Annotated in this window: 38 protein-coding genes, 1 tRNA gene and 1 pseudogene (1 of these 40 cut by a window edge); 26 read left to right on the top strand and 14 right to left on the bottom strand. The window is 45.2% G+C overall.

From position 1 onward, the window contains the following. Window positions 1-98 (top strand): annotated as a pseudogene (locus H6F63_RS30905) (IS982 family transposase); the annotation flags it as partial. Between the two features lie 503 nt (window positions 99-601). Here the strand turns inward: H6F63_RS30905 and H6F63_RS07460 are convergent. The 5 genes from H6F63_RS07460 to nadA all read right to left on the bottom strand — a co-directional run bounded on the left by H6F63_RS07460 (window position 602) and on the right by nadA (window position 9,369). After that, a complete protein-coding gene (locus tag H6F63_RS07460; RefSeq protein ID WP_190636192.1) occupies window positions 602-1,720 on the bottom strand; it encodes a hybrid sensor histidine kinase/response regulator in 1,119 nt (372 codons plus the stop codon). Beyond that, window positions 1,698-6,278 carry a PAS domain S-box protein gene (locus H6F63_RS07455; RefSeq protein ID WP_190636190.1) on the bottom strand — a complete coding sequence of 1,527 codons (4,581 nt, stop codon included), beginning with the start codon at window positions 6,276-6,278 and terminating at the stop codon, window positions 1,698-1,700. The genes H6F63_RS07460 and H6F63_RS07455 overlap by 23 nt, the downstream gene beginning before the upstream one ends. Window positions 6,279-6,713: 435 nt before the next feature. Next, window positions 6,714-7,406 (bottom strand): TIGR04283 family arsenosugar biosynthesis glycosyltransferase, encoded by a 693-nt coding sequence (locus tag H6F63_RS07450; protein WP_190636188.1) that lies wholly within the window; start codon window positions 7,404-7,406, stop codon window positions 6,714-6,716. Between the two features lie 37 nt (window positions 7,407-7,443). After that, window positions 7,444-8,058 (bottom strand): TIGR04282 family arsenosugar biosynthesis glycosyltransferase, encoded by a 615-nt coding sequence (locus H6F63_RS07445; protein ID WP_190636185.1) that lies wholly within the window; start codon window positions 8,056-8,058, stop codon window positions 7,444-7,446. A 336-nt stretch (window positions 8,059-8,394) separates the two neighbouring features. Beyond that, on the bottom strand, window positions 8,395-9,369 hold the full coding sequence (nadA, locus tag H6F63_RS07440; RefSeq protein ID WP_190636183.1) for a quinolinate synthase NadA: 975 nt from the start codon (window positions 9,367-9,369) through the stop codon (window positions 8,395-8,397). A 155-nt stretch (window positions 9,370-9,524) separates the two neighbouring features. Here nadA and H6F63_RS07435 point away from each other — a divergent pair, with 155 nt between their 5' ends. The 4 genes from H6F63_RS07435 (at window position 9,525) to H6F63_RS07420 (ending at window position 11,415) form a co-directional block, all read left to right on the top strand. Next, entirely contained in the window at window positions 9,525-10,451 is a 927-nt protein-coding gene (locus H6F63_RS07435; protein ID WP_190636180.1) for a TIGR04168 family protein, read from the top strand. 42 nt (window positions 10,452-10,493) lie between these two features. Next, a tRNA-Ser gene (locus tag H6F63_RS07430) sits at window positions 10,494-10,578 on the top strand. A gap of 59 nt (window positions 10,579-10,637) precedes the next feature. Next, window positions 10,638-11,099: an MgtC/SapB family protein gene (locus tag H6F63_RS07425; protein ID WP_190636178.1), complete on the top strand. Its 462-nt coding sequence runs from the start codon at window positions 10,638-10,640 to the stop codon at window positions 11,097-11,099. Window positions 11,100-11,238: 139 nt separating this feature from the next. Then, on the top strand, window positions 11,239-11,415 hold the full coding sequence (locus tag H6F63_RS07420) for a hypothetical protein (protein ID WP_190636177.1): 177 nt from the start codon (window positions 11,239-11,241) through the stop codon (window positions 11,413-11,415). A gap of 46 nt (window positions 11,416-11,461) precedes the next feature. On the opposite strand, the gene H6F63_RS07415 is transcribed toward H6F63_RS07420, so the two are convergent. Next, window positions 11,462-12,253 (bottom strand): SAM-dependent chlorinase/fluorinase, encoded by a 792-nt coding sequence (locus H6F63_RS07415; protein WP_190636174.1) that lies wholly within the window; start codon window positions 12,251-12,253, stop codon window positions 11,462-11,464. Window positions 12,254-12,366: 113 nt separating this feature from the next. Here H6F63_RS07415 and H6F63_RS07410 point away from each other — a divergent pair, with 113 nt between their 5' ends. The 7 genes from H6F63_RS07410 to H6F63_RS07380 all read left to right on the top strand — a co-directional run bounded on the left by H6F63_RS07410 (window position 12,367) and on the right by H6F63_RS07380 (window position 17,939). Beyond that, the gene (locus tag H6F63_RS07410; RefSeq protein ID WP_190636172.1) at window positions 12,367-12,693 is read left to right on the top strand and encodes a hypothetical protein; all 327 of its coding nucleotides are present in this window, start codon (window positions 12,367-12,369) and stop codon (window positions 12,691-12,693) included. Window positions 12,694-12,695: 2 nt separating this feature from the next. Next, entirely contained in the window at window positions 12,696-12,920 is a 225-nt protein-coding gene (locus H6F63_RS07405) for a hypothetical protein (RefSeq protein WP_190426233.1), read from the top strand. Window positions 12,921-12,999: 79 nt separating this feature from the next. Further along, window positions 13,000-13,191 carry a hypothetical protein gene (locus H6F63_RS07400; protein WP_190636170.1) on the top strand — a complete coding sequence of 64 codons (192 nt, stop codon included), beginning with the start codon at window positions 13,000-13,002 and terminating at the stop codon, window positions 13,189-13,191. Further along, the gene (locus tag H6F63_RS07395) at window positions 13,175-13,870 is read left to right on the top strand and encodes a Nif3-like dinuclear metal center hexameric protein (RefSeq protein ID WP_190636168.1); all 696 of its coding nucleotides are present in this window, start codon (window positions 13,175-13,177) and stop codon (window positions 13,868-13,870) included. The genes H6F63_RS07400 and H6F63_RS07395 overlap by 17 nt, the downstream gene beginning before the upstream one ends. A gap of 42 nt (window positions 13,871-13,912) precedes the next feature. After that, a complete protein-coding gene (locus tag H6F63_RS07390; protein WP_190636166.1) occupies window positions 13,913-15,754 on the top strand; it encodes an ABC transporter ATP-binding protein in 1,842 nt (613 codons plus the stop codon). A gap of 237 nt (window positions 15,755-15,991) precedes the next feature. After that, entirely contained in the window at window positions 15,992-16,768 is a 777-nt protein-coding gene (map, locus tag H6F63_RS07385) for a type I methionyl aminopeptidase (protein ID WP_190636164.1), read from the top strand. Window positions 16,769-16,928: 160 nt separating this feature from the next. Beyond that, window positions 16,929-17,939 carry a Type 1 glutamine amidotransferase-like domain-containing protein gene (locus H6F63_RS07380; RefSeq protein WP_199297825.1) on the top strand — a complete coding sequence of 337 codons (1,011 nt, stop codon included), beginning with the start codon at window positions 16,929-16,931 and terminating at the stop codon, window positions 17,937-17,939. Here H6F63_RS07380 and H6F63_RS07375 read toward each other — a convergent pair. The 3 genes from H6F63_RS07375 to nuoB all read right to left on the bottom strand — a co-directional run bounded on the left by H6F63_RS07375 (window position 17,905) and on the right by nuoB (window position 19,737). Further along, on the bottom strand, window positions 17,905-18,075 hold the full coding sequence (locus H6F63_RS07375; RefSeq protein WP_190636162.1) for a hypothetical protein: 171 nt from the start codon (window positions 18,073-18,075) through the stop codon (window positions 17,905-17,907). The genes H6F63_RS07380 and H6F63_RS07375 overlap by 35 nt on opposite strands. 9 nt (window positions 18,076-18,084) lie before the next feature. Then, window positions 18,085-18,780 carry a pentapeptide repeat-containing protein gene (locus tag H6F63_RS07370; protein WP_190636160.1) on the bottom strand — a complete coding sequence of 232 codons (696 nt, stop codon included), beginning with the start codon at window positions 18,778-18,780 and terminating at the stop codon, window positions 18,085-18,087. A gap of 219 nt (window positions 18,781-18,999) precedes the next feature. Further along, window positions 19,000-19,737 carry an NADH-quinone oxidoreductase subunit NuoB gene (nuoB, locus tag H6F63_RS07365; protein WP_190636215.1) on the bottom strand — a complete coding sequence of 246 codons (738 nt, stop codon included), beginning with the start codon at window positions 19,735-19,737 and terminating at the stop codon, window positions 19,000-19,002. A 120-nt stretch (window positions 19,738-19,857) separates the two neighbouring features. Here nuoB and H6F63_RS07360 point away from each other — a divergent pair, with 120 nt between their 5' ends. The 3 genes from H6F63_RS07360 (at window position 19,858) to H6F63_RS07350 (ending at window position 28,832) form a co-directional block, all read left to right on the top strand. Beyond that, window positions 19,858-23,424, top strand: coding sequence for an NB-ARC domain-containing protein (locus H6F63_RS07360; RefSeq protein ID WP_190636158.1), 3,567 nt, complete (start codon window positions 19,858-19,860; stop codon window positions 23,422-23,424). Window positions 23,425-24,803: 1,379 nt separating this feature from the next. After that, window positions 24,804-27,986, top strand: a complete 3,183-nt coding sequence (locus H6F63_RS07355) for a DEAD/DEAH box helicase (RefSeq protein ID WP_190636155.1) — start codon at window positions 24,804-24,806, stop codon at window positions 27,984-27,986. A 6-nt stretch (window positions 27,987-27,992) separates the two neighbouring features. Continuing rightward, a complete protein-coding gene (locus H6F63_RS07350; protein ID WP_190636153.1) occupies window positions 27,993-28,832 on the top strand; it encodes an SWIM zinc finger family protein in 840 nt (279 codons plus the stop codon). A gap of 67 nt (window positions 28,833-28,899) precedes the next feature. Here H6F63_RS07350 and H6F63_RS07345 read toward each other — a convergent pair whose 3' ends face one another. From H6F63_RS07345 to aroF, 3 genes are all read right to left on the bottom strand, one after another. Then, window positions 28,900-29,412, bottom strand: a complete 513-nt coding sequence (locus tag H6F63_RS07345; protein ID WP_190636151.1) for a hypothetical protein — start codon at window positions 29,410-29,412, stop codon at window positions 28,900-28,902. Window positions 29,413-30,676: 1,264 nt separating this feature from the next. Next, the gene (locus H6F63_RS07340) at window positions 30,677-31,639 is read right to left on the bottom strand and encodes a nucleotidyltransferase domain-containing protein (protein WP_190636149.1); all 963 of its coding nucleotides are present in this window, start codon (window positions 31,637-31,639) and stop codon (window positions 30,677-30,679) included. A 284-nt stretch (window positions 31,640-31,923) separates the two neighbouring features. Continuing rightward, window positions 31,924-32,817, bottom strand: coding sequence for a 3-deoxy-7-phosphoheptulonate synthase (gene aroF, locus H6F63_RS07335; RefSeq protein WP_190636147.1), 894 nt, complete (start codon window positions 32,815-32,817; stop codon window positions 31,924-31,926). A gap of 546 nt (window positions 32,818-33,363) precedes the next feature. Here aroF and psb28 point away from each other — a divergent pair. After that, window positions 33,364-33,699: a photosystem II reaction center protein Psb28 gene (gene psb28, locus H6F63_RS07330; RefSeq protein ID WP_190426200.1), complete on the top strand. Its 336-nt coding sequence runs from the start codon at window positions 33,364-33,366 to the stop codon at window positions 33,697-33,699. A 57-nt stretch (window positions 33,700-33,756) separates the two neighbouring features. Then, window positions 33,757-34,260 (top strand): MogA/MoaB family molybdenum cofactor biosynthesis protein, encoded by a 504-nt coding sequence (locus H6F63_RS07325; RefSeq protein ID WP_190636145.1) that lies wholly within the window; start codon window positions 33,757-33,759, stop codon window positions 34,258-34,260. Window positions 34,261-34,325: 65 nt separating this feature from the next. Here H6F63_RS07325 and ctpB read toward each other — a convergent pair whose 3' ends face one another. Continuing rightward, window positions 34,326-35,630 carry a carboxyl-terminal processing protease CtpB gene (gene ctpB / locus H6F63_RS07320; protein WP_190636143.1) on the bottom strand — a complete coding sequence of 435 codons (1,305 nt, stop codon included), beginning with the start codon at window positions 35,628-35,630 and terminating at the stop codon, window positions 34,326-34,328. Window positions 35,631-35,929: 299 nt separating this feature from the next. On the opposite strand from ctpB, the gene H6F63_RS07315 reads away from it, so the two are divergent. Together H6F63_RS07315 and H6F63_RS07310 are read left to right on the top strand one after the other, a co-directional pair. Next, window positions 35,930-36,640, top strand: a complete 711-nt coding sequence (locus tag H6F63_RS07315) for a YdcF family protein (RefSeq protein ID WP_199297823.1) — start codon at window positions 35,930-35,932, stop codon at window positions 36,638-36,640. Between the two features lie 97 nt (window positions 36,641-36,737). Next, complete coding sequence (locus tag H6F63_RS07310) at window positions 36,738-38,159, top strand: DnaJ domain-containing protein (protein WP_190636141.1); 1,422 nt, start codon at window positions 36,738-36,740, stop codon at window positions 38,157-38,159. Window positions 38,160-38,285: 126 nt separating this feature from the next. On the opposite strand, the gene gndA is transcribed toward H6F63_RS07310, so the two are convergent. Next, window positions 38,286-39,788: an NADP-dependent phosphogluconate dehydrogenase gene (gndA, locus tag H6F63_RS07305; protein WP_190636139.1), complete on the bottom strand. Its 1,503-nt coding sequence runs from the start codon at window positions 39,786-39,788 to the stop codon at window positions 38,286-38,288. 230 nt (window positions 39,789-40,018) lie between these two features. On the opposite strand from gndA, the gene H6F63_RS07300 reads away from it, so the two are divergent. From H6F63_RS07300 to H6F63_RS07270, 7 genes are all read left to right on the top strand, one after another. After that, window positions 40,019-40,954 (top strand): Ycf66 family protein, encoded by a 936-nt coding sequence (locus H6F63_RS07300; RefSeq protein ID WP_190636138.1) that lies wholly within the window; start codon window positions 40,019-40,021, stop codon window positions 40,952-40,954. Window positions 40,955-41,288: 334 nt separating this feature from the next. Continuing rightward, complete coding sequence (gene ileS / locus H6F63_RS07295; RefSeq protein WP_190636136.1) at window positions 41,289-44,174, top strand: isoleucine--tRNA ligase; 2,886 nt, start codon at window positions 41,289-41,291, stop codon at window positions 44,172-44,174. Between the two features lie 1,051 nt (window positions 44,175-45,225). Further along, a complete protein-coding gene (locus tag H6F63_RS07290; RefSeq protein ID WP_190636134.1) occupies window positions 45,226-46,143 on the top strand; it encodes a DUF11 domain-containing protein in 918 nt (305 codons plus the stop codon). Next, on the top strand, window positions 46,140-50,261 hold the full coding sequence (locus tag H6F63_RS07285) for a hypothetical protein (protein WP_190636132.1): 4,122 nt from the start codon (window positions 46,140-46,142) through the stop codon (window positions 50,259-50,261). The genes H6F63_RS07290 and H6F63_RS07285 overlap by 4 nt, the downstream gene beginning before the upstream one ends. A gap of 8 nt (window positions 50,262-50,269) precedes the next feature. Beyond that, a complete protein-coding gene (locus H6F63_RS07280; RefSeq protein ID WP_190636130.1) occupies window positions 50,270-52,363 on the top strand; it encodes an OmpA family protein in 2,094 nt (697 codons plus the stop codon). A 107-nt stretch (window positions 52,364-52,470) separates the two neighbouring features. Next, entirely contained in the window at window positions 52,471-55,512 is a 3,042-nt protein-coding gene (locus H6F63_RS07275; RefSeq protein ID WP_190636128.1) for a DUF11 domain-containing protein, read from the top strand. 112 nt (window positions 55,513-55,624) lie between these two features. Further along, window positions 55,625-56,293: the 5' portion of an isopeptide-forming domain-containing fimbrial protein gene (locus tag H6F63_RS07270; RefSeq protein WP_190636126.1), read on the top strand. The gene runs 2,784 nt beyond the window's last position; the window shows 669 of its 3,453 coding nt (coding positions 1-669); it begins with the start codon at window positions 55,625-55,627; its stop codon lies beyond the right edge, outside the window.

Below are 56,293 nucleotides of genomic sequence, written 5' to 3'. Positions count from 1 at the left end.
ATTTTATGGTCAATATCTTGTGTGGTTTAATTGCTTACTGTCATCAACCCAAGAAACCATCACTCCGTTTAGAGTGGGCTTTGGTTCAATCAGCTTAACCCGAACTGAGGTTAATTAGTTGTTGATGGTTCATTGTTCTTAATACGAATGGCACTGACTTAAGGGGAATTGGATTTTATCGTAGTAGCGCGTCCAATCTAAATTGCTCTAGCTAGTTGTAGGTTCGGGAGCCACGCGAAAAGGGGGGATTTCCCCGTTGAGCGACGTGGCGTTTGAGGTAAGCGTTACCCAACTTTATCAAGCCTTTGTTACATAGAGAAAAACGCTCTACTTAACAAACCAGCTTAGACTATACACCCTACTACAAGCCTTAAGTCAGTGCTATTTCTCTTAATACAGATGCAATAGACATTTTGCAAAAGTAGATAAACTATCTGCGTTCATCTGCGGTTAAAAATTCCAATATTCGAGTTTTGCAAAAAATATAATCAACCATGAACCTTAAACCATCAACTTGAAATAATATAGCAATCCTATTTGAGTTGTGAGATGCCCGTAGTTCAGATCCCCGACTTCGAGAGAGAAGTCGAGGATCTCGCCTTCATAAATCATTTAGGACTGCTATATTACTTGATATTGGCAGTGAAATATGTATTGTTGTTTGCCGATTGGGTATACTTTGAATCGTCAATTGTCCTCCATGTAATTCAGCCAATCGTTTAGCAAGAATCAGTCCTAATCCCGAACCTTGCTGTTCGTAGACTTTACGATTAAATTGCATGTAGGCTCCTAGATTGGCAATTTGTTGGACATTCATACCCCGTCCCTGGTCGCTTACACCTAGAGTAAAGGTATTATTTTCGGAAATACTGAAAACGCGAATTGGGGTGCTAGTTGCAGAAAATTTACAGGCATTATCAACTATTTCTTCAACAATTTTCTTCAGGTTTGCCTCAGAAATCTTCAGAGGAGCATCTTGCAGTTCTAAAGATAAATCTGCTTCTCTGCCAGCTGTTTGAACTATTTTGCGGGCAACTTCTGCGATCGCTTTCTGGGGATTGTTCATTTGACTAGCCCGCAATTCCTGAATTCGCTCTGGCTTTGTCGCAATTAGTTCAAGGTCTGCATATAGCAGAAAATTCAGAATCAGCCTGTTTAAACGACTGGCAGAAGTATTGATGTCTGAGAGCATTTCCAGAACTTCTTCTTTTTCCATCAAATCATATGATTCGATAAGAAGTTGTGAAAATGCCATAATTCCATTAAGGGGGGTACGCAATTCGTGGGGAAGTGACTGGACGATATTACTCCGCAACTCATCCAGCTTTTCTTGGGATTGCTTATCTCCCGCTACCTTTTTTTCTAACCGAGCCGTGATAGCTCCCAAAAGTTCTTTTACTGTAAAGGGTTTGGTGAGATAATCATCTGCTCCCAGTTCCATACCTTGACGCAAATCGGCTTTGCTAGCTTTAGCGGTGAGAAAAATAAAGGGAATCATCGCCGTTGCGGGGTTTTGGCGCAAGTTGGTAAGTACACCATAACCATCGAGTTCAGGCATCATTACATCGCAAATAATCAAGTCAGGTAGGTAAGACTGAGCTAATTGGATGCCTACTTGGCCATTTTCTGCACTAAGGGCATCAAAATTCTCATTATCAAGCATTTCTAAAATAATCTCTCGAAGATCTTCTTGATCTTCAATTACTAAAATTCTTGTCATAAGTTTGTGTGTATCTATTCAAGGGAAGAGTAACAGTAAATGTTGTACCTACATCAATTTCGCTCGTAACCGCGATTGCTCCACCGTGTGACTCTACAGACTTTTTGACAATTGCCAATCCTAGTCCAGTACCAGGAATTTTGCCGACATTTTTAGCACGATAAAATGACTCAAACAGTCTTTGTAAATCTTCTTCGACAATGCCAAGACCTCGATCTTTGACTAGGAAAATGGCTACTCCATCCCCAAAAGATAACTCAAAATCAACAACACCGCCTTGGTGCGAATACTTAATAGCATTCGAGAGTAAATTGGTGAGGATGTGCCACAGCAGTTTTTCATCCATGCAAGCATCGGTACACGTACCTCGAACCGTAAAGTCAATTTTATGCTGGCTGCCGGTTGTAAGTTGCAGTTCTTCGACCACGACAAGGCAAAATTGCACTAGATCGATCGGGGAAGGCTTAAACTCTATTTTTCGCGCTTCTGCTTTGCCAATCAGCATCACATCTTCTAATAACTGAACTAAATGTTTGACGTTAGATTGAATGCGATGGATATAGCTAAGTTTTTTCTCCTCTGTCCATTTGTGGCTGTAATTTTCTAGTAATTCGGCAGAACCCAGAATTGCTGTCAGTGGGGTACGAAACTCGTGAGAAGTCATGGAAATAAAGCTGGATTTGAGTTCGCCGAGTTCTTTTTCTTTTTCCAGTGCCTTAATAACTTCTTCTTCTGTTCGCTTGCGCTGAATGAATAAGCCCAATTCAGTCGAAGCTGAAATCAGTTCAATCAGTCGTCGATCCTCGTCACGAGATTCAAACATATAGAACACGAGGACAGCGAGGACATTATCATTAGCAACAATAGGAATTGCTAGTGCGGCTTTTAATCCAGCTTTCATCGCCATCTGTACGCGGGGATACACTTGCTTGGACTCAATTGAAACATCTCGTCGCCACTCTGGTTCTTTCGATACCCAGACGCGACCGGGCATTCCAACGCCTGGTGCAAATGTCACCTCCTCGCTCAGTCTTCTGAATTCGTGTAAAAGATCGCTGCGGGTATACCAAGCTGGGCTGCATTCGAGGACGGTTCCATCGGGGCGTGGAATCCAGGCTTCTCCAACATCCCACCCTGTCGCTTCGCACACTTTCTCTAGGGCAATCCGCAACGCAGCGTGAAAGTCTTCGGAATCAAAGACCGCTTTCGTTATTATTTGTAGGAAACGGACTTCTTCCTCGGTCTGCTTGCGCTGGGTTATATCCTCTGCAAGACCGACAATGCGGGAAACTTTCCCAGTTTCGTTTTTAACAGGAAAAGCGCGATCGCGTATCCAGCGAATCGTACCGTCATTGCGTACAATTCGATACTCCTCGTCGTAGTCGCTAAGCTGTTTCTCTAGAGCAGCTATCAGGCGCTCCCGATCCTCCCGATGGATAGCGTTCATCCAAGAGCTAGGCTGCTCGTACAGGCTTTCGCAACTGTAGCCCCATATCTTTTCATATGCAGAACTGACATAGAATATCTGAGCATGATCTGGAGAAGTTATCCAAAAGACTTCATTAATAGTTTCTGCCATCTGGCGGAACCGCTCCTCGCTTTCCCGCAGTGCTTCTTCCGTCTGTTTTCGCTCGGTTATATCAATTGCCACTGAAACAGCAGCGCTGCCTTGCTGATACTTTTGAGCAACGATTAAGTAATCTCTAATAGAGTTATTAATTTTAGATTGTATGACTCGACTTGCTGCTAGCTCCTGGCTGGCAAGAAACTGATGCAGAAATTCAGCACACTGAGAGTTTTTTTCTAAAAAATCTAAAGTTTGACCGACAAAGACATCTGGAGACAAGTTAAAGCTGGCAGCAAGATGTCTATTGACACCCTTGAATCGCAGATCTGAGCCAATCCAAGAAACAAACCCAGGTACCGCATCCAAGACGGCTTGGAGGTGTTCTTTAGCCTGTTGCAGTTCCTCCTCAGCTACTTTTCTTTCAGTGATATCTGTTTGAATGCCAATATACTGGCTGAGATTGCCAGCAGCATCATAAATCGGCGCAATGCTTAATTCATTCCAGAAGAGAGTGCCATCTTTGCGGTAGTTGCGTAAAACAACGGTGCAGTCTTTAGCTTCTTGAAGTGCATTCCTAAGTTTGGTTAACTCTACTTGATGGCGATCGCTACCTTGAAGAAATTGGCAGTTTCGTCCCAGCACTTCTTGTCCTTTGTACCCAGTCATTCGCTCGAAAGCAGGATTGACGTAGATCATCGGCAAATCGGGCAGTCTGGCATCACAAATAACAATGCCGTTGCTGCTAGCTGCGATCGCGCGATCGCGCAGTCGCAATGTTTCTTCTGCCTGCTTGCGAGCAGTTATATCGCGGCAGACACATATCATTCCGCCATCTGAAATTAAGGTAAGGGAAATTTCCACAGGAAATGTAGTCCCATCCCGTTTTTGGCCAATTGCTTCTCCTTGCCAGCTACCCTTTTCTAAGAGAACGGGAAAAATATCGCTTTCAATTCTCCCCAGTTCTTCTTGATGATATAAATCTTTCCAAGCCTTGCCAATCATTTCCTCCGCGTTGCCATAGCCAAATGTTTGGACGTGCGAACCGTTGAGATAGATATATTCAACATTCTTATTAAGAATGGCGATGCCATCTGTTGCAGCCTCTACAGCAGCTAACTGTCGCCGCATAGTTTTCTCTGCTTGCTTGCGCGAGGTAATATCTTCTGAAATACCCAACAAATATTCTGGTTTTCCTGTGGCGTCGAAAATCGGTATCTTTTTGGTATGCAGTAGCCTTCCGCCTTTATGGCTTGTTTGTATCGGTTCTTCCGGTATATCTAAAGATTTTCTGCTTGACAATACTTCCCGGTCTTTAGCGTTGAAGAAATCAGCTACTTCTTTAGGAAAAAAGTCGCGATCGCTCTTGCCGACGATATTTTCTTTGGAAAAACCAAACAGTTCTTCAGCTGCTTTGTTTATGCTGACAAACTTAAGCTCGTTGGCATCTTTGACAAAAATTGTATGGGGAATATTTTCGACAATAGAGTTAAGAAAATTTTGCGTACGCCGCATTTCTTCTTCAGCTTGCTTGCGCTTGCTGATATTTTTAAAATAAACTGATAGTCCGTCTTTAGATGGATAAGCATGGACTGCAAACCAGGTATTAAGGGTGGGATAAAACTCTTCAAATTCGACCGCAATTTTCTGGGATAATGCTTTATGGAATTGCTCGTAAAAAATTAAGCTAACAGCTTCGGGGAACTCGTTCCACAGATTATTACCCAGCAGTTCGTCGCGCGATCGCTGCAAAAGTGGTTCTGATTGCGGGTTCAGATAGGTAAATCGCCACTCGTTGTCTACAGCAAAGAAACCATCGGTGATGCTTTCTAAAATGTTCGTAACTCTATTTTTCGCTGCCTCCGCTGCACTCCTTGCTACCTGCTCTCGTTCTAGAAGTTGCAGTCGCTCTTGTTCTGCCCGCCGACGAGCAGTGATGTTGCGAAATACTAATACCGCTCCATACATTGCTCCATTGCTACTAAGAATGGGGGCACAACTATGATCTATAGGGATTTGTCTGGCATCTCGTGCGAGCAAGACTGTATTATTAGTTAATTGTTCGACAACCACTCTTTCTTGCAGCACTTTCCTTATAGGAATTTCAACCTCTTGCCGCGTTTCACCATCAATAGTAGAAAAGACTGCATCTATTTTTCTGCCTATAACTTCTTTGGCAAGCCATCCTGTTAGCTCTTCTGCCCAAGGATTTATGAAGGTTATGTTTGCTGTTGTATCAGTTGCAATTACAGCGTCACCAATGCTGGAAAGAGTTACTTCTAGTAACTCCCTCTGTTCTTGCAATGCCTCCTCGGCTTGCTTTCGTTTAACAACTGTGCGTTGTAACTCAGTAACATGAATTCGTAGTTCTAGTTGCGTTATAACTTGCCTCCCCAAAGCTTTTAGGGACTCAAGCTGCTCGTTGGTTAGATTCCGAGGAATTGTGTCGATCGCGCAGAGGGTTCCCACAGGAAACCCTTCAGGTGTTACTAAGGGGACACCTGCATAAAATCGTATTGCTGGGTTAGAAAGTACCAAGGGGTTCGTGGCAAACCGCTCATCTTCTAAGGCATTGGGCACAACTAGCGGTTTCTCTGGTATAAGAAGGGCATGGGCGCAGAACGCTAAATCTCTTGGTGTTTCTGTTGCTTCAATACCAACTTTTGACTTGAACCACTGCCGATTTTCATCGACAAGGCTGACTAAGGCAATGGGAGTGCCGCAAATATATGAAGCCAAGAGAGCCAGATCGTCGAATGCCTCTTCCGCAGGAGTATCCAGAATGTTGTAGCGGTGTAGCGCCTTTAGTCTCTCCGTTTCGTTGCTAGGCAAGGGTGCTGGGTTGGCTTTTGGTGTCGGCGTGTTTTGAGAACTAGAAGAGACTGTTTTTGTGTTACTCCTCTTGAGGTAGCTACGAAAAAAACTAACGCAGCCTAGAGATATTTTGCCCAGTTGTCTGTAGAGCGATCGCAGGATTGGACGCATAACTTTCATAGAGGGACTAAATCTGATATCTTAAGTGAAGATTTTGCCTTGACGTACTTCTCGATTACTCACTGCACTATCAACATGGCGATATATTGGGTTAGAGATAACCATGCGTTAGAAAACTTCTTCGCTACACTTGCTCCCCCGCTTTGACTAAATTTCTCCCTCTAAAAACAATAATTAACCTGAAAGATAACTGCAAAAAATTTTATACTTTATATATTTTCTATTTTTATGTTATGCACTAATTGTGCAATGTTCATGTAGCATTGACATCGGTATTATTACTATATAAGCAGCCAATAATAAAAACACTAGATATAATTAATATTAATCAAATTTTAAAATTTTGGTCTATAAGCAGCAAATAATAAACATACTAGATATAATTAATACTAATCAAATTTTAAAATTTTGGCGTTCCAGCCTCAATAAAATCTTTTAAGGGCGGAATCTCCCATACCAACGAACTAGCTGCGAAGGAGGAACTCGCAGAAAGTAGCCAATAATTACTACTTGGTTAATGAAAGTAGTTTTTATTACACCAAGTTTTTGCCAACGACGTGCAGAAGTCAACACCGAAGCCGGGACAACGGTAATATTTCCCAAACGTCTGAGGCGAAGGATAAATTCAAAATCTTCCATGATTGGGAGATTGGGAAAACCCCCAATCTCGTGAAAAACCGATGCTTTCAAAAAGATTGCTTGATCGCCGTAGGGTAGATGCAAAAAGCGCGATCGCCAATTTACCATCTTTTCTACCAGACGTAGCGATCGCATCCGTGCATCAATCTTCAACTCAAATGCACCAGCAATTGTTCCTCTTTGGGCTAATGCTTGGCGAACTATAGCATCGAAACCAACAGGTAAACGAGTATCCGCATGAAGAAATAGCAGAATATCCCCCGTAGCAACTTTAGCACCTGCATTCATTTGGCGATCGCGACCAGCAGCAGCAGACAGAACTTGCACACCCAAAGATTTAGCTATAGCGACAGTTTCATCCTGACTTCCCCCATCCACCACAATCACTTCCACATTTGTCGTCTTTTCAAAGCTTACTAAATTTAATCTAATTCGGGAAGCCTCATTTAAAACTGGAATAATAACCGAAATTTTGGGTGCTTCTGTCACTCATAACTCCTAACTCTAGACGCGATATATCGCCTCTCTACAATTCAAAATTTTTAAGTTGTGCCAAATCCTCTGGACGGTCAATATCAGCCAGCGGTGGAAGATAAGCTATACTCAAATTCATCGAGGATGCGATCGCTATAGTTTTTGCCAACACCTCAGAAGTTCCCCAAGGAATTTCCGCAAACAGTTGGGGAAAAACCCGACGCAAACCTATTAAATAATATCCTCCATCCAACGCTGGCCCCAAAACCAAATCGTGCAGAATTAGCCCATCAAACGCTTCTGACATAATTTTCGCACTCAAATCGGGGCAATCAGTGCCAATAATCAAAGCACCCTCTATCCCGTTACTAAAAGCACCATCAAACGCCGACACTATCCGCAATCCTAAATCTCCATCAACTTGAGGCTTGTAGATAAAATCAGCCCCTAACCAGTCTTGCATCAGCTGTTGATTACCGCCAGAAAAATAAACTTCCACACTCGTAGGACGTTCTCCCTGGAGTTCCCTAACCTGCGAAAGAGTATATTCAGCCAACCGACGATGAAGATTTGCTGCACCTTGGCTTCCCAAAGCCGGAATTAGTCGAGTCTTCGCTTTTCCCGGTTCTGGATAGCGAGTAAAAACAATTAAACACTCTTTACTCATTTTTCCGATTTTAGCTAAAGCGTAGGTTGGGTTTCGGGGAGCATCCTGTATTTGCAAATCGCCCAATTGAGTCCGCGCAGGCGGACTTGGTTTGTGTAGCCGCGATTTCCAATCGCAAGGTATTTTTGCAAAAACGGGATGCTCCCTTGGGTTTCGTACCTCAACCCAACCTACAATTATTTTTAACTAGGAGGAATTTGCACCGATGACAACGATGCTTTGATCCCCCCAACCCCCCTTTTTAAGGGGGGCTAAGAAAAAGTGATACCTTAAAGCCCAAATGCCAGAAAAATCCTTTGAGAATCTCCTGAAAAAGGGGCTAATAAAAAGGTTCAATTAAATACTCATTTCCAACATCCGCTGCATTGGACGCAACGCTGCAACTCGCATTTCCTCCGGTAAAGTCACCTCTGGCGTTCGATTTTTCATCGCCAAATAAAGTTTCTCCAGCGTATTTAACCGCATAAACGGACACTCATTGCAAGCACAATTATTCATCGGCGGTGCTGGAATAAACTTTTTATTCGGCTCTCGCTTCTGCATTTGGTGGATAATTCCCGGCTCAGTAGCGACAATAAATTCCGAACTATCACTTGCTTGAGAATAGTTCAGCAAAGCTGAAGTAGAGCCAATATAATTGGCGTGGCGCAAAACTGGAGGTTCGCACTCAGGGTGAGCAATTACCTCAGCATTTGGATGTTGAATTTTTAGCTGGATAATCTTCTTTTCAGAGAAGGTTTCATGGACAATACAACTACCTTGCCACAGCACCAAATCTCGCCCAGTTTGCTCCATAACATATCGCCCTAAATTTCGGTCGGGAGCAAAAATTATCGGTTGATTTTCTGGGATTTGGTTGACAATTTTAACCGCGTTGGAACTTGTGCAAATAATATCGCTCATCGCCTTAATTTCAGCGGAGCAGTTAATATAAGAAACCACCAAATGTCCGGGATGAGCAGCTTTAAATTTTGCAAAGGCATCCGGCGGACAACTATCTGCCAAAGAGCAACCCGCGTCCAAATCTGGCAGCAACACCAGTTTATCTGGATTGAGAATTTTGGCAGTTTCCGCCATAAAGTGAACCCCTGCAAAGACGATGACATCAGCATCGGTGCTGGCTGCTCTGCGGGAAAGTTCTAAGGAATCCCCGATATAATCTGCTACATCCTGAATATCAGGGTCTTGATAGTAATGGGCAATAATAACGGCGTTAAGCTTCTTTTTTAAGGCTTTTATCGCCTCAAACAAATCGTAAGGTAGTGCCTCGGTCTGGGTAATAGCGCGTTGGGGAAGTGTATTGGTAAACACAGTTAAAAGATGCCTTGAGTACCAAGTTGTTAGGGGTGTAATCAGTAATTATAGTTGTTTTTACCAAAAGCTGCTGTGGGGGATTAGGTTTTTTATATAAGAAATTTCTCTCGTTCCCCGGATTGCTATTCTGGAATATAGGCAAGGGGGTAGGCATGACGAGTCATCAAGAGAAATCCATCAAAATCGCTGTTGTGGGAGATGTTCACGACCAATGGGAAGCTGAGGACGAACTAGCCCTCAAGCATCTAGGCATTGATTTAGCGCTGTTTGTGGGGGATTTTGGTAATGAATCGGTGGATGTGGTAGAGGCGATCGCATCTCTCGACCTCCCCAAAGCAGCAATTATGGGCAACCATGACGCTTGGTATAGTGCCTCAGATTGGGGTAGAAAGCGGTGTCCCTACGACCGTGAAAAAGAAGACCGAGTGCAGGAACAATTGGATTTACTGGGAGAAGCCCATGTCGGCTATGGTAAGCTCGACTTTCCAAAACTCAATTTAAGCGTGGTGGGGAGTCGTCCTTTTAGCTGGGGTGGCTTGGTTTGGAAAAATGCGGAATTCTATCAAGAGCGTTACAAAGTAACGAATTTTGCAGAATCCACCGAGCGCATCGTCGCGGCAGCAAATAGCGCCGCTTATGAAACTATCATTTTTATGGGACACAATGGCCCGATCGGGTTAGGCGATCGCGCAGAAGATCCTTGCGGGAAAGATTGGTATCCCATCGGCGGCGACTATGGCGATCCGGATTTTGCGGATGCGATCGCTCAATCTCGCAATCAGGGTAAAACCATTGCCCTAGTTACCTTCGGTCATATGCACCACCAGCTGCGTCATACTAAAGAGCTGCGAAACCCTATCTATATCGGCGCAGAAGGCACAGTTTACTTAAATGCGGCAAGTGTACCCCGGATTATTCAGACACCAAGCGATCGCCTGCGTAACTTTTCCCTCGTTTCCCTGCAAAACGGTGTCGTCTCCCAAGCCTCCCTCGTTTGGCTTGGCTGTGACTTCAACATAGCATCCGAGCAAATTCTTTACCGTCGCCAGGAGTCAGTACAATCAATCCTCAGCCAGTAGTCAAAAGATCCACCAATCTTGATATGATAAAAAAATGCACCTGGAGAGGTGGCAGAGTGGTCTAATGCGCTCGACTTGAAATCGAGTGAACCGAAAGGTTCCGAGAGTTCGAATCCCTCCCTCTCCGTTACCCAAAACACCTTGTAACTTAAACTGGTTGAAGTAATTCCTTCTTCCAGTACAAAATTGTCACAAACTTACTTACTTTCCCCCGATGATTGGTTAGGCATCAGCTTCAGGCTATGTTTTGCTATGCTCGTTGGAGCGATTATCGGCATAGAACGCGAACTAAAGAACAAACCAGCTGGCTTAAGAACTCATATGCTGGTGAGTTTTGGTGCAGCACTTTTGACATTAATACCCCTTTTGGTAGATGAAAATGAACTAAACTCTGATGCTCTAAGTAGGGTAGTCCAAGGAATTACAGCGGGTATTGGGTTTTTAGGTGCTGGGGAAATTTTACGGGAATCGCAGCAGGAATCGAGGAAAAAGATTAAAATTCACGGACTCACTTCTGCTGCTGCTATTTGGGTTTCTGCCGCGTTGGGAATTGCCGCAGGTTGTGGGTTGTGGCAGATGAGCTTAATTGGGGCTTTGTTGTGTTTTTTGGTGCTGAGAGTCTTTAAAAAAATAGAGCCTCATAACTAAATTTTCCCCACATTTGGAGTTTGGGAATCGGCGTTTCATCTCTCAAAGTGATGATATTAAATTCAGCAAAGGGGAAGGCGCGGTTTAGGGAATCGCCTTGATATGCTGTATGAGTAGCCTGGAACTGGAAATGAGACTTATGAATAGAGCAGTGGTGTCAATTATAGTTTTTGCATTGTTAATATTAACAATTTTCTCTCCCTTTGCAGCTCTCGGTACTTTGATGCTTGTACTTTTAGCATCGGCATTTGTTTCAGCATTTTGGAATGTGGTGCAGGCAGCGGCAGGAAATCCCAAACAGCCTTCAAAAAGTTAAAAATGCAAAATTCTTAAGAATTTTGCATTTTTAACTTTTAATCTTGTCAACTGAGGCGAGTTACCAACTGATTTAAGCGGGGTCTGCCGAAACGTTCCCAAGCACTTCCGCCGCGCAGAAATAACTCCATCCAGCGGATCGGTTGATTATCTTTAGCGGAATTCCAACCGGAACTTCCCGGCGAGAATGCCAGAGTTCCTTCTGGGACTTTGAAACTGCCGTCTGAGTAGATGGCATCGCTGACCACATCTCCGACTCGAACCACCACCTTTTGTTCTGGTTTCAAATCGACGCTATGGGCGGGGATAGTGGTTTTAATGTTACCGTAACCGTCACACCAGGCGATGCGATCGCTTGGTGCATCAGGTATCTGGTCTGGCTGCAAGACTTCTCCCAAAAGGCTAGTATCTCCCGAAGCGATCGCAGCAGCAGCACTGGGAAACACATCCCGCGATCGAAACTGCGATCCTCCCCGCGAAACCTTCACTGTGTGTAAAACTTCAGCATGGTCTTTGATAAAAGAGAGAGTGTAGCCAGCAAATACACCCACCACTTTGACACCGTTTGGTAGCAGAGCATAAGTCAATCCCTCGCCTTCGTTGTTTTTCCGGGCCTCCGGGTCATCTTGGCGAGGAGCGCAATTGTGATATATTAGTCGATCTGCGGAACCAGGGTTTAGTCCGAGTTGCGCCACCCAAAAGCCAGTCGCCAGGGTACTGAAGGGAGGCACCGAGAGGCAGTAAATCTGGGATGCTGGTAAAGCCATCAAAAGACGTTGTGTAACCTCAGCAAATGCTGGATCACCGTTTCCGTAGTCTGCAATCAGGCTAATGAACATAGCGCCTCTGAATAGAAGTTTGCTACAGCAATATTACTGCTCACCGAATCAAAAAGCGATCGCTTTTATTTTGAGATAAACTCGTGACACTAGAAGCGAAAGGCAATGGTTAGATGTCCGATATTTTCGTGATGATTCGGAATCAGGATAACAATGCCCTGACTTCCATTGATGGCATTGCATTTGTAACTTTACTTCGGCAAGACGGACAGCCGCTTGCAGAGGAGACTTTTGACTTGATTTATGCGGATGCGGGTTTTGATGACCTTCCGGTTGGGGAATACACCGTAGTTGTGAAACATGAACTGGTTGAACCTCAACAAACAACCTACGATGTAAAAATTATTAGTGAAGATGAAGTGATATTGCTAACATTTGTTTACCTAGAGCCAGAATGGGTATTCCTTCGCATTCGAGCTGCTGTAGAAAAGAGATTATAGATATGAAAATTAAAGTTATTCCGCCCTGCTCAATTAAAATGTTTCGCTATCGAGTGAATTTTCTGGCGAAGGATCTCTGGAAAGAAAAAGACCCAATTTGTCGGGCGAATTTAGCTTTACAGCTAGCGGATGCGGCTACATCGCTGGCGAGACTAGAATTGCAAGAAGCGCAAAAATTACAGCAAACTTCTCATACTCATAACATTTCAGGTTCTAATGAGCCATGATTAGCCAAGTTTAGAGGATGCGTCGCCTACGTCAAATTAAACTGACTCCTCTAAAAGCGTAAATGTCGCCTTTTTTATTATGAAATACTTAACTTCTTCTCATCCCCAATCTGAGAATGCTGCCAAGATTGTTGTAACTGAAGTTATTGGAAATACTTTATGTATAACTTCTGAGGATGGACAAAAAGTTTACCAGCAGATTGCAGCAGCTTTTAAAAGAGGTAAAAAGGTGATTCTTGACTTCAAGAAAGGTTATGCTCACTCTAAATGATATTGCCAGATTTTTAGATCAATTCTTTGCCGTCCATCGTTTCGGTGATGACCAAGGCGGAATCTACCACCATTCAACACGCCCAATTCATCGTTTTGGATTAGCGGTGGAACCTTGGGATGGATTGGCAGAATGGGCAAAATCTAGACAAATAGATGCTTTATTTTTGCATCGTCCCTGGAAACTGGAACCAGGATTATTACCAGATATAGGCGTGGTGGCCTATCATTTAGCTTTTGATGAACGCCTGACACTAGGGTTTAATAATCGTCTTGCGGATGTGTTGGAAATGTCTGCATTAGAGGTGGTGGGTGAGAAAGAAGGGCGACCGATTGGGATGCTGGGGGAGATTCCCACACAGAGTATGGTGAGTTACTGTAGTGGTCTAAACGAAATCTTCGGCGGACGCGACAAAGTGCTGGCGGGAGTTAGCGGTGAGGTGAAGCGGGTTGCTGTAGTTGGCGCGATGACAGATGCGCTGGTACGCGAGGCGGCGTTGCGTAAGGTCGATTTATATATTACAGGGCAGTTGAGACAACCTGCTGAAGCTGCTGTAAAAGAAACTGGAATCAGCGTTGTTGCAGTCGGTCATCGTCGCTGCGAAGAGTGGGGGTTACGGGCCTTATCTGGAGTGTTGCGCGATCGCTACTCGAAACTTCAGGTTGTCTTACCTCCCTGAAGGTGCAACACAACACCCCTAAAGACGATTTATAACAAAGATATGAGTCGTCACCAGAAATTTAACTTTCTCCAGAGTATTTGGCAACGTTTGCGTCAATCTCTAGCAGTTTTCCGATACAGCGATCGCGCCCTCAGCTTAGTTTGGACTACTAGCCGCATTCTGACAATCATCTTTGCCATCCTTACTATAGTGGCAGGTTTGCTGCCAGCAGCCGTCGCCTATGTAGGCAAATTAATTGTCGATGCAGTAGTCTTCGCTTCTCAAACTGGGTTGCAAAGCGAACGCCTTCAAGCTTTGGGTTATGTGGGACTCGAAGCGATCGCAGTTATATTACTCGCAGGTAGCCAGCGGGGTTTAACTGTTTGTCAATCTTTGCTGCGAGTCCTGCTGGGACAAAAAGTGAATGTTCTAATTTTGCAAAAAGCGTTAACGCTAGAACTTCGCTATTTTGAGGATTCCGAATTTTACGACAAATTGATGCGGGCGCGGATGGAAGCATCAAGCCGTCCCCTCTCCTTAGTAAGCCGCACATTCAGCTTAATTCAAAATGCCCTCTCACTGGTGACTTACGGCGGCTTGTTGCTGAATTTCTCTGCTTGGGCTGTGGTGATACTTGCAACAGCAGCATTACCCGCCTTCATCGCCGAATCTCGCTTCTCTGGGGAAGCTTTTCGCCTGTTCCGTTGGCGATCCCCCGAAACTCGCGCCCAACACTACCTAGAAACCCTGATTGCGCGAGAAGACTACGCCAAAGAGGTGAAACTTTACCAATTAGGGGATCTTTTACTACAACGCTACCGTGACATCTTCCATCGACTTTACGACGAAGACCGCAACCTGACTCTACGGCGAGGATTTTGGGGTTACTTGTTGGGGTTATTGAGTACCTGCGCCTTTTATCTCGCCTACGCTTGGATTGTACTGGAAGCGATCGCTAGTCGCATCTCCCTTGGCGACATGACCATGTACTTAATGGTATTCCGCCAAGGACAGTCTACCTTTTCCGCCGCCTTGGGTTCCATCGGCGGAATGTACGAAGACAACCTGTATCTCTCCAACCTCTACGAATTTCTAGAAGAAGAAATCCCGAAATCTTCGGGTACAGCAACTGAGGGGTTAATTCCCGGTGATGGGGTACGTTTCCAGAACGTCTACTTCACCTACCCCGGAAGTTCGCAACCCGCCTTAAATGGAATTTCCCTACACCTGAAACCAGGAGAAAAACTAGCAATTGTCGGCGAAAACGGTTCGGGAAAGACTACCCTGATTAAGCTTTTAACCCGGCTGTATACACCAGACTCAGGACGCATTTTACTCGATGGCTTAGACTTACAAGAATGGGATAATGAAGTGTTGCGCGATCGCATCGGCGTAATTTTTCAAGACTTTGTGCGCTATCAGTTCAAAGTTGGGGAAAATGTTGGCGTTGGCGATGTAGACCACATAGAAGACGAAAAACGCTGGAAAATCGCCTCTGAAAAAGGCATGGCTGAACCTTTCATTGAGAAAATGGCCCAAGGCTATCAAACTCAGTTAGGGAAATGGTTTCGGGGAGGAGTCGAACTCTCCGGCGGACAGTGGCAGAAAATTGCTCTTTCCCGTGCATTTATGCGAACTGCGGCGGATATTTTGGTGTTAGACGAACCAACAGCAGCAATGGATGCGGAAGCTGAAGTCAAAATTTTTGAACGTTTTCAGAAGCTTACCCAGCATCAGATGGTTCTCCTCATCTCCCACCGCTTTTCAACTGTACGCATGGCTGACACAATTGTAGTTTTAGAAGGAGGCGTTGTACTGGAAGAGGGAACTCACCAAGAGTTGTTGCAGCTTCAGGGACGCTACGCTACCCTTTTTAAACTGCAAGCCGCAGGATACCAGTAGATATCTCAACACAAAACGAACTCCAACATCGGTGTAAACAAGCGTGACTTGTTGAGTTTCCACACGTTAAGCCCAACCTACAAATTACTTTTTTTTTCTTTCTTCCTTCTTCCTCTTCCTTCGCGCCCTGTGCGCCTAAAGCGCTAACGCGCATGGCTTCGCTAACGCTAACGCTAACGCGGTTCATCTCTTAAACTCAACCCAAAACCATCAAGTACAACTTAAAAGGGAATAACAATGAAAACCGAAATGATTGAGATTTTATCTAGCAGAGAAGTAGAAAAAATGCGTGCCTCTGGGCGCTTAGCAGCCGCCCTCTTGTCCCACCTAGAACCAATGGTTAAACCAGGAGTAAGCACATTACAAATCAACGACGAAGCCGAACGCTGGACAAAAGAACATGGAGCAATAAGCGCCCCACTAGGCTACAAAGGATTTCCCAAATCTATCTGTACCAGCATCAATGAAGTAGTATGTCACGGCATCCCAAGTGCTAAACAAGTTCTTAAAGAAGGTGACATTATTAACATTGACGTCACACCAATTCTTAATAGTTATTACGGTGATACATCCAAGACATTTTTTGTCGGTTCGCCCTCACCTACAACAAAAAAGCTGGTTGAAGTAACCAAAGAGTGTCTTTTCCGAGGAATTGCCGAAGTTAAGCCTGGTGCGCGGATTGGCGACATTGGTGCAGCTATCCAAGAATATGCTGAGAAAGAGGGCTTTTCCGTAGTGCGGGATTTTGCGGGACACGGCGTACACCGCGTTTTTCATACTGCACCTGAGATTCCCCACTATGGTAAACGCAATACAGGTAAGCGTCTGAGATCGGGAATGGTCTTCACTATCGAACCCATGATTAATGAAGGCACTTGGGAGGTGGAAGTTCTCAAAGATGGCTGGACTGCTGTCACCAAAGATCGAAAGCTTTCCGCCCAGTTTGAGCATACAGTAGTTGTGACTGAGGAAGGTGTCGAAATCCTGACTCTACGGGAAGAAGAGATTCTCTAGGGTTGGCGGTTTGACGCAAGCGATCGCAAAATTATTATCGGCGTAGGCACATATCTCGGCAAAACGCAAGCTTTCCGGTTAGTGCCATTTGCCCGGTAATATAATTCTCGTTACCAGTAGGGGCGGGAAAACCCACTCCGACAATTTCAGTCAGCAAGCTATGGTAAATTCATCCCGACTCCCTTCAGCACTGAAAATCAGCACGGTGGCACTGTTGTTGATGATAATAATGACAGTTCTAACCTTACCCGCCCAAGCCAAAGTTACGCGCTATCTAAAGGGTAACTCCGCCGATGTTAATCCTACCTTAGCTGGCCCAGCCTATAACTTTGGCGGCGGTGGCCCTGATGTAGATGAGGCGATTCAGTGGATGATTAATCAGGTAAGGGGTTGTACAGACTGCGCCACCAAAGTTGATGTCGTAGTTATCAGATCCTCCGGCAATGATGGATACAACGATGCGATCGCATCCATGAACGGCGTTGACTCGGTGGAAACTCTGGTCATCACCAGTCGGGACGATTCACAAAAAGCGAATGTTGTCAATCCCATCAAAAACGCCGAGGCGATATTTTTTGCTGGTGGCGACCAGTGCGAATACACCCGGAACTTCAAAAATACAGCGGTTGAGGCAGCGGTAAAATCAGTAAATGCCAGAGGCGGCGCAATTGGTGGCACCAGTGCAGGCTCAATGATCCAAAGTGATTTTGTTTACAACGCCTGCTCGGATACTGTGGAAACCAGGGAAGCTTTAGAAGACCCCTATGAAGACATCAGCTTCACCTACGACTTCTTTAAGTGGGCGAATATGAAAGCAACCCTTGTAGACACACACTTTAGCAAACGCGATCGCATGGGTCGTACCATGACCTTTATTGCGCGTCAAATCAGAGACGGGATATCTGACAGCGCCTTGGGAATAGCGGTAGACGAAAATACATCGGTTGTTGTAGATAAAAACGGGATGGCGCGGGTGATGGAAGGTGCAGCATACTTTGTCCTCGCTGACCATATGCCAGAGGTATGCGAACCGCAAACTCCCCTAACCTTCTCTAACTACAAGATTTGGAAAGTTAAAAGTGGCGATACATTCAACCTCAAAAATCGCCCTACATCTGGCTACTATCTCAGAAGCGTTAACAAAGGGCGACTAAGCTCAGACCCGTACTAATATAGCGTTTCTCAGTTGGGCGGAATATATCGCGGTTCTGACGTTCTCCCCATCTTGGTAGGGACATGGCATTGCCATGTTCCCACATATGTATCGCACCCAACCCTTGAATTGCTATAATCTCGTTCCCAGTCATATCTTAAAGCTAGTCGTGGATTGTTCCATCTGGCAAGATTGCGCCAGTCAACTTGGCTCCAACCAGCTTAACGAGCAGGCGGTCATTTACCCCAACCTTTGCATCAGTCAAATCAGCACCACTCAAATCAGCACCACTCAAATCAGCGCCAATTAAGTTAGTCTCCCGTAAATCGGCATCCCTCAAGTTTGCTTGCAGCAAATTGGCTCTAAAAAGATTCGCTCTATAGAGAGAGGCTCCCTGGAGATTGATCTTATGTAGAAAGGCATCACTCAGGTTAGCTTGGCTCAAATTAGCATAACTAAAGTTTCTGCCTGACAAGTCTTTTTCTTTAAAGTTAGCACCACGAAAATCGCCTCCAGTGAGATCGGAACGCGCCGAATTGGTTTGATATTGGGATTTAGGCGGTTCGTTCGGGCGCGAGCGAGAATTGGCTGCGGTATTATGTGGCTGTGTACGAGATTGCGATCGCTGCGATTGAGCCGTTTTTTTAGAAGTATTTCTTTGAATTGACCGCAATTCATCCCGTGCGTGATTAATCTCTTTGAGTTTTTCTTCAGCCTTTAGCCGCAACCGAGGATTATCTTCAGGAATCCGATCGGGATGCCAAATAAACGCTAAATCCTTATAAGCCTGGTTCACCTCTTCCGGTGACGCTCCAGGCTCAATTCCCAGCACTTTGTAGCATCGGTTTAGATCGCTCATCTAAACCATCCTATCGAATGCTAAGGTATGTTGACACTGATGGCAGGAGCCTGGAAATAATATTTCCCGCTAAAAACTAAAGTAAGCTAAAGCTTACTGAGTAAGTTTTCAACCCGTTTCAACGGTTTGCCAGCTTTTAGGGCTGAGGAACCTCAAACGCCACGCACCTCCGTGCGCTTTTAACACAGCCCACGAAGGTGGCTCCCATTCCCTACAAATTCAGATTTGTGATTGATTCTTTTCTGGGAGTGATGGAAACATCACAGAAGATGCCTCTTTTATCATTTTGGCTAATTCTTCGGGTGGATTATTCCGAGAGGACGACTCTAAATATTCCCCAGAGTAAAGCGGTGGCGCAGGCTTCATTTTGTGAGTAATGCTGTAGTAGCGATGACTTTGAGAAAATGCACCTTGCTCCTGTATCGATTCTTGCGCTACTTTCTTACGCAGTTTGATGATGGCATCAATAATTGCCTCTGGTCTGGGAGGACAACCAGGTAAATATACATCTACCGGAATTAACTTGTCCACGCCTCGCACCGCTGTCGGTGAGTCGCTGCTGAACATTCCCCCAGTGATTGTGCAAGCACCCATCGCGATTACATACTTGGGTTCTGGCATTTGTTCGTAGAGGCGTACCAAGGCGGGTGCCATTTTCATTGTGATGGTGCCAGCAGTGATAATAACATCAGCATGGCGAGGACTGGGCCAAGGTTTGAAGCCAAAACGCTCGAAGTCAAACCGTGCTGCGAAAAAAGCAGCCATCTCAATAAAGCAGCAAGCAGTCCCAAACATCAGAGGCCACAAACTGGAAAGTCTAGCCCAATTATACAAATCGTCTACTGTGGTTAAAATGATGTTTTCGGAAAGCTCTTGAGTAATCTGAGGACGCTCAATAGGATTGATTATCTGAGTTTTTTGCTCGTTCGGCTCAAGTATAGTTGCTGTCGGGTTCATAATTTTCTCCTTTAGCTCAACATTGAGAACCTGATTCCAAGATGTCACCATCAATCAGGTTTCGCCAGTAAAGTTAAAGGTGTTAAGCACTAACTTAAGTCTCTAACCCCCTAATGAGGTATGGATCGCTATAAGCAAAAACGCCAGCGCGGTGTTATCCTTACTCTCCAAGGCTTGAAGAAGCTGCAAGATGCAAGACATCAGGCGGAAATTCTGGAAAATGCTGGAGACAAGTATACTCTTGAAGAATTAAGCGATCGCACTCAACTGGCTCCCTTTACTGTTGCGAAGGTTCTTGCTCGTGATGAAGGTGTCGATAAGCAGACACTCGCTCTTTTTTTTCGAGCCTTTAATCTGGCGCTAGATAAATCTGATTATTGCCGACCTAAACCAGAGATTGAATCAACGTCCAAAAATCCCCCTAAAACTCGCTCTTGTTGGGGAGAAGCGATTGATGTCTCGGTTTTTTACGGACGCGAGGATGAACTTGCAAAACTAGAATACTGGATTTTGAGCCACCACTGCCGACTTGTCACCATCCTGGGAATGGGGGGAGTTGGTAAAACTGCCGTTTCGGTGAAATTAGCCGAACAAATTCAGGATAATTTCGAGTATGTCATTTGGCGATCGCTTCGTAATGCCCCACCCCTCAAAGAAATTCTTTCCCACCTGATTGAGTTTTTCTCCAATCATCAAGAAACCCATTTACCAGAAAATATTAGCGCTCTAATTTCTCGCCTCATTGATTATTTACGTTCTTCACGTTGCTTGTTAGTTTTAGATAATGCTGAATCTCTTTTATGCAGCGGTAATTGTGCTGGATACTATCGAGAAGGATATGAAGATTACGGTGAATTATTCCGACGAGTAGGGGAAGCCGCTCATCAGAGTTGTTTAATTCTTACTAGCCGGGAAAAACCTAGAGAAGTTGCCGCCTTAGAAGGAGGATTACCTGTTCGCTCTTTGCAATTATCAGGTTTAAATCAAGTTGCAGGACGAGATATATTGAAAGCTAATAATTTCTTTTTCGGCTCAGAATCTGACTGGCAAGAACTTATTAACCGCTACGCAGGCAATCCCTTAGCTTTAAAAATTATTGCCACCACAGTCCAAGAATTATTTAATAGCAATATATCACAATTTCTCGCTCAAGGCACAACCGTTTTTGGCGATATTCGAGATTTATTAGACCAGCAGATTAACCGCCTGTCAGATTTAGAAAAGCAAATAATGTACTGGTTAGCAATCAATTGCGAACCCGTTTCGCTTGCCGAGTTGCGAGAGGATATTGTTGCGCCTTTATCCCCGGCAAAGTTACTAGAAGCCTTAGAATCGCTTTTCAGGCGATCGCTTGTCGAGAAAAGCAACTCCCTCTTCACTCTGCAACCAGTGGTAATGGAGTATCTGACTGAGCAATTCATCGAGCAAGTTGTTGAAGAAATTGTTACTCAGGTACTTTCATTTTTCCAAACCCATGCTCTTATCAGAGCTACAGCAAAAGACTATGTAAGAGATACTCAAATTCGCCTGATTCTGAAACCGATTAGCGATAAATTGCTTTATCTCATCGGCAGCAACAACAATATTAAAAATCAACTCCTTAAAATTTTATCAAACCTGCGCGGAAAATCTCCAAGAGAAACAGGCTATGCCGGAGGTAATGCCCTAAATTTGCTGAATCAAATGCAGATTGATTTAAGCAAACTTGATTTTTCTCATCTGACAGTTTGGCAGGCTTATCTTACCAAAATCAATTTGCATCAAGTCAATTTTGCCCACTGCGAATTATCCAAATCTGTTTTTGCTGAAACCTTAGATAGCATCATCTCGGTAGCATTTAGTTTGGATGGAATTTTGGCTACTGGGGATGCAAATGGTGATATTCGCTTGTGGCAAGTTGCGGATGGTCAACAACTTTTAGCCTGTCATGGGCATACTGGTTCTGTACAATCAGTCGCCTTCAGTCCTCATAAGATACTAGCCAGTGGCAGTCACGACCATACTGTAAGGTTATGGGATGTCGCTAGAGGTCAATGTCTGAAAGTTTTAGAGGGACATACCAGTTGGGTTTGGACAGTTGCTTTTAGTCCAGATGGGCAGATTTTAGCTAGTGCCAGTGTAGACAAAACAGTGAAACTTTGGGATGTCGCCACAGGTTTAGAGTTAAGAACTTTGCAGGAAGATAGCGATGCGGTATTGTCAGTTGCTTTCAGTCCGGATGGGAAAATTTTGGCGAGTGGCAGCATAGACAAAAAGGTGCGTTGCTGGGATGTGAAAACAGGTCGCTGCGTCAAAATTTTGCAGGGACACACCTGGTGGATATGGTCAGTTGCTTTTAGTTCGGATGGTTGCACCTTAGCTAGTGGTAGTGAAGACTGTACAGTACGTTTGTGGGATGTTGCCACAGGTCGAGAGTTACGAACTTTGGCAGGTCATGGGAACCGAGTATGGTCAGTTGCCTTTAGTCCATCTGATGTCACAGGGAAGATGCCTGTGTTAGTGGCTAGTGGCAGTTGCGATCGCACAGTGAAGTTGTGGGATATTAACACTGGTGAGTGTCTCCGAACTTTACAGGGACACACCAGTTGGGTATGGTCAGTCGCCTTTTCTCCACATGGTTACACCCTTGCCAGTGGTGGTTTAGACCAAACTGTAAAACTGTGGGATGTCTCCACAGGTCGCTGCATCAAAACTTTGCAAGGACGTATCAGTTGGATAAAGTCAATTAGCTTCAGTCTGGATGGTCAAATTTTGGCTAGTGGCGGTTATGACCAAAAGGTACGTCTTTGGGATGTGGCCACAGGTCGCTGCATCAAAACTTTGCTGGGACACAGTAATGGAATTTTGGCAGTTAGTTTCAGCCCTGATGGTCAAATTGTGGTCAGTGCTAGTTATGACCAAACGGTACGTTTCTGGGATGTAGCCACAGGTCGCTGCATCAGAGTTTCTCAAGGGCATATTGATGGAGTATGGTCTGTTGCGTTCAGTCCAGATGGAAAAACTTTGGCTGTTAGTTCGTACCGCGAGGTGAAGCTTTGGGATGTTGCTACAGGTGTCGAGTTAAAAACTTTGCAGGGGCATTCTGATGTAGTCTATGCAGTTAGCTTTAGCCCGGACGGTTCCACACTTGCCACTGGTTCTCAAGATTTTACGGTAAGGCTATGGGATGTGAAAACAGGCAAATGTCTGCATGTATGCCAGCAACATATCAGTTGGGTACATTCAGTTGCTTTCAGTCCCGATGGTAAGATTCTGGCTAGTAGCAGCAGTGACGAAACTATCAAGCTATGGGATGCGGTGACAGGTCGCTGCTTAAAAACTTTGCTAGAAGGTAGTCATGGAATATGGTCGCTGGCTTTCAGCCCTGACGGTGTTCTAGCCTGTGGTAGCACTGACCCCAAGGTGAAACTCTGGGATGTGGCAACAGGTAAGTGTATCAAATTGCCAGGACATAGTTTGGCGGTATATTCAGTTGCTTTCAGTCCCGATGGGCAGATTTTAGCCAGTGGCAGCAAAGATGAGACGATTAAGCTTTGGGATATGCAGACTGGTGAGTGTTTGCAGACGCTAAGAAGCGATCGCCCTTATGAAAAAATGAATATTACTGGTGTTAGTGGTTTAACTGAGGCGACTATCGCCACTTTGAAAGCTTTAGGGGCAGTTGAGTCTCCTGTATCCCCACAATAATATTTCAATCCCTAATAGGGATTAAGACCCACGCCGCACCTATATCCTATAGGTAAGTGTAAACGTTACTCAGTTCAGCCCTAAATAAATGCCGGGGCTGGATTTAATTTGTTGGCTTAATCAGAAAGGTCATAAATTATCGTCTTACCTAAATTTATTCTGATTTGGCAGGGAAAACCGCCTTGTGCTGGTTACAACCCACATCAGAAGCAAAAGCTGGAGTTGCCACGGTGAAAACAGCAAACACACAATCAGACTAACAATCGCTGCTGATGCAGCGAGTTTGGCGATTTCGTCATGGGAGTTCTCCAAGACTAGGTAGGCTGAACCTAGCGATATCACCAAGGGGATCAGAAAAAGTAAGGACATTACCTGTCACCTCTCGAACTAAAAGATACACGCTACTCCGTTTAAAAAGTACGCTTTTTTAGAGTCATTACTGACGGTTATTACTCATTTTTCTCTAGCCGTCTCCTGTTGTCATCACCCGATTGGATAAGGTTTATCAGTTAATGACTTAGATACACTGAGGAATCAGTATAGATCAGATTTTAAAATTATGCTTGATAGTGCTTGGCGAATAGAAATAGGCGTGAATGAGAACGATAATGACTGACCTGAACAGAAACAGAAAAAACTTCGGCCAAAGAATTAAACGCTCTTATAACGCAAAGATAGTAGTAGAGTTTGATTTTTTTTGCTTCTATCTAGCGTTTAAAGCGATCGCGTTATCAGCGGAAATTTAGACAAAGGATGGTTTCCCTAGCCGCTAGATACCAAACGGGAATCTTACCAGCGGCAGCCACTATCAGCGATATATTAAGTTTTGTTACAAATATAGTGGGGTGGGGGGTGTGACCCCTCAGAGAGGTTATAGTTAATTTAGTAGATGCACCCTGATGATCGACGCCCTCAAGTTCTTGTTGGGCGTTTTTATTTTTGGGGGTACGCCACCTGGACTAGAGTGGCGAACAGATTTATATTTATAAGCAAGTTCAGCGAGGGAGGGGATAAGCGATCGCTATCCCCTCCCTCTCCTACACCTTAATTTTTGCCTTTTGCTGCCCCAACTCCCCGCCAGTGGCGGACAAATCGGGAAAAACTTTTATTGCTGCGGACATGAGGGGACTTTAAAGACAACTAGCCGCTAAAGCCTACCAGTATGACTGCTAAAGCACCTATCACCGCCAAGATAGTCAGTACAAATCCGGCATTTGGGCTACCTTTCCAAGAATAATCTTTGTCTTTCATTAGAACTCAGCTTTTTTAAACGACTTTTGCTTTAATTGTTACATTTTTTAATGATTAGAATAGCAATCTCGCTAGGAATTGCTCTGTTAACCCGCTAAAATTCCATCAAACTCACCCCGCATCTACCTATGAAAATCCTCCACGGCACATGGATTCCCAAGGCAGAAGCTAGCTTCATCCAAACTGGTGCATTTTACCTGTGGGTAGAAACTCCCGTTGTCCCAAAACGCCGCAACGCCAAACACCCAATTCATCCCTATCATCTTCGCGAATCCGACTTAGAAGCCTTCCTCAGTAGTGAACTAGGCATCACAGCAGCATCCAGACATAAGATTAGCGAAAATATTTCTCCCCAATATTTTGCCTTTCCCACCGCCAATAACCAACCTTTACCATCTCCTGAATTAACAAAATATTTAGAAGCTGAAGTTGAAGAAGACTATGAATGCTTTCTCTATTGGGAAGTTGATGCTTATGAAGTAAATACCATCTTAAAAACTGGCACTTCTAGCTATGATAGGGTAAGCAATATTATCAAAATAATAAATGATATTCACTTTTTAGCTTTACATAATTCCTCAGAAGTCATCATTGGCTCAGACCTGTTATTTTGGTATCACTACACCCAATCATTTAAAGAAATTATCCTCAAAGACCAATATATTCCTGCACTTAAATATCGCGAACTGCCTGCCGCAACGAAAGGAAAGCGGAAACAAGCAAATACTTTTGAAATTTATTCAGGTTGGGAAATTATCTCAGAAAAATACGAGTTATTAATTCAAAAATTTGTGGACTATATGCCTTTAGTTTGCGCTGCTGGTTCTGCCAACTTCAGCACAACAGTTGAATTTTATTCAAAAGAAACTTTTCTCCGCAAGTTTTCCGAATGTCTGCTAAATGAAATCGTCACCCATACACCCTCCACTGCCAAATTCGATCAACAGATTACAGACACCATCCTCTACGGTTGCGTTTATCCAGACAGAAAAAACCCACAAACTAGCGACCAAGCACTAGAAGAATATAAACAATGGTACGCTTGGAAAGATAAATTAACCCGCAGCCAAAATCCAGGTAATTTTTACCTCTGCTTCCAGTTAAAAGAAGCCACTGCTGATAATGTAGATAACTGGCAAATTGAATTTTTGGCTACAGCTAAACAAGACCCCTCTTTAAAACTTTCCTTAGCTGAATATTGGCAACTGGGTCAGAAACAAAAAAAAGACCTACAAAAATATTTTGGCAAGGATTTTGAAAATAACCTGTTGTTGAATCTGGGATATGCAGCGCGGATGTATCCCAAACTTTGGCAGGGATTGGAAACTGACCAACCTATAGGTTTACCACTAAATTTAGTAGAAGCCTTTGAATTTCTCAAAGAAAGCGCCTGGGTATTAGAAGATTCCGGTTACAAAGTCATCGTTCCCGCTTGGTGGACACCAGAAGGTCGTCGCAAAGCTAAAATTCGCCTGAAAGCTTCCTCTCGTCCCAAAGGTCAAACTAAAGCTGCTAGTAAAGGATACTTCAGTTTAGACTCGATTGTGCAATATCAATACGAACTAGCAATCGGCGGTCAAACTGTTACAGAAAAAGAATGGCAGCAACTTGTAAATGCCAAAAGTCCCCTGGTGCAATTTCGCGGTCAGTGGATAGAGTTAGACCAAGAAAAAATGCAGCAAATGCTGGAATTCTGGCAAAATAATGCCAAAGATCAGCCAGAAATGACGCTGACAGATTTGATGAAACTAGCCGCAGAATCAGAAAATGAATTAGAAGTAGAACATGACCAGACTTTGGCGGAAATGATGGCAAAGTTGCAGGATAAAAGCAAACTGGAACCAATTGAAAATCCGCCGCAGTTGCAGGGAAATTTACGGGAATATCAAAAGCGAGGCGTGTCCTGGTTGCAATATCTGGAAAACCTGGGTTTAAATGGTTGTCTTGCAGATGATATGGGACTGGGAAAGTCGGTTCAGGTGATTGCTAGATTGGTGAATGAAAAAGAATCAACACCATCAATTTTACCAACTTTATTAATTGCACCTACGTCAGTTGTCGGAAACTGGCAAAAAGAAATTGAAAAGTTTGCTCCGCATCTTCAAGCAATGGTGCATCATGGTAGTAGCCGTATTCAGCAAGTAGCGGAGTTTAAAGCCGCTTCTCTAAACCACGATGTTGTTATAACTTCATTTACTTTGGCTCGCAAAGATGAAAAACTTTTGGAAAGTGTGAAGTGGCATCGATTGGTGTTGGATGAGGCGCAAAATATTAAAAATCCTAAAGCTGCTCAAACTAAGGCAATTTTAAAGTTGCCAGCTACACATCGATTAGCTTTGACGGGAACGCCAGTAGAAAACCGATTGCTAGATTTGTGGTCGATTTTTAACTTTCTTAATCCTGGTTATTTGGGTAAAGAAGCACAGTTTCGCAAGTCCTTTGAAATTCCAATCCAAAAAGATAATAATAAGGTGAAGTCTACGACCTTGAAAAAGTTGGTAGAACCTTTTATTCTACGCCGGGTGAAGACTGACCAATCAATTATTAACGATTTGCCGGACAAGGTTGAACAAAAATTATATTGTAATTTAACTAAAGAACAAGCTTCGCTGTACGAGGCAGTTGTTAAGGATGTAAGCGAAAAAATTAATAATTCTGAAGGAATTCAGCGCAAAGGGTTAATTTTGTCAACCTTACTGAGGCTAAAACAAATTTGCAATCATCCAGCGCAATTTTTACAGGATGGAAGCGAGTTTTCAGTTGAGCGATCGCATAAACTTAGCCGTCTAGCAGAAATGGCCGAAGAAGCCATTTCTGAAGGCGAAAGTATGTTAATCTTTAGCCAATTTAAAGAAGTTTGCGACTCTCTAGAGAAATATTTGAAACACACTTGTCACTACAACACCTATTACATTCATGGAGGCACCAACCGCAACAAGCGAGAGCAAATGATAGCTGAGTTTCAAAATCCCGAAACTGAACCATCGGTATTTATTCTCTCCTTAAAAGCTGGTGGCGTTGGCATTACCCTTACTAAAGCTAATCACGTTTTCCACTTTGATCGGTGGTGGAACCCAGCAGTCGAAGACCAAGCCACAGATAGAGCTTTTCGTATCGGTCAAAAGAAAAATGTGTTTGTTCACAAATTCGTTGCTATCGGTACCTTAGAAGAACGCATCGATAAAATGATTGAAGATAAGAAAAAGTTGTCATCTGCTGTGGTTGGTGCTGATGAAGCTTGGCTTACAGAACTTGATAATGAAGCTTTTAAACAACTGATTTCACTCAATAAAGCCGCAATTTTGGAGTAAACTATCATGGCGCAATTTAGCCGTACCTGGTGGGGTAAACGCTTTATTCTAGCCTTAGAATCTTTCAGCGATTCAGCTAGATTAGGACGCGGACGTTCCTATGCGAATAATGGAAAAGTTCTCAATTACAAAATAGACCAGAACGAAATAACTGCTACTGTTAGAGGTTCAGTTAATCCCTATTTTGGAGTATATAAAGAACCAAAATATAGCATTAATATCGAAATCAAACCAATTGATAAGACTAACTGGTCGAAAGCAATTAAATATATTTCATCAAAAGCCAGCTTTGTTTCTAAGCTGCTGATGAATGAGGTTCCTGATAATATTGAAGAGGCTTTTGCTGATTTGGGATTACATCTTTTACCTCACAGTAAAAAAGACTTCAAAACCAGTTGTTCCTGTCCAGATTACGCCAATCCTTGTAAACACATTGCTGGGGTTTACTACGTGGTAGCGTCCCAATTAGACCACAATCCGTTTCTATTATTTGAACTTAGGGGTTTATCTAAAGAAGCCTTGCAAGCAGAACTGGCAAAATCTCCTTTAGGACAAGTTTTATCCACCGAACTTACGGCAAAAGAAATTCCTTTAGAATCCACAGCGTCTTACTATACTCCCCTAGAAAAAGTACAAATTACTGAAAAGATAAATCCCAGAGAGTTTTGGCTAGGAACTAAGCGACTACCGCAAACTGTTGAAGCAGTATCGCCAGCAAGTTTGCCAGCGATTTTGATTAAAAAACAGGGAGATTTCCCGCCTTTTTGGAAGAAAGATAGTTCTTTTATTGGAACGATGGAGGAGTTATATCAGCGAGTGAAAACAAAAAATAAAGAAATTTTGTAAAGTCACAACTCAAATTCGATTGTTATTTCCCTACAAAAGAGCGATCGCCTCAACTAACTATTCAAGTTCAATCCCACCAATAGGAAATAACGACTGCATCCCGATCCTGTTGAACTTGCTCGCCATAAAGCGCTCCTTCCAATCGAGTCATCAGTCGGCGCTTGAGCCGCCAACCATACTCCTCATTCGTGCCATCGCATACATCTACAGAATCGGCTCGCCACTTCTTACCCAAATCTAAAAGCCGAGACACCGTTGTATCTTGGTTCTGGGTCAGGATATATAGGGTATCCGCAGGATAAGCAACGAAATGGATAATACTGGTTTCAGGCATCGGACGATAGTTTGCCATTGCTAATAGCGTATCGAGTAAGCCACTAAAACTTAGACCTCCTTCATCTGGCGCAAAGATTGGTTTTGTAAATAGAAAGCTTACCCATAAATCGGGATGCTGGGAAAGGTCGGCAATCACTTCTTCGCCATCAAACTCGTTGAAGCGCCGCTGCCAAACCAGTGCAGCAAAGAGTTCCTGAGGGGAATAAGATTGGGCGATAGATTTGATTTTGGCTAAGTCAAGCATTTCTTTTCCTCACGCAAGCTGTTCACGAATTGCTGTATTTCTTGTACATAAAATTTTATTAACTTTTTTGTTCAAGTGGATATTTTGCCAAAGCTAAAAACCTAAAATTGTGTGGGTTGTATCAAGGAACGAAATTTAGCTAAAATTATTATATGTAATTTTATTCTCCTCTTTGAAGTTTTTAAATAAAATTTTTTCATGAATTCAGAAACTGAAAAACTCCTTAGCGTTCTCGAATTTTATAAAAATGGGAGTGAAATGTTCGCCTGGGATAGCACTATAAAAGGCTATTTTAATATCTGGAATCTTTTGATTTCAGAAGGTTTCGTTCGGGCAACTGAACCTGAAAAGGCAATTAAACACTGGCAAGATATAGAACATTGGGGTACCCCAACCAATCAGGAATTAGATCGGATGCAATACGCTCCACTTCGTCGAGAGCGGAAAAACAGTTCTTGGAACTCTGATATCCAAAGAGAACGAGTAAGTTATTATCAAGCTCTAGTCTATTTTCTTAAGAAATTTTACAAAATCTGCAAGCCTATACTATTACAGGTTTTGCTAATCCAGACAGTCTTAACAAACAACAATTCGGGCTTTGTATCGTTTTAGGTCAAACCTCAAGCCAAGACTGGATTTGTCTTACTCCTACCGTACTCGCTCAAGTTTGGCACGCTTATTCCTTGTGCCAGACATCCAAACATTACCTCATTAACTTCCTGTCTATCAGATAATTGTGATACACAAGATATAGTTGGAAAAATAAATAAAATTCTCGAAAGGCTAAAGTCTATTGAAATATACGGTTATTACTATGCGGATTACCAATACAGCTACAAACATCAAATATTTTGTACTTCGTCATCAGCTTTTGCTGAAGCTATTGAACTTGCGCTGCAAGCAAGCACTATGCTTGACATGGACAGAAAGTTTTCACTCTATGATTACAATCATAATGATTGGAACAACCATCGAGACCGAATTAGTCGATTTATGCGTAGGCATCTCAAAAATCGCAAGTGTGTTACCGTGAGTTTTTGGGATGTTGGATGCGGTTACGATCTTGGCTGTACACCAACAGGTGATTGGATTGGATTTAAGTCTGAGAAATGGTTTATATACAATCCTTAATTTATCAAATATTATATCTACCTAAAAAATAGGATTTTTAAGCTCTTCTCTCATTCCCAATATCAGCCTGATAATGAATTCAAATACTTACTGGAGGGCATAGGATTGTGCAATGAATTGGATTTTGGCTAAGTCAAGCATCGCTATTCCTTATGCCCTTTTTTACATTTTCTAAAGCCAACCTGACCGCTTGGTCGGGATAGATAATTTGTCCCAATCGTTTCACAGCATACAACTGGCGAAATTCATCTGGATGCTGCAACTCGGCAAGCAAAAATGCTTTGTAGCGCCAAAGAAAATAGTTCTCGAAAGCTAAAGCGCTTTTACAATATTCCCTCAGTTGCTTTCGATCTGCTTCTGCTTCCGGCACCCGATAATTCCAATGATTGCGGCATTGCTCGTAAATGTCTTCCACAAGCGCCGTCCACTCGTCATTAATCCATTTGCGGTACTGGATAACACATTCGCGCTTCGTTACTACATATTGTCCGGCATCTAAGGCGATGAGTGCTGTCGCCGGACAAAGGACATTTAACACTAAATCTTTAGTTCCGTAGTGAATTGTCCCATCCGACGCACGCATCTGACGGCGATCGCAACCATAAAACTCACCCTCCGGATCGGGATAGTCGAGAGGAAACGTTAACACCTCCGGGTTGCCACGCATCTGTGCAAACAACCGATATGGAAAGTGCATACTGTCCAGGGTATAGCTATCTATTGGCTTTATTGGAACCAGGGGGCGAATGTCTTCCCCATATATCAGAAGCGTGCCTTTCTGGAACCTAACCGCACCAATCCGAAACAGCGCCTCTTCACTGTCTGCGGTAATACCCAGTTCTATAGAGGTATTTTTCTGGCACTCGTCGCTTATCTGTGCGAATTCCTGTCGTTCGGCAGAAGTCAGGCTACCCTTAAAAACGACGCGAAGATCGATATCGCTTGTAGCTACCGCAGTGCCATCAGCATAACTGCCTTCTAGATAGTAACCGCGAATGCGACCTGGAAAACTTTCCCCGACTTTGCCGATAATTTCGCAGGCGATCGCGTCAACTTTCTCGACACCTGTTGAGGCAGTAAGAGTAATATTTGTCATCGTCGGTTAAAGTCTGCTTGTAGACTTCCCGTTGGGATTGTAGAGGAATTGAATTATACCAATTCTTTATAACAATGCGTTCGAGCGTTCTGTAGGGACATGGCAATGCCATGTCCCTACTAAAATAAATAATGCTCATAAAGAATTGGTATTAGCAGAAATTAGCGATCGCGCCTCTTGTAAAATTCATGGTGACAACCTAACTTATGGCAGCCCATCCCCCCAACCCCCTGAAAAAGGGGGCTAAGAAGGAACGCAAATAGCAGCAGAATTAATCAATGGGATTAAGCCGTAAGTCCACAAGGTTTCTTGACAGAAAAATGAACAGGGGCAGGTTTTAAACCCGCCCCTACTTCAGATATGTTACGCCCGACAGCCGCTGCTACAGGTCTTAAGCTGTGAACCAGACTCACCATATCTTCTAAAGAAAGCGCCTGACGGGCATCGGAAACCGATTTTTCGGGTTCTGGGTGACATTCAATAATTAACCCATCTGCGCCACACGCGATCGCAGCCTTCGCCAAAGGTGCCACCAATTCCCTCTTACCTACCGCATGAGAAGGATCTACAATTACTGGCAAGTGTGTTATCTGCTTCAAAGCCGCTACTGCGCCTAAATCCAGCACATTGCGCGTATAGTTATCGAAACTGCGGATACCCCGTTCGCACAGCACTACATCCGGATTGCCGTGGCTTAAAATATATTCTGCCGCCATGACAAATTCTTCAATAGTAGAAGCTAACCCACGCTTGAGTAGTATTGGTTTACCAGCCTCTCCCAAAGCTTTCAGCAAATCGAAGTTTTGCATATTGCGGCTACCAATTTGCAGCATATCAGCATCAGCCGCAACAGCTTCTATTTGCCCAATTGACATCACTTCTGTGACGATGGGGATCGAGTAACGCGATCGCACCGAAGCCAAAATCTGCAATCCTTCCACTCCCATTCCTTGAAAAGCATAGGGAGAGGTGCGGGGTTTGTAGACACCACCACGCAAAGCCTGAACGGGTGCGGCCGCGAGATGACTAGCAACAGTTTCCATCTGATCCAAGCTTTCCACTGTACAGGGGCCGCCGATAATAACCAAGTCTTCTCCACCGAAGCTGACTTTTTCTGAAAGTCTGACAACGGTTTGGTGATTAGAGTGAGATTGTGAGGCAAGTTTAGCGTTGATCATGGTTCGATTCTCCTTACAAAAAAATGTGATGTTGACAAAACAAAAAGCCCGGAACCTGATTGCAAGTTCCGGGCGCTGGACGATTTATCGACATGACGCTATTTACCCGGAATTTGCTCTGGGCCAAAAGTAAAAGCCATAAAACCAGCTACTGAAATAGGTCATCACGATTAAAATCCAATCCTTAAAAAAAACAAAAAAAACCGCAGAGTTTGCTCTGCGGTTCACCAGGCGGTTCCAATGGGGACATTGGATTCACTCCCGGTGAACCGCGTTAAACCAATAAAAGTAAAAACTGCTGCTGAACATTTGTAAGAGCTATAAATCTGAAAATTTATTACATACCTTTAACCATTGACGTTAGCAGAGGGATCGGGCAGTGTCAAGAGGTTATGAGAGCGGTTAGGTCTGCCCGATCCCACATTGACCCTACAACTAACTACTTTTTGGAATCAGCCCAAGCCAGTAGAAGCTAGACAGTGCAGTTCTCTTCTAAATGATGAGATGATATTAAATTGACCATTATAAAAATTTAGTCGTACCATTATGGCGGAAATTCAGTTTGCCAGAGGACTCAAAGAAGAAGTCATACCGGATGTAAAGCTAACCCGTTCGCGGGATGGCAATCAAGGTACTGCGACGTTTTATTTTCAAACTCCCAACGCCTTCAACAGCGAAAGCGCGGAAGAAATCACCGGGATGTACATGATTGACGAAGAAGGCGAAATAGTGACCAGAGAAGTCAAAGGCATATTTGTCAATGGTCAAGCTAGAGATTTACAAGCGGTTTACCTGATGAAGTCAGAAGATGAATGGAATCGCTTTATGCGCTTCATGCAGCGGTATGCCGAAGAGAATGGTTTAGAATTTAGCAAATCCTAAATAGATTTTGAGTTTTGAGTTAGGGTTGGAAATTAAAAACTCAAAACTCTTGCTTGTATGACTAACCTGCCTCACCCTGATATAAAGGGGATGACAGTAACTTGCGCTGTCATTACCGTTAGCGATACGCGATCGCCCGAAACAGATACTAGCGGTCAGTTAATTAAGCAGTTACTCCAAAATGCAGGTCACGCAATTGGGGAGTACGCCCTTCTCAAAGATGAACCTACGCAAATTCGGGCGCTGCTAGCAACCCTAGGTCAACGCCCGGATTTAGATGCTTTAATTTTCAATGGTGGCACTGGGATCGCACCGAGAGACACGACCTATGATGCTCTAGAGAAAGAACTCTCAAAAACTTTGCCTGGTTTTGGCGAGTTGTTCCGCTTTCTGAGTTATCAAGAAATTGGTTCACGGGCGATCGCATCTCGCGCTGTTGCTGGCGTTTATCAAAGCAAGCTGGTCTTCTCGGTTCCCGGTTCCAGCAACGCCGTTAAACTTGCAATTGAGAAGCTTATTATACCAGAACTTGTCCATTTGGTCAACCAAGTTAAAAGCTAAAAGGCAAAATGTAGAGAGATTAAATTTAACCTCTCTACATTTTGCCTTTTAGATGATTGTCTAATTTACCGGATGCTGAGCGATCGCGGTAATTGGGGCTTACCCGGCTGGGCGAGTTTAGTATTTTCCAACTCAGCGATCGCGCGGGCATATTGCGGATCTTCCTGAGTTCCCAGTAACGTCGGATTACTGCCAAGACGCTTGCGCTGGTCGTCGTTCAAGTCAATCTTGACATCAGGAGTAACCCCTTTCTGGCTGATATCCGTTCCCTTTGGCGTGTAGTAGTGAGCAATCGTCACAGCTAAACCAGAACCATCACTCAGAGAATGCACCGACTGAACTAGCGCCTTCCCAAAAGTTTGAGAGCCGATAATCTTCGCACGACCATTATCCTTCAGCGCCCCAGAGAGAATTTCGCTAGCCGATGCCGAATTGCCATCTACCAGCACAGCAAGAGGCAACTGAGTCAACGACTTGCCATTTGTCTTAAATTCTTCGTTTTCTCCCTTGCGGTCTACTGTCCGGACGATGGCACCTTTATCCATCCACATCTGGGCAATTTCTACGCTGGAGTGCAGTAACCCACCCGGATTACCCCGCAAATCCAATACAAAAGCATCCACCTTGTCGTTATTGAGAGTCTTAATCGAGCGACGCATTTGTTCTGCGGCGTGGGCGCTAAACTCATTCAAGCGGATATAGCCGACGCGGATTTTACCTTCCTGCTTGACCGAAGAACGGACAGCAGCCAGTTCAATCTGCGCCCTAGTCAATGCCACATCTTTATCCCTGCCTTCGCTGGATATCTTGAGGGTGACTTTCGTCCCAACTTCGCCCCGGATCAAGTTAGCGGCAGCTTCCACACTCATCCCCTTTGTGGTTTTGCCATTAATTGCCAAAATCTTATCTCCCGGCTTGATACCCGCTTTGAGAGCTGGGGAATTCTCAATCGGTTCCACAACGGTCAGATCCTTGGTTTTTTCGTCCAGTTCCAGCTTCAAACCTACGCCAGACAGTTCTCCGGAAGTTTGGCTAGTCAATGCTTGATACTGTTTGGGATCAAGAAAACGAGTGTAAGGGTCGTCTAATTTTTCCAACGCCACCCGGATAGCCTTGTAGGCTTCTTCGCGGGTAGTGTAGTTTTTGGAGAGCAGATCTTGTCGGGTCGCTTGCCAATCCACCTGATTAAAGGTGCCATCAACATATTCCCGGTTGACAATTTGCCATGCTTCATCGACAACCGATTTTGGACTTTCTTGCAGGGCAGCTCGGACAGAGGGACCGAAGAAAGACAAAGCTGCCGTGGTTGCGATCGCTCCACCAAACAGAGCAAAGTGGAGCCGAGAGAAGTGTTTTGGGGATGGATTCATGAAGAGTGGCTTGAAGAGGGGTTTAATCTGTAGATACCGTGTGACGCCTGAAACGAACTATTTCCAAGATACTCAGGTTTATTATCTAGGCTGCATCAATTTTGTGCCAGTTCGCCCAGTGTCCTCATTATTCATATTAGTAGCCAGGATAACAGCCTTGTTTGACTCGACTTTCCTGCTAATTTTTTACTTACCTCAGTTTAATAGGCGCCAGCCTAAAAGAACAACAAAATAGTCTTAATAGTTAAAGTAGTGTAAAGCATTACTAAATTTCATCCGAACAAATACTCAAATAAATTGTGAACCGCCCAGTTAGATTTACTTACCAGCAGCCCCACCGTGCCGCAGTTCATCAGTTTGCCTTCAGAAGCGCTCGACGGCTTTTACCCTTCATTATCGCTATTCTAGGCGTTATCTTGGGCGGATGGTTATTAATCATTATGCTTTCTTTGTACTCTGCCTCACAAACTAAAGTGGATGCCTATTTTGTCTTAGGCGGAAGTATTAGTAGGGAAATATACGTAGCCCAGCAAGTAAAAAAAGACGCAGGAATACGGGTTTTAATTTCTCAAGGCTCTAAAGACCCCTGCATCTGGCTAATTTTTCAAAGAGAAAATGCTTCTATTGAGCAAGTTTGGCTAGAAAAGTGTGCAAAATCAACTTTTAGCAATTTCTATTTTGGGATACCAATTCTCCGCTCTTGGGGAGTCCGTAAAATTAAGTTAATCACCTCCGCCAGCCATCTGCCAAGAGCGCAGTGGCTCGCGCAAATTTTATGCGGCGCTCATGGGATTTGGGTAGAGACTGAAATCGTACCAGAACAGGGTATTCCTGCCAATCGAGAATCGTTTCTCAAGACAGGATTAGACGTAACTCGTAGCTTAGTATGGGCGGTATTGAGTCAGGTAATCCAACCTAAATGCAACCAAGTAACTCCGCTTGCGGATGTGGATATAGAACAGTGGCGCGAACAGGGTTTTAAGTGCGAGCATCAGGGAAATGTAAAGTGAGCGTGCGTTAGAACCTAGGAAATTTTGGGAACACTGAATATAAACCCAATCAGCCGCTTTCTTGTTTCACCCCAAGCTCAAAGCACAAATAACTTAGATGAATAATATCAATCAGTCTTACGAAATTCTTGGGCTGAAACTTGGTGCATCGCACGCAGAGATTAAGCAAGCTTACCGAAACCTGGCTAAGACTTCGCATCCAGATCGCTTTTCTCACGACCCTCAACTAAAACAAAAAGCAGAAGAGGAAATTAAAAAAATCAACCAAGCTTACGAAGAGCTAAAGTTTTATTTGGATAATTCGGCTGATAAAACTTTTAATACAGGGATTTATAAAAATAATTTATTTAATGCACAAATATACTATAACCAGGGATTGGGAAATATTAAAAAAGAAAAATATGAGGAAGCAATCGAAGATTTTACCCGCGCAATCCGGATCAATTCATACTATATAAAAGCATATAAATCCAGAGGGTTTGCCTGCTCCCAAATGGGATATAACAACAGAGCCAACTCAGATGCAAAGAAAGTGGCAGAGCTTGAGCTGAAACAAAAAGCGGCAAAGCCATCACCCGCACCGCCACCACCTTCGCCACCGCCTGCATCTGTATTTCCACAATGGAAATGCGATCGCACCCTCACCAGTCATTCAGAATTAGTTGCTGCTGTTGTCATCAGTTGGGATGGAAGAACCCTTATCAGTGGCAGCTTTGACAAAACTATCAAGCTATGGAATCTGGCTACAGGGAAGCTAATCCACACCCTCGCAGGGCATTCAGACGGGGTGCGTTGCCTTGCCTTTAGTAAAGATAGAAGAACTTTTGCCAGTGGCAGTGTTGACAAAACCATTAAGTTGTGGGATTTGGCTACAAGGAAAGTAATTCGCACCTTTGGCGGTTTGTTTTCTGGGCATTCAGACGAAGTTTCGGCTGTCACCTTCAACCTAGATGGGCAAATTCTAGCTAGTGCTAGTAATGACAAAACTATCAAGTTTTGGCAGACAACTACAGGAAAAGAACTCAACACCCTTAAAGGACAGTCAGCCCAAGTTTTGTCTATTGCTATCAGTCGGGATGGAAAGATTCTTGCAAGTGGAGGTTTGGAAAAGCCGCTCAGAATTCGGCAGATGGGCAACGGTCAACTAATTCGTTCAATTGTCGGAAATTCTGGCTATGTTTTGTCTGTCGCCTTCAGCCCAGATGGACAAAACATAGCCAGTGGGAGTTTCAAACAAATCAAACTGTGGCAGACAGCTACAGGCAGAGAAATCTGTACTCTCACAGGGCATACAGGTGCGGTTTATTCTGTCACTTTCAGCCCAGATGGAAAGACTCTTGTGAGTGGCAGCGAGGACGGCACTATCAAGCTGTGGCAGATAGCTACAGGCAGAGAAATCTGTACTCTGGCGGGGCATTTAGGTGTAATTTATTCTGTTGCTATCAGTCCAGATGGAAAGACTATCGTGAGTGGGAGTCATGACAAGACTATCAAGATTTGGCGATTTAGTTGGTGGTAATTCGCGCACTTTTGGCTCATCTATAAAAGATGAAGACGCTACAGAATATTTTGCTATTTCCACCTGCTTAAAGCTGAAAAAAAAAATAGGGTAGGTTTTTACCTACCCTATTTTTTTTCTACTTTTCTATTCCGGAGCGTCCGGGGCGGCTAAAACTACCGCAGGATCTTGAGCTTGAAGGGGTACAGGTGTCGAGGTCTGTAAAGTTTCCTCGTCAAGCGTCGTCCATTCGGTGTGGAAGAAGCCTTCTTTGTCAATACGCTCGTAGGTGTGAGCGCCGAAGTAATCGCGCTGAGCTTGGGTGAGGTTTTGTGGCAAGCGATCGCGTCGATAACTATCAAAATAATCCAGCGACGCACTGAACGCCGGAACTGGAATCCCCAGCTTCGCTGACTGGGACAAAACTTCCCGCCAAGCGTCCTGACGATCCAAAATTGTCTGCTTAAACTCAGGAGCCAAAAGCAAATTAGGCAACTCTGGATTGTCCTTGAAAGCAGATTTAATCTTATTCAAGAACCCAGCTCGAATAATACAACCACCCTTCCAAATCCGGGCAGTTTCGCTCAAATTCAGGTCATAGGAATAAGCCTTTGACGCTGCACTCAATAGCGCCATACCCTGAGCGTAAGAGCAAATCTTCGAGCAATAGAGAGCATCACGGATTTGGTTAATGAAGGTTTTGGTGTCCCCCTCATACTTCCCACTAGGGCCCGTTAAAATCTCCGAAGCAGCCACCCGCTCCTTTTTAAAGGAAGATATGATCCGGGCATTAACCGCCGCCGTCATCGTCGGAATACAGATCCCCAACTCCAGCGCACTCTGCACCGTCCAACGTCCCGTACCTTTTTGCCCAGCCGCATCGAGAATCTTATCAACCAGAGGCTGATTAATATCTGGATCGATGTAAGTAAAGATATCCGCCGTAATCTCAATTAGGTAGGAATTGAGTTCATCGGTGGTGTTCCATTCAGCAAAAATCTCGTGCAGTTGCTGGTGATCCAACCCCAAAGCATTTTTAAGCAAGTCGTATGCTTCTGCAATCAGCTGCATATCGCCGTACTCAATGCCATTGTGTACCATCTTGACGTAGTGACCAGCACCACCAGGGCCAATATAGGTCACACAGGGGCCATCATCCACCTGAGCCGCAATCTTCGTCAAAATTGGCTCCAGATACTCGTAGGAGCTTTTCGTGCCTCCCGGCATCAAGCTAGGGCCATTCAGCGCCCCTTCTTCACCGCCACTGACACCCATCCCGATAAACCTGAAACCCTCCGGCTCTAATTCGCGAGTGCGACGAGCGGTATCGTCAAACAGGGAGTTTCCACCGTCGATAATAATGTCGCCCTCATCCAGCAGGGGTTTGAGCTGGTTAATCACCGCATCCACTGGCGCACCAGCTTTTACCATGATCAGGATTTTGCGGGGGCGTTCCAGAGATTTGACAAAATCTTCAATTGAATAGGCGGCGTGGACATTTTTTCCCTGCGCCCGCTGGGCCATAAAGGCATCCGTTTTTTCTGGCGTGCGGTTATAGACGGAGATGGGGAACCCATTGCGCTCTACATTTAGCGCCAAGTTTTCGCCCATGACGGCTAAACCAATTACACCAAAGCTCTGCTGTGTCATAAGATTCAATGTTCAACTCTGCAATGCTTTTGAACAGTTGCGTTCCTTTCAGGGTATCCCGATATCCTATGGGTTTCCCGTAAAGAAGATATTAAGAGTCGCCAAAACTAAAGCGCCCTTAGTACAAAAGACATCAAATTGAAACAGCTAATTTAATTTCAATTTGTATCTAGGTCAACAGTTCTCTTGCAAAATTGGATCATAGACACAAGTTTTGGAGCATCCATAAAATGCTGGCATATATCCTGGCGATCGCTGTTGCTGTTAGTAGCCTCGCCCTTTACTTAGCAGCTTTCTTTTTCCCTGAAGTCCATCGGAAGAATGACTTTATCTGGAGTGGTGTGGGATTATTCTACGCCTTGGTTTTGTGGGTGTGTGCAGGACGCATCACAGGCGGTGTACTGCTGGGACAATTAGCTAGCGTGGCGCTACTCGGTTGGTTGGGTTGGGAAACGCTGACATTACGGCGCTCCCTCACCCCAGCAGCACAGCAGACTGCGATACCTAGCCCAGAGGCGTTACAGGAACTGACAAAAATATCCCCACAGCAGCGAGTCACTAATCTGTTCGCAAATCTTAAAGAAACTGTGGGTAAAGTGACAGGGGGTAAAAGCAAATCAGACACCCAAACCACCCCACCCCCAGCACCGGCTGACTCAGCAAAATCACCCGTTACGGTGGTGGACAACCGAGTACCTGATAACAATCAACCGCCCGTACCACCAGCGCCCCCCCAGTCTCAACTGCTAGATTCCATCTCAGGGCAAGAAGTAGTTGATGAAGTCACTGTAGAAGAACTGGCTCAAGAAGCCGCACCCCAAACCGATTTGGATGACTTGGAACCCAAAGCAGCCGTAGGAGCAACTGAATCAGCCACAAGCGAATCAGAGGCTCCTGAACCCGTTCTTCCCAACCCACCCGCTCCTGTGGTGGAAAGGGATAATGATCTGGAACCCCAAGCCGCTGTAGAAGCAACTGAATCAGCCACAAGCGAAGCTGAGACTCTTGAACCCGTTCGTCCGAACCCACCCGATCCTGAATTGGTGGAAGCGGCTCTAGAAGATGCCGAAGAGAAGCATATCCCAGCTTCACCTCCACCTACCTCAGAAGAAACTTCAGCGTCAGAAGCCAATCAACCCTTAGAAAACCCACCCAACCCAACTTAAAAATAGGGATTGGGGATTGGGGGCTGGGGACAAGGGAGATTTGCTTGCTTGTCCCCAGTCCCTCCTATCGTTAAGAGAGGCACGAAACCCAACATCCATAAGCATTCGTTGGGTTTCACTATCGTTCAACTCAACCTACTAGCGCTGTGTTAGTGAAGCGGCGCGTAAGTGCGGCGGTCGCCTCACTTGTGTAGTTTTATTAGCGATTGGCGGAGACGGTTGCCTTTCTAAGCGCGTTCCCAGGATGAGACTGGGAACGAGAAAAAGTTGAAGACCTTGGGACTTGTAACCGATAATGAAGAAATATGACTCTACCATTCATCGGTATTGAACTGTGACAGCAACAGGGAACTATAAGGACACCGTTAATCTGCCCAAAACCCAGTTTGATATGCGGGCGAACGCCATCAAACGGGAACCCGAACTGCAAAAGTTTTGGGCAGAACAGCAAATTTACGAGCGCTTGTCGCAGAACAATCCCGGCGAGTTATTTATTCTGCACGATGGCCCGCCCTACGCCAATGGGTCGTTGCATATTGGTCATGCCCTAAATAAAATTCTCAAGGATATCATCAACAAATACCAACTGCTGCAAGGGCGCAAAGTTCGCTACGTCCCAGGTTGGGATTGTCACGGCTTGCCTATTGAGCTGAAAGTCCTTCAGAATATGAAACAACCTGAGAGGCAAAATCTCACTACTCTGGAACTCCGCCACAAAGCCAGAGACTTTGCTCTCAAGACTGTGGATGAGCAGTCCCAAAGCTTCAAGCGCTATGGTATCTGGGGCGACTGGGAAAACCCTTATCTGACGCTAAAGCCGGAATATGAAGCGGCTCAGATTGGCGTTTTCGGTCAGATGATGCTCAAAGGTTACATCTATCGAGGCTTGAAACCCGTTCACTGGAGTCCCAGTTCTAAAACGGCGCTGGCTGAGGCAGAGTTGGAATATCCGGAAGGTCACACTTCGCGCAGTCTATATGCGGCGTTCCGGATGACGAGTCTTTCGGAGGCAGTGAAACCTGCACTGGGAGAGTTTTTGCCGGATTTGGGTGTAGCTATCTGGACGACGACACCTTGGACGATTCCCGCTAACTTGGCTGTCAGTGTGAACCCAGACTTAACTTATGCGGTGGTTGAAGTTGAGTCGGAATCTGCTATAGGCTGGAAATACTTGATCGTCGCTGCTGATTTGGTTGAGCGATTATCTGCTACGTTTGGTACTCAGCTGACCGTGAAAGCGACAGTTATGGGCAAGGCTTTGGAGTATTCCACCTACCGCCATCCCCTATTTGACCGCGAAAGCCCGGTTGTAATTGGGGGGGATTACGTCACAACTGAGTCTGGAACTGGTTTGGTACACACTGCCCCTGGTCATGGTCAAGATGACTACCTGGTGGGTCAGCGTTATAATTTGCCCATTTTGTCTCCGGTTGATGCCGATGGGAAATTTACCGAGGAGGCGGGACAGTTTGCGGGATTAAATGTGCTGGGTGATGCCAATCAAGCCGTCATTGATGCTCTAGTGGGAGTGGGTTCGTTGTTGAAGGAGGAACCTTATGTCCATAAGTATCCTTACGATTGGCGGACGAAAAAGCCAACGATTTTCCGGGCGACAGAACAGTGGTTTGCTTCTGTGGAGGGATTTCGGGAGGAGGCGCTCAAAGCGATCGCATCCGTAAGATGGATTCCCGCTGTTGGTCAAAACCGCATCACGCCAATGGTTGCAGATCGTTCCGATTGGTGCATCTCCCGTCAGCGCAGCTGGGGTGTCCCAATTCCCGTCTTCTACGACGAGGAGACGGGCGAACCCCTGCTAAACGAAGAATCAATCGCCCACGTTCAGGCAATTATCGCTCAGAAGGGTTCTGATGCTTGGTGGGAAATGTCGGTAGAGGAGTTGTTGCCAGAAACATACCGCAATAATGGCAAGTCTTACCGCAAAGGCACCGATACAATGGATGTCTGGTTTGACTCCGGTTCTTCTTGGGCTGCTGTGCTGAAACAACGCCCGGAATTGCCCTATCCAGCGGATATCTATCTGGAAGGTTCGGATCAGCATCGCGGTTGGTTCCAGTCCAGCCTCTTAACCAGTGTGGCAACTAATGGCATCGCACCCTACAAAACCGTATTAACTCACGGTTTTACTCTGGATGAAAAGGGTATGAAGATGAGCAAATCGCTGGGTAATGTTGTCGATCCAGCAATGGTCATCGAAGGCGGCAAAAATCAAAAAGATGATCCTCCCTATGGTGCTGATGTGTTGCGTCTGTGGGTGTCCTCGGTAGACTACACCTCAGATGTCCCAATCAGTAAAAGCATCCTCAAGCAGTTGGGGGATGTGAGAAACAAGATTCGCAATACGGCGCGTTTCTTGTTGGGGAATTTGCACGATTTCGACCCTGCGAAGGATGCGGTTCCTTACGAGCAGTTACCGGAACTCGACCGCTATATGCTGCACCGAATGACGGAAGTATTCGCTGAGGTGACGCAAGCGTTCGAGAGTTTCCAGTTTTTCCGCTTTTTCCAAACGGTGCAGAATTTCTGTGTAGTTGACTTGTCTAACTTCTATCTAGATATTGCCAAAGATAGGCTCTATATCAGCGCCCCGGATTCTTTCCGCCGTCGCAGCACTCAGACAGTGCTGGCTGTGGCTGTAGAGAATTTAGCACGAGCGATCGCGCCCGTTCTCTGTCACATGGCGGAAGATATCTGGCAATATATCCCCTATCCCACACCTTACAATTCTGTGTTTGAAGCAGGTTGGGTAAAATTAGACGAGCAATGGAACAAGCCAGAAATGGCATCATTCTGGCTACAGTTGCGGCAAATTCGCACCGAAGTTAACAAGGTGATGGAACAAGCACGCGCCGAAAAAATGATTGGTTCTTCCTTGGAAGCCAAAGTTTTACTCTACATCCCGAATGCTGAATTTTGCTCTTTATTGCAAGATTTGAATCCTAACTCAGTCCCTAGCACACACAATGGTGTGGATGAGTTACGTTACCTGTTTATTACTTCTCAGGTAGAACTGCTGGATTCTGCGGACGCTTTGCAGGGTTTAAAGTACAGCTTGCAGTCAGATGGGATAGGAATTGGCGTGGTTAAAGCAGACGGGGAAAAATGCGATCGCTGTTGGAATTACTCTCTCCACGTCGGCGAATCAACCGAACATCCCCTACTTTGCGAACGGTGCATTCCAGCCTTAGCAGGTCAATTTTAACTGGTGCGACGATACATCTGTAGGGACATGGCATTGCCATGTCCCTACTAAAGTAGCCCGAACGTCAGAACTGCGATATATTCCACTCAACTGAGAAAGGCTATATAGAGGAATGTCACTGACACAAGCAGAGACGGAAATTTATTTCCAGTTTAGGGCAATTAAATGCCATTCCCTGTATAGAGCGATATTTTAAGGGTATTGGTCAATATCGTTCACTTAAAGCTAAAAATACAAAGGCTGCTACAAACTCAGCAGCCTTTGTCCGTGTAGCTGCGCCTTTAAGATTAAGCCAGAAGTATTGCGATTACTCCTATTTGTTACTCAAAGATTACCAATTTTCCCCAAAATATGTACTTTTTTGACATTTAGTGGTGATATTCCATACCAAATAATATAAAAATTAATTCAGCCAAATTGCTGATAAAACATCGTACAAAATCAGCAATTTGGCTGAATTTTAGTAAATTAGGCTATTGTTATCTTGAGCCGCAAGTTACCTTAAAATAAATCTTAATTTTAAATCTCAAATATCTAACTCTCTGGATAGATGATAATATTATATTTCCTCTGCTTAGTTCTTAATCGCAGCGGCGGTTACTATTACAGGGGCTAGAAAGTTTGCCATCAATTGCAATTATGGTGTATTAGTACCTAAGTATGTACTTACTGGAGGTTGATGTCCGTCATGCTACGCTAAAAGCTTCATTGGTGTTATAGCCTTCCGTAGGGATAAAGCGATCGCTTTCTACCTTGTCTTTGAATCTACTGCCATCAAGACAGCCGAACCAAAACAAGGCACTGATTCTTATAAGTGTTGTAAAGTATGAAATTTAGCTCAAAGCAGAAGCAATAACTTTAGTGTAAGATTTTAAACGGCTCAGAAAATCCTCTTGCGGAGCAAATAAATTTCAGATATATTGTCGTAGCAACCTGGTCATGTTAAACTTTCACTTCATCGGGGTTTTATTGTTATAAATCATCAGGTAATCTACGCCTCAAATTCTTGAACAGTCCAGCAATGGGGTGTTTTATTTAGTTATCTTTGCTGATGAAATACCTGTTAAATCTGTTAGAGCGTATCTACCTACCTCTAACAGTCATATTGACTTGTTCGATTGCCTATCAGTCGTTACCTGTTGGCTCAGTTGAAATCTTAAATTCAGCTTCCGCTAATGGTGACAATCTGCCACCAGGCGGCGTGCAATCGAATCAAACAACGCTTACAGCAGGACAAGCTGTACTAGAGTTGATTAAAACAGGCGATCGCGCGGCAGCTGAACCGGGCGATACCGTTATTTACCGCCTCGCGCTGAAAAACACTGGTACAGCAGCCGCCAGCAACATCGTCATCACAGACAAACTGCCTGTCGGTTTGCAATATTTGCCCAAAGCTTTGCAAGGCTCTCTGTCTACTGGCAGCTCAACTACACCAGTAACATTACAGCCAGCTAGCACCTCTAACCGGACAATTACCTTTATTTATCCCAGATTGGCTCCCAATGAGACATTGAACATTGTCTATGCCGCCGTAGTAACACCAGACGCAGTGCGGGGTGACGGGAAAAATCAAGCTCAGGAAGCCAGAAGCAACATTGCCACGCATCAGCTACGCATTAGACCTGGAATTTTATCAGACTGTGGCACCCTAATTGGGCGGGTATTTGTCGATAAAAACTTTGACGGCGAACAGCAGCCAGGAGAGCCTGGAGTGCCAAATGCCGTGATTTTTATGGATGACGGCAACCGCATCACTACCGATCCGAATGGGCTGTTTTCTCTAGCCAATGTGCTATCCGGTTATCGTACAGGCACTCTGGACTTAACCAGTCTGCCGGGATACACGCTGGCTCCAAACAAACGCTTTATTGAGCGCAATAGTCAGTCTCGCTTGGTGCAGCTGCAACCAGGAGGACTGGTAAGAATGAATTTCGGAGTGACACCCGCGTATGGCGAGGGGCAGCCATGAATAAGGCAAAAGGCAATCATGCCAAAGCAAAAGAAAAAATCTTTTCTTCCTTTTCTTTGTTTTTAGTTTTTACAGTTTATTTTCTGCTTCCCCGATCTGTTAAGGCTGATGAACTACCTGTACAATCTTCGGACGGAGCAAAGAAAGATTCAGAGTTTGAGGTTCAGGATTCAGATATCTCTCCCATTGTTGAGGAGACGGCTACCGAAGAAGCGACAACAGAGAATTTAGAAGTCTTACCAGCAGAGAATTTACCCCAAACGTTGCCTCTTTACGGACTTCAGCAAGCGATTGGGGAGGGGTCAGACACAGCAGCGCTACCGCTAAACTTGCTATTGCAAAGTGAATCTCTACCTCAACAAACGCAGGCTGCAACACCCGCGGCTTTACCCGAATTTTTGCAGGAAGCGTCTTTATCTTCCCCGCGTTTTGAAGGGAAAGAGGGAAATCAAACAGAAGTTAAAGAGTTAGCTCAATCCCAATCGCCTAGCAACCCGATACCCCAGGAAACACAGGATTCTACAAAGGAAGCGCCAACTAATAGTGAACTGAGGGAATCTGTATCGCAAACTAATGCTCAAGCTGAAGAATCCGGCAATGAAAGCACTTTATCACCCACAGAAGTCCGGATTCTTGCCCCCAAGAGTAAAGAAATAGGAGCGCGTTCCACTAACCTTGTAGTTCAGTACAATTCCCAGTCTCAGATACAAGTCACCGTCAACAAAAAGCCTCTCGATCCTAAAATTCGCTCTAGTGTTGAGCGAAACGAGGCACAGAATATCACTACTCAGGTTTGGTATAACATTCCTTTGGAGAAAGGCGAGAACGCGATCGCAATCCAAGCTGCACAAGGCACGCCAGTTACTCTCCAACTAAATGTTAAAGACACAACTGAGCGCATACAAATATCTCCAGTGGGAGATGCCCGCGTTCGCGCTGATGGTCGTTCCACAATTAAGCTGGAAGGCAAAATCACCGATGAAAACGGAGAATTAATCCGCGAAGATGCGGTAGTAACTTTAACTGCCAGTGCGGGTAAATTTATCGGTGCTGACGACGACAAAGACCTACCCGGATTTCAGGTCGTTGCCAAGGAAGGACAATTTGCCGCCGAACTGCAATCCGGATTGGAAGCTCAAAAAGTCCGCATTCGTGCTGCCACAACTACCACAGAGAAACGAGAACGGATCGAGGAAATCAATCGGACGCAAGAAAATAGCTCCACACCAACAGCATTGCCGCCTTTGACTGAAAATCGAGCCATCAGTCCTGAAGTTGGTGGATTACCTAGACAAAGCGATCGCCCAATCAATCCTCAAGTAGGATTACCTACCCAAAGCGACTACTTATTACCCACTAAACAGGCAAACTACACCAATGAATTAGAAACTTTTACCCAGGTAGAATTTATTACCAACCTGCGCCCCTCCATAGCTTCGGGCGTGATAAATTTACGGATTGGCTCTAGAGGTACAAATTACTGGGGTTCTCGTCGTGATTTCCTCGACCCCGATACCATCGACGAAGGCATGGGCATTGATTTGAGTGCTGCTGTCTTCGCCACAGGGAAAGTCGGGGAATGGCTATTTACAGGAGCATATAATAGCGCCCGCAACCTCAACGAAACCTGCGATGGCATCACCCGCCTATTCCGAGGCCCCCAATTCTGCGAACAACAATATCCCGTCTACGGCGATAGCTCCACAGTCGATTATCTAACCCCCTCTACAGATAGCGTCTATCTGCGGATGGAACGTACTTCTCCAGTTCCGGGTTCCGAACCAGACTATGGGATGTGGGGCGACTACAATACCACAGAATTTTCCCGCGCCTCCCAACTATATAGCGCCACTAATCGTCAACTGCACGGGTTCAAGGGCAACTACAACCTGGGCAATTTACAAATTACTGCCCTGTATAGCCCGGATGTCGAAGGTTTCCAGCGAGACACCATTGCTCCCAGCGGCACTAGCGGCTATTACTTTCTCTCCCGCCGCCTGCTGATTCCTGGCAGCGAAAATGTTTTTGTAGAAACAGAGGAAATTAATCGCCCCGGAACCGTTACATCGCGCAAACAACTATTTCGCGGTGCAGACTACGAAATTGACTACGACCGGGGGACACTGCTGTTCCGCCGTCCCGTCTTTGCTACAGAGTTTGACCCCTTTGGTGTCACTCAGGTACGGCGAATTGTGGTGACTTACCAGCATGAAGCTACACCAGGCGACAGCACGAATATCTATGCTGGACGGTTGCAATACAATTTCTCACAAGAGTTTGGGCAACAAAGTTGGCTGGGGGCGAGTTATTGGCGACAAGACGAAGGGGCGCAAGATTTTGAACTGTATGGGGCAGATTTCCTAGTTCCCTTGGGCAAAGACGGGCAAATTGTTGGGGAATATGCCCACTCAAGGAACAACAATCCCTTTTTGGGAAATGTGACAGGAAATGCCTATCGATTGGAAGCATATGGCGCGATCGCTCGTACTATCTTAGCCCGTGGTTATTACCGTTCGGTGGAAGAAGGCTTTGCCAACAACGCCACCACCAGCTTCACCCCCGGACAAACCAGATACGGCGCTAGCATCGCGACCCAAGTTACTACCACCACCCAAGTAAGTGCCAGCTACGACCACGAAATTAACTTTGGTATTGCTCCCGCCGAAAGGATCAACTTTTTCGACATCTTCGATCCCCAACCCCAACCCATCCCCGGAGAACGAGTCGATAATTCCCTCACCACCATCCGCGCAGGGGTTTTGCAAAGATTTGGTGCTGCCGATCTCAGCCTAGAATACGTCAATCGCTCCCGCGACGATCGTCTTGGCGATACCTTCGACAGTGATGCCAGCCAAATCGTCTCCCGCGCCAACATTCCCCTGAGTCGCGCCCTCACCTTCCGCGCCCAAAACGAGCTAAACCTGGACGACAGCGACCCACTTTATCCCAACCGCACTACTTTCGGACTCGACTACGAGGTAATGGAAGGCGTTAGCCTGCGACTCGCGCACCAATTTGTAAATACAAGAGTATTTGGGCGCGACTCGATCAGCAGCTTGGATACAATCGTAGAACAGAAAATAGGCGAAAACACCTCCATCACAGGTCGCTACTCGATTATTAGCGGCTTCAACAGCATCACTGGTCAGGGAGCCGTCGGTTTAAATCATACCTGGGCAATCGCCCCAGGTTTGCGAGTCCTGCTCGGTTACGAGCATATCTTCAGCGACCAGTTTGGGCGCACTGCTGCTGGACAACGATTTGCCCAACCCTATGCCACAGGTCAAAGTGCATCTGCTTTAGGGATTGTCGGCGGCGATGCCTACAGTGTGGGACTCGAATACACTGATAACCCCAACTTCCAAGCCTCCGCCCGCGTCGAACATCGTACCGGATCTGGTGGTAACAATACTGTTATCGCTGCGGGTGCTGCTGGGAAACTTTCACCTTCTCTAACTGCTTTGTTCCGCTATCAACAAGCCAATGGCGCAAACCAATTATTACGGGCATTGGGAGACACGGTAGATATCAAGCTGGGCATGGCTTACCGCAACCCAGTCTCGGATAAATTTAACGCTTTACTCAGCTATGAATATCGCCGCAATCCTTCGACAATTCCTGAAACATTGCTGTTAGGAACTGGTACGGGATACACAGATCACGTTTTTGCTGCTGAAGCGATATATGCTCCTTCCTGGCGGTGGGAATTTTACGGTAAAGGGGCGGTGCGCCAAAGCGAAACTTATTTATCCAACAACTTCAGCAATTCTTCCACCGTGTTTTTAACACAAATGCGGGTGACTTATCGATTGGGCTACCGCTGGGATGTAGCGGGAGAAGGACGCTGGATTGGTCAGCCGGATGTGAATTTCAACGAAACAGGTTTTGCTGTAGAAGCGGGTTATTATGTAACGCCTGATTTACGAGCTTCGTTGGGATATAGCTTTGGTAGTGTGGACGATCGCGATTTTAGCGGCTATCGGTCGGATGGTGGGATTTATTTCGGTTTGACGCTGAAGGTAAACGAGCTATTTGGCGGCTTTGGACGACAAAAAGTTGCACCACCCCAGCAGCAAGAATCTTTGGTACAACCTGTAGCAACAGAAAGTCAAGAGTAAAAAGAAACATGAAAAAGAAAACTATTTTTACCTTCTTTCTTTTGCCGAGTTACTTTTGCTTTTTGCCTTTCACTGGAACTGCTCAAACAGCAAATTTTAGGATTGTTGTTAATAGTAATCGGGATGGAGCAGTCAATCCTGATAGCGCTCTTACTTTGCGCGAAGCTATTGAGATTGCCAATGGAACGTTGCCCTTAGAGCGCCTGAGTACAACTGAACAAACGCTGGTTTCACCTATTGGAAATAGTTCGCTAATTGCCTTTGATTTGCCAGCCGCAGAAACTACTATCCGCCTAGTTGACGTTTTGCCACCGCTATCCTCTCCGGGATTGGTGATAGATGGTACAACCCAACCGGGGTATGATGCCGAAAAATCTGCAACTGCGGAAATTGCAATTCCAATTCCTTCGATTACAATAACTCCCGCAGCCGATCAAGAGGTATTTCGCGGCTTAACAATTGTTGCTGATGGGGTAACAATTCGCGGTTTGAGTCTTTACGGTTTCACGTCCCGTCTTGAGGCTACTGCCACTTTACCACCAGCAGATATTTTCATTGATAGTCCTGAGTCTGTTGCTGTTGTTGGCGATCAAGGAAAACAGACACCGGAAAATGCTCCAAAAAATGTAGTAATTGAGAACAACTGGTTAGGGATTCCACTAGATCAAAAAGTTCCTCAAACTACTTCGGCATTTGGGGTATATGTGTTTAACAGCTTAGGAACAACAATCCGACGAAACCGAATTTCTTACCACGATGGTAGTGGGATAATTAGCGCTGTAAAAGCCAACAATTTGCAAGTTGCAGAAAACATCATTGTTGGTAATGGAATTGCTGGGATGCCGGATGCTATCCGATTGGAAGGGGAGATTGAAAAAGCTCAAATTAACTCAAATTTGATTTGCGGAAACGATGGTAGTGGTGTCTATTTGTTCAAGCCGGAAGGCTCAGCGCAGATTAACGATAACCAGATTACATATAATGGTCGCCGCTTTCGTCGCGCAGGAGTTTATCTGATGGGAGATGGCCACCAGGTGAATAATAACCAAATTAGCAATCAAACTGGCCCTGGTGTTGTAGTGGCGGCTTATCCTAAGAGCGATCGCAACATCATCCTAGGCAATCGTTTTAATAACTTAGAGGGCCTAAGCATTGACTTAGTAGCACAGGAAAATGTGAACGTACAAGCCTACCAACGGGGAGACGGGCCCAACCCACTACGCAATTCCAAAAATCGCCGTCTTGATACAGGTAACTCTGCCATAAATCCCCCGCAATTTGTAAGTTCGGAATTTTATACGGTGGGTACTACAACTAATATCTTAGGCACCGCCGATCCGGGTTCAGAGGTGTCAATTTATCGGGTTCAGAAAGAAGCCGGGATATCCTATGGCCCTTTAAGCGAACCCCTGACTAGAGTTGTAGCGGATGAAGAGGGGAAATTTAGCGCCAGTGTGGAGATGCAACCAGGGGAATTAGTAAGCGCGATCACTACTATCCCAAAATTCGGCACCTCTGAAGCCGCCGCCAATGCTGAAATTGTCTCACCAGGCGGCGACCGGATAAACCTCACTTCCACCACCAACTTCACCAGCAGGAATATCTTGCGAAGCAGACTGGGGACAATTCCTCAATGTACCACCGAGCCTGTCCCGCCTGTAGTACAGCAGCCGCCGGAAGAACCAGAACCAGAACCCACACCGCCAGAACCAATCAGAATTAGCGTCCCAACCAACGTACACTTTGCCCTCGATAAAGCCACCCTGAGTCCAGAGAGTGCCAGAATTCTCAACCGAATTGCCCAAGTTTTACGAGAAAATCCCCAAATCGTCATTGAACTTCGGGGACACACCGATCCTAGAGCCAGCGATGCCTATAATCTGAACTTATCAAATCGACGCGCGATCGCTGTGAGAAATTACTTACTGCGTCAGGGAATTCCCCCAGAACGAATGACAATTCGCGCTTTGGGTGAAAGTCAGCCGCGAGTAATTGGCAGAAGCCGTCTAGATCATGCCCGTAATCGTCGCGTCGAATTTATCTTCAGAGATGCTAGAGGCATCGATCTATTTGTTCAAGAACAAGATTTGCAGTTGGAGTAGGAAAAAGGCTCTCATGCTCTCATGCAAAAGAAAAAAATAATTCTTTATGAGAGCTTTGTACTTTTTGATGATATTGCCAGACAAAGTGTGAGGAAACTGTTAGTTTGATGTTGAAACTTTACCCGCATTCCCCAACAAATCAAACTCCCTTTAGCCGCTGGAGTCGCCTTTGCGGTAGCCTTGCCCTTGCCATCTGTGCCATTAGTGCTGGTAGTGAAGTTGCATATGCTGAAGGCAGTCGGGAACTGACCAACAACACAGGCGCTCGCCCATTTTTAGAATATCGAAACGATCCTTTTCTGGGTACTCCTATCCCGCGTCGAACCAGAATTCGAGTTTACGCGAATCCAGGAGAAACAATCTATCTTGGTTCCAGTGCCGCCGGTATAGGAACAAGTGGCAGGATCGAATATAGACCGCCCAATAGGACTACTTTTACCTCTTGTGGTGCAGTCGGTCAGATTGTCAACCGAGCGCAAGAGCTTGCAGGTCCAGCCCCCCTCAATCCCGTAGGTTACACTCCCTGTATAATTACCCCAACTCAGACTACAGAAGCAGGAGCGGGAATTTGGGAAATTGACTTTATCAGCCCAAATCCTAATGCCATTGGCAATGCTGACAACCCAACCGCACGCAATGCTGACGAGCCTTGGACTCAGCCCAATGTTGGTGTGGTGACAGCTTGGGATGTCACAGTCGCCAACGGAAATACAGCTATCCCCGGTCGAGCCTATGCAAATTATCTGTCTCTCAACCTGGGAGATAATGGGCAAAGTCTCGATGCCCAAGGCTTTGTTCTCACCGATGAAGGTTATCTCTACCGAATCGACCTGAACCGTCTCGACCCTTTTGGATTTATCTTCTTTGCCAATAACAAAGGTTTCACAGCAAATCCAACCAGCGGTCCAATTTACCAATCTGTTCCGCTTGCAGGAAGTAACGTATATAACCCGGATCAGCCAGATTTCGGGACGGATGTCACCTATAAAATCTTCTTTAATCGGCCCAGTCCAAGCCTGCCGCTGGAAGCGCCCATAAGTCCAGCTAGTGGCGGTCGCACATGGCTACTAACACCAGCCGTGGCACCCCCTACTCCCACTGATTTTACATTTACAGGCACAGAGGGGACTAGCGGTCAAGCTGGTACTACTGACCCCTTGGGAGGTACTTTCAGCTTTAACACCCCTTCACAGGGCAGTTTCAGAATTGTTCTCGATCTCAATGGAGACAGTACATACGGCAACGCCAACGATCGCGTACTGGTTGGTGTGGCAGAGCCTGGGGTCAACACTGTACCTTGGGATGGCTTAGATGCCAATGGAGTGAATGTTTCTGCTAGAGATATCCCTTACGGAGCGCAAATTGTACTCAGTGCGGGTGAAATTCATTTTCCGTTTCTAGACCCAGAAAACAACCCGGAAGGTCTGATTATCGAACGACTCAATGAGCCAGCTGCGCCAACACTACCGGCTCCCAATCCTTTTGAGGTCTACTATAACGACGCTCCTTTAACTAATAATCAACAAGTTGCTGGAGCGCCCACTCCTGTAAACGCTTTGGGAGGGGTTTCCAGTATTAATGGCGCTCATGGGTTTACTAACCTCTTTGGTAATGACAGAGGTATTGATACGTGGACATACTACCCCTCTACAGTCACTGATCTTACAACAGGCATCAGGATATCAGCAGCCGATTTGCAAATTCAAAAAAGCCTTACAACTAACCCAGTCGTTGCAGGGAGTCCCATTACCTACAACATCACCGTCACCAACAACGGCCCTTCTAACGTAACCGGAGCAACAGTGACAGACACTGTTCCCGCTCAAATCACCGGAGTAACTTGGACTTGCGCCATTACTACGGGTACTGGTAGTTGCGGACAAGCTAGCGGTACGGGGAATGCTATCAACACTACGGTAAATCTCAATAGCGGGGCTGTTGCCACTTTCACAGTACAAGGTGCCATCTCTCCCATTACCCTATCTGGAGAATTGACCAACACGGCAACGGTTACGCGACCTAATGATGTCACCGACCCCAATCCTGACAACAACACGTCAACCAATACTACAACTATTCAACCCAACCCAGTCACGCCCACTGGCATCAAATCAGTTCGTCTATCCAACGACGCAGATGCTAGCGGTTCCGTCACCACTGGGGATACTGTTGAATACACCATCACCTACTTTAATGGCGCTCCTACTCCAGTCACCAATTTGCTAGTGACTGACCGCATCGACACCAGTAAGTTGCGTTTCGTTCCAGGGAGTTACAGCTTTACCGCCTCTGGTGCTGGAACAACGGTGACAGGAAATCCTAATTTCAACGGCACAACTGACCAGAACCTGACTAACCCAACATCTTTGGGAAATTTAGGGGGAAATGGCTCCCAGGTGGTTATCAAGTTCCAAGCAGTGATCACAGCGCCAGCTGGTACACAGATTCTCAACCAAGCTACTGCTACATCTACAGGTGGAACCGTTGATTTATCTGTCAGCGATGCGACGCAAAATGAAGGCGATTTGCCTCAAGTCATAGATGACGGTAATAACCAGGGGAACCTTCCTAATCCTGCGGATGATGAACCGACTGTAGTCAACGTAGTTGGAAATGTTGGAAACCCGCGTCTGCGTTTGGTGAAGCGAATTACATCAATTAGTCGGGGTGGTGTGCCGCTTAGCGGGGTTAACTTTGTAAGCTTTGTGGATGACCCAACTGATGACAATGATAACGCTGCTGGCTGGTCGCAATTGTCACCAGTAGGAGTTTCCCAGTTAGCCTCTGAGACATCTTTGCAAAGCGGCGATGAGGTGGAATACACCATTTATTACCTTTCTGATGGTACTGCGATCGCTAACAATGTCAGACTATGCGATCCGGTTCCCGCTGCGACAACGTTTATCCCTGACAGTTTTGGAGCTGGTGCCGGAATTTCCGTGAATCAATCCGGGACTGTTGCTCCCCGAACTAATGTTTTAGATGCAGATGAAGGGACATTTTTCTCGCCTTTAACTCCTTTGCCTGCGGGTAATGCTTGCCCTAGCCAAAATAATGCTGATGGGACAGTAATTGTCAATTTTGGCAATATTTCCAATGCAACGGGTAGCAATTATGGTTTTACTCGCTTCCGCGTCAAAATTAATTAATGCGTCGATTACCACGTGAAATTATAAAGCGATTAGTTCCTATTCCTAGAAAAAAAAATCTCAATTACGTTCGGCAATTTTCCTTTCAGGTTTTCCTTCATAACAAGCAAACGTGAAATTACAGGGTCAACCTCTCAAAGCCTTTTTTTCTTTCCCGCATCTGTTCTGGATCGCTGGCAGCGCGCTTTTCTTATTAGCAGCCAGTAGTTCGCAGGTATCAGCTCAAACGATTATAGTTGATGAAAATTTTAAGAACTCAACTCTCAATCCTGTCAATACAAACTGGTCATTTGGTATAGGAAATGCTGTCTCAGATCCGCCTTGCCTAACAGCAGCACCCTTGCAGGCATCTCCACCTACTTCAGGTTCTGGTTTTATTCCTGGTTGTCCCATCACTACTACTAATGCTCCTGTTGGCGCTACTAATGGGACAATATACGATTCGCCTGGAAATGGGGCGCTCAGACTTACTCCTGCCAAGAACGATCAAGCTGGTTTTGTTCTTTACAATCAACTGGTTCCGTCAAATCAAGGACTGGTAGTTTCTTTCGAGTTCTACTCATACGGTGGTGAAGTAGGCGCAGATGGAATTAATTTCTTTTTACTTGATGGCTCACAGCCAATACCTACACAAGCTGGAGCTTTTGGTGGCTCCCTAGGTTACGGGACAAACACTACTGGTGCTAATGCCGGGCCGGGCATTGCTGGTGGTTATGTGGGAGTTGGAATTGATGAATTTGGCAACTATTCCAATAACAACGAAGGTCGTGTAGGTGGTAAA

The sequence above is a fragment of the Trichocoleus sp. FACHB-40 genome, assembly GCF_014695915.1.
GTDB classification, from domain to species: Bacteria; Cyanobacteriota; Cyanobacteriia; order Cyanobacteriales; family FACHB-T130; genus Funiculus; species Funiculus sociatus.
This window is presented reverse-complemented; position numbering and strand designations above follow the sequence as displayed.

What these genes read in the sequence shown, in the direction of transcription:
- H6F63_RS07460 (WP_190636192.1), bottom strand. Translation starts at nt 1,720, where the DNA reads ATGACAAGAATTTTAGTAATTGAAGATCAAGAAGATCTTCGAGAGATT.
- H6F63_RS07455 (WP_190636190.1), bottom strand. Translation starts at nt 6,278, where the DNA reads ATGAAAGTTATGCGTCCAATCCTGCGATCGCTCTACAGACAACTGGGC.
- H6F63_RS07445 (WP_190636185.1), bottom strand. Translation starts at nt 8,058, where the DNA reads ATGAGTAAAGAGTGTTTAATTGTTTTTACTCGCTATCCAGAACCGGGA.
- H6F63_RS07435 (WP_190636180.1), top strand. Translation starts at nt 9,525, where the DNA reads ATGACGAGTCATCAAGAGAAATCCATCAAAATCGCTGTTGTGGGAGAT.
- H6F63_RS07420 (WP_190636177.1), top strand. Translation starts at nt 11,239, where the DNA reads ATGAATAGAGCAGTGGTGTCAATTATAGTTTTTGCATTGTTAATATTA.
- H6F63_RS07415 (WP_190636174.1), bottom strand. Translation starts at nt 12,253, where the DNA reads ATGTTCATTAGCCTGATTGCAGACTACGGAAACGGTGATCCAGCATTT.
- H6F63_RS07410 (WP_190636172.1), top strand. Translation starts at nt 12,367, where the DNA reads ATGTCCGATATTTTCGTGATGATTCGGAATCAGGATAACAATGCCCTG.
- H6F63_RS07405 (WP_190426233.1), top strand. Translation starts at nt 12,696, where the DNA reads ATGAAAATTAAAGTTATTCCGCCCTGCTCAATTAAAATGTTTCGCTAT.
- H6F63_RS07400 (WP_190636170.1), top strand. Translation starts at nt 13,000, where the DNA reads ATGAAATACTTAACTTCTTCTCATCCCCAATCTGAGAATGCTGCCAAG.
- H6F63_RS07395 (WP_190636168.1), top strand. Translation starts at nt 13,175, where the DNA reads ATGCTCACTCTAAATGATATTGCCAGATTTTTAGATCAATTCTTTGCC.
- H6F63_RS07390 (WP_190636166.1), top strand. Translation starts at nt 13,913, where the DNA reads ATGAGTCGTCACCAGAAATTTAACTTTCTCCAGAGTATTTGGCAACGT.
- map (WP_190636164.1), top strand. Translation starts at nt 15,992, where the DNA reads ATGAAAACCGAAATGATTGAGATTTTATCTAGCAGAGAAGTAGAAAAA.
- H6F63_RS07380 (WP_199297825.1), top strand. Translation starts at nt 16,929, where the DNA reads ATGGTAAATTCATCCCGACTCCCTTCAGCACTGAAAATCAGCACGGTG.
- H6F63_RS07375 (WP_190636162.1), bottom strand. Translation starts at nt 18,075, where the DNA reads ATGACTGGGAACGAGATTATAGCAATTCAAGGGTTGGGTGCGATACAT.
- H6F63_RS07370 (WP_190636160.1), bottom strand. Translation starts at nt 18,780, where the DNA reads ATGAGCGATCTAAACCGATGCTACAAAGTGCTGGGAATTGAGCCTGGA.
- nuoB (WP_190636215.1), bottom strand. Translation starts at nt 19,737, where the DNA reads ATGAACCCGACAGCAACTATACTTGAGCCGAACGAGCAAAAAACTCAG.
- H6F63_RS07360 (WP_190636158.1), top strand. Translation starts at nt 19,858, where the DNA reads ATGGATCGCTATAAGCAAAAACGCCAGCGCGGTGTTATCCTTACTCTC.
- H6F63_RS07355 (WP_190636155.1), top strand. Translation starts at nt 24,804, where the DNA reads ATGAAAATCCTCCACGGCACATGGATTCCCAAGGCAGAAGCTAGCTTC.
- H6F63_RS07350 (WP_190636153.1), top strand. Translation starts at nt 27,993, where the DNA reads ATGGCGCAATTTAGCCGTACCTGGTGGGGTAAACGCTTTATTCTAGCC.
- H6F63_RS07345 (WP_190636151.1), bottom strand. Translation starts at nt 29,412, where the DNA reads ATGCTTGACTTAGCCAAAATCAAATCTATCGCCCAATCTTATTCCCCT.
- H6F63_RS07340 (WP_190636149.1), bottom strand. Translation starts at nt 31,639, where the DNA reads ATGACAAATATTACTCTTACTGCCTCAACAGGTGTCGAGAAAGTTGAC.
- aroF (WP_190636147.1), bottom strand. Translation starts at nt 32,817, where the DNA reads ATGATCAACGCTAAACTTGCCTCACAATCTCACTCTAATCACCAAACC.
- psb28 (WP_190426200.1), top strand. Translation starts at nt 33,364, where the DNA reads ATGGCGGAAATTCAGTTTGCCAGAGGACTCAAAGAAGAAGTCATACCG.
- H6F63_RS07325 (WP_190636145.1), top strand. Translation starts at nt 33,757, where the DNA reads ATGACTAACCTGCCTCACCCTGATATAAAGGGGATGACAGTAACTTGC.
- ctpB (WP_190636143.1), bottom strand. Translation starts at nt 35,630, where the DNA reads ATGAATCCATCCCCAAAACACTTCTCTCGGCTCCACTTTGCTCTGTTT.
- H6F63_RS07310 (WP_190636141.1), top strand. Translation starts at nt 36,738, where the DNA reads ATGAATAATATCAATCAGTCTTACGAAATTCTTGGGCTGAAACTTGGT.
- gndA (WP_190636139.1), bottom strand. Translation starts at nt 39,788, where the DNA reads ATGACACAGCAGAGCTTTGGTGTAATTGGTTTAGCCGTCATGGGCGAA.
- H6F63_RS07300 (WP_190636138.1), top strand. Translation starts at nt 40,019, where the DNA reads ATGCTGGCATATATCCTGGCGATCGCTGTTGCTGTTAGTAGCCTCGCC.
- H6F63_RS07290 (WP_190636134.1), top strand. Translation starts at nt 45,226, where the DNA reads ATGAAATACCTGTTAAATCTGTTAGAGCGTATCTACCTACCTCTAACA.
- H6F63_RS07285 (WP_190636132.1), top strand. Translation starts at nt 46,140, where the DNA reads ATGAATAAGGCAAAAGGCAATCATGCCAAAGCAAAAGAAAAAATCTTT.
- H6F63_RS07280 (WP_190636130.1), top strand. Translation starts at nt 50,270, where the DNA reads ATGAAAAAGAAAACTATTTTTACCTTCTTTCTTTTGCCGAGTTACTTT.
- H6F63_RS07275 (WP_190636128.1), top strand. Translation starts at nt 52,471, where the DNA reads ATGTTGAAACTTTACCCGCATTCCCCAACAAATCAAACTCCCTTTAGC.